Raw genomic sequence first — 57,671 nt, 5'->3', positions numbered from 1 at the left:
CCGTATCGCTCTGTACAGAACCGTGTTTTACATCGCCATAGTTGTGAGCAACTATTATATAATCTAATTCTTCTTTGTTGACACCTGCACTTTTGATTGCATTTTCTGCTGCAAAAGCTGCAATGTCTGAAGTATTTAGATTATTAGGTAGGTACCTACGTTCGGCTATACCCGTTATAGCTTTGAACTTTTCAATGATAGTTTCATTTTCTTGACCAAAGCGAGTGCCGTCATCATTGTAAAAATGATGCTTCCCGAAATGTTCATTCTTCGCAATTTCGCTCGGAATATAACTTCCTATGCCTGTTATCTTGACATTCATATTGTTGAAAAGTTTGGTTAAAAGTACGGAAAATTCGGTAATCAGTGTTCAGTGTTCAGAAATCAGTACTTAATTGTGCTTTATACTGACTTCTGAATACTGTGTTTTGAACACTTATTTTTAAGCTTCCATATATGCTTCAATCGGTGCGCAAGTGCAAACTAAATTTCTATCACCAAAAGCGTCATCTACGCGACGTATGGTTGGCCAAAATTTATTTTCAGTAACATATTCCAGCGGAAATGCTGCGTCTTGTCTGCTATACGGAAATTTCCAATCATCTGTTGTAAGCATTTGCAAAGTGTGAGGCGAATTCTTCAAAACGTTGTTTGGTTCGTCTTTATCTGCAGCTTCAATTTCTTTTCTAATGGAAATCATTGCGTCACAAAATTGATCTAAAGCCATTTTGCTTTCGCTTTCTGTAGGCTCAATCATCAAAGTTCCAGCGATAGGGAAAGAAACCGTTGGGGAGTGAAAACCATAATCCATTAAACGTTTTGCAATGTCTGTAACTTCAATTCCTTTTGCTTTAAACGGGCGGCAATCCACAATCATTTCGTGAGCAGCACGACCGCGTTCTCCAGCATAAAGAACTTCATAATGACCGTTAAGTCTTTCTTTAATATAGTTGGCATTTAATATTGCGTGTTGCGTAGCTTTCTTTAAACCATTTACACCAAGCATGCAGATATATGCATAGCTAATCAAGCAAACCAATGAGCTTCCATAAGGCGCTGCAGAAATTGCTGAAATAGCTTTTTCTCCTCCAGTTTTTATTACTGGGTTTGAAGGTAAAAAAGGAACTAACTGCTCTGCAACACAAATAGGGCCTACACCTGGACCACCACCACCGTGAGGTATGGCAAATGTTTTGTGAAGGTTTAAGTGGCATACGTCTGCTCCAATAGCGCCAGGATGTGTTAATCCAACCTGTGCGTTCATGTTTGCACCATCCATATAAACTTGTCCGCCGTTTTCGTGAATAATACTTGTTATTTCGCGAATTGCAGACTCATATACCCCGTGAGTTGAAGGATAGGTAACCATCAAACAGGCAAGGTTGTCTTTGTGTTTTATCGCTTTTTCGCGAAGATCGTCAACATCAATATTGCCTTCCTCGTTGGCTTTTGTAACTACCACTTTCATTCCGGCCATTACAGCACTTGCAGGGTTTGTTCCGTGAGCTGAAGATGGAATCAAGCAAATTTTTCTATGATTGTCACCGCGAGATTCGTGATAAGCGCGAATAACCATCAAACCAGCAAATTCACCTTGTGCACCACTATTTGGTTGCAAAGAGGTGCCAGCGAAACCTGTAATTTCAGTAAGTTGTTTTTCTAGTTTCTTTAAAACTATTTGGTATCCTTCAGCTTGTTCTATTGGAACGAATGGGTGCATATTTCCCCACATCGGGTCGCTTAAAGGAAGCATTTCTGCAGCAGCATTCAATTTCATAGTACAAGAACCTAAAGAAATCATAGAGTGGTTCAATGAAAGATCTTTGCGCTCCAGTTTTTTGATGTAGCGCATCATATCGGTTTCACTATGGTACTTATTGAAAACCTCCTGTTGTAAAAATTCTGTTTTACGAGCAATTTCTTCTGGAATTTTATTGCCAGTTTCTAACTCAGTAATTTTTTGAAAATCTCCTTTATTAGCTTCTGAAAAGATTGCGACTATTTTATTGAGATCTTTTATAGTAGTAGTTTCATTTATAGAAATTGAAACTGTTTCGTCATCTGGATAGTAGAAGTTTACTTCCTTGGCTTCAGCCAAAAACTTAATTTTGGTAGCATCTGTTTTTATGGCGATAGTATCAAAATAGGTATCGTTTATTTGCTCGAAACCTAATTTTTCCAAAGCATTTGCAAGAGTTAAGGCTCCTGTATGTACTTTGTTTGCAATATATTTTAGGCCTTCTGGCCCGTGATAAACAGCGTACATTCCAGCCATAACAGCCAACAAAACCTGTGCAGTACAAATGTTTGAAGTTGCTTTATCGCGCTTTATGTGTTGCTCACGAGTTTGAAGCGCCATACGTAACGCTCTATTTCCGTCAGTATCCTTGGTTATACCAATGATTCTTCCTGGAATACTTCTTTTATATTCATCTTTTGTGGCGAAGAAAGCCGCGTGCGGACCTCCATAACCTAAAGGAATACCAAAACGTTGGGTGGTTCCTACAACTACATCTACACCAAAATGACCTGGAGACTCAAGCATTACAAGGCTCAAAATATCTGCAGCAACGGCAACTTTAATTTGGTTGTCGTTCGCTTTTTCAATGAAGCTTTTATAGTTATAAACTTTTCCGGTCTTACTTGGATATTGAAGTAAAGCACCGAAAAATCCTTCTGAAAAGTCAAAATCTTCGTGATTGCCAATTACCAATTCAATATCTAAAGGCTCCGCACGAGTGTGCAATAAAGAAAGGGTTTGAGGAAGTATTTCTTCAGAAACGAAGAATTTTAAAGCATTGTTCTTTTTCTTTTCCTTGTCGCGTACGTTTAGCAGCAACGCCATTGCTTCCGCAGCTGCAGTAGATTCGTCTAAAAGGGAAGCATTTGCAAGTTCCATTCCAGTTAAATCGCTAATTACGGTTTGGAAATTTAATAAAGCTTCTAGCCTTCCTTGCGCAATTTCTGCCTGATACGGGGTGTAAGCCGTGTACCATCCTGGGTTTTCAAGAACGTTTCTTTGAATTACGGGAGGTGTATTGGATTGGTGATAGCCCAAACCAATATATGTTTTAAAAATTTTATTTTTTGTAGAGAGCTCGGTGATGTGCTCTAAATACTCTTGTTCGCTCATCGCCGTGTCCAAGTTTAATGCTTTTTTCAGCAAAATATCATCTGGAACGGTTTCGAAAATAAGTTGATCTAGCGAGCTTACACCAATGGTTGAAAGCATTTCGGGAAGATCATTTTCCCGGGGTCCTATATGTCTTAAAGCAAAAGAATCTGTATTCATTAAAGTGCGATTGAAATTTAGCTGGCAAAATTACAATTTTTAACGTGAAATAGCTTCTTTTTTAAAGGTTTGAAATCTATATTTATCAACTAATTAGTGAGGTTGCTAACACATTGCTTAATTTTAATATTATGAAATTTCTAAAGGGTGTTTTTGCATTTTACATAAACAGCAGTATACACGTTGCCTTGGCTGTTGTATCGCTTCTAATAATAACTGTTTTAGAATTTCAATTGAAATTTTCAAGCCACTTAATTGGCTTTGTTTTTTTGGCTTCTTTAACTGGATATAATTTTGTGAAATACGCCAAGGTAGCTGGCTTGCACCACCGAACTTTGACAAATTCCTTAAAAACAATTCAGGTATTTTCCGCAGTGTGTTTTGTTTTGCTAGTGTACTTTGCGTATCAGCTTCCCATAAAAGTATTGCTGATAACGGTTTGTTTTGGAATGGCGACCTTCTTATACGCTGTTCCGTTTGTAAGAAGTAAAAACCTTAGAAATTTTTCGGGTTTAAAAATTTTCATTGTGGCTTTTGTCTGGGCGGGTGTGACCGTAATTTTGCCCTTTGTAGCATCCGAAGTGCCAATTTCGGCAGATGTGTTTTTAACTTTTATGCAGCGAATTCTAATAGTAGTGGCGCTTATTTTACCTTTTGAAATACGCGATGTACCTTATGATGGGTTAAACCTTAAAACCTTGCCGCAGCAGTTTGGCGTGAGAAACACAAAATTATTGGGACAATTTATTTTGCTTTTCTGCCTAGTTTTCGAATTTTTTAAGGCGTATTCAGAAGTGGCTTACCTTATAAGTCTTCTAATTTTTTGCGTGATTTTAGGATGGTTATTGGTAATATCAAAAACGATGCAGAATCGTTATTTCGCCTCTTTTTGGATAGAGGGATTACCTATATTGTGGTTGGTTATTTTTCTACTTTTTGAGCAATTTTAAGAGTGTTGCTCCTTAATTATTTTCTCTTTTATTTGTGTTTTTAAAAGCTGTTTGCTTTCTGGGCAAAGCGTCTTTAAATTCGCCGATTGTATTGTATCGGTGAGTTTTTTATTATTCTTTGAATAGCCACGGCATCTTTTACATATAAAAATATGCATCATTAGCATTAGTTTAGCAATTGGCCCAGCTTCATTATACTGAGATTTATCGCACACTTCTGCGGCTTCGTTACATTTTAAAAAAAACTTCATTTGCATTAATACCAATTTTTCTCCAAGCACTCAGCTAAAGTCTTTCGTGCTCGGTGGATTATTACCCATAGGTTAGACGGTGTTATGTTGTATTCTTTACAAATAGCTTCAGTATCAAAATTATCAACGGTTTTCATTTTAAAAATCGTTGCTTGTTTTTCAGGAAGTTGGCCCAAACATTCAAAAATTGCTAAGCCCAACTCCTCGTTTTCCATTTGATCTTCGGCGGTTTTATCAAAAGGATCTGCGGCGTTTTCTTCCAGCCAATCCCCTTCAGAGTCTTCGTTTTTGTACGAAATATGTACCTCTGCCTTTCCTTTTTTCGAATTTGTCTTTCGGTAGTGATCTATAATTTTTCTTTTTAAGATTGAAATCAGCCAAGTGCGTTCGGTGGCTTCACCCTTAAAATTCTTTTTCGATTTAAGTCCTGCAAAAAAGGTTTCTGAAATCAAATCTTGAGCAACAATAGGGTCGTTTACCCGAACAATTGTGTAATTGTAAAGGTAATCGGCATATTTATCTACCCATTTATCGGGATCTAATAATTCCACAGTAGTGTTTTTAAACCTATTTCAAAAATAGGTAAGTTCTTTAATATATACGGAACTCACTAAAATTTAGTTTGAAGTGTTTTTAGCAATTGCGAAATTACACCTTTCTATTAGAACTTTTGGGCAGTTTTTTCTTGATGTAAACACTGATATTATGCAGAATGCAAACAGGTTGGAATAGTTAAACTTTCGAAATTCACTATTAAATTGCACAGTTATTATATTTTTACTGAAATTAATTTTATAAACATCCCAATGAAAAAATTTACTTTAGGCGTACTTGTGTATCTATTATTTACAGTAATGGCTAGTGCCCAAGCCAGCCCCCATGCAGGTATTAAATCTACGTATGCCACTATGAATGCTGAGGATGCTACTTACATCAAAGAACTTTTCCCAAGTGAGATTACAATTTTTGAGAGTAAATACACTCAGGCTGCCGTGCTTCTTTCGGAAGAAGTAATCCATAAAATTCACGATAATGTAAAAACTCATGGGCCGGGATATATCTTCAGGGCCTCCAAGGAAAAAGCGATTCAAGCTTTAGACCGCGTACCTCGCAGAAATCCTCTCGTTAATTTTACGATTACCGAAGATGCATTTGTAAATGAATGTCTTAACCTTGTGGATGGAGTAAATATTGAAAACGATATTTTAGATCTTCAGAATTATGGTACGCGATATCACACGCGTTCGCAAGCTGTTCAAGCGGTTTTAGACCAACAGGCAAAATGGGATGCGATGATTTTGGCATCAGGAAGAACTGACGTGCATACTAGAATATTCAACCACTCAAACACTCCAATGCCTTCGGTTATTTTGACGATGGATGGTGCTAATACTCCTGACGAATTTGTAATTATTGGTGGGCATATCGATTCCACAGCTAATCCTAATAATAATGATGCGCCTGGAGCTGATGATAATGCCTCTGGTATTGCTTCGCTAAACGAAATGGTACGCGTGCTTTTAGAAAAGAATTTTGTGCCAAGCCGTACCGTTGAGGTAATGGCTTTTGCAGCTGAGGAAGTTGGACTTGTAGGTTCTGCTGAAATTGCGGAAGAATATGCAAATAATGGCGTAAATGTTTTGGCTTTTGTTCAGTTTGATATGACGGGTTATAAAGGATCTAACAGTGATATTTATATTACTACCGATTCTTACAATAGCGCATCATTAAATAATTATTTAACTGAATTGATGGATCATTACAATGTCTCGGGAGCGCATAATTTTAGCTATAATTTCACCGAATGTGGTTATGGTTGTTCAGATCACGCAAGTTGGGCAGATAATGGTTATGAAGCTGCTTTCCCTTTTGAGGCAGACTTTGGCGATCACAACTTCAACATTCACAGTTCTGATGATACGTATTCGTTTTTCAATACTCCAGATCACAGTGTAAAGTTTGCCAAGCTCGGATTAGAATTTCTGATTGAAGCGGCTAAGCCACAAACACTTTCTGTAGACGACTTTTCTGAAAATGCAATTCGTGTTTTTGTAAAAGACAAAACGTTGAATTATCGTTTAAACAATACAGTTTCGAACGTAAAAGAAGTTGCTGTTTACAACGTAGCCGGACAAAGAATAATTTCTGAAGAAATGAATAGCGAAAATGGAAGTGTGCAACTTCAGCAATTTGCACAAGGTTTTTATATAGCCAAGTTTACACTAGAAAATGGTCACGCATTTACAAAGAAATTTATATTGAATTAGAGGTATAATTCAATAAACAAAAAAGACCTAACAGGATTTTAAAACCTGTTAGGTCTTTTTTATTACAATAAACCAGCTCGTTTTAAAAGTGCTTCTGGATCGGGTTTTTGTCCACGGAATTTAATGTAAAGCTCCATCGGGTCCATAGTTCCGCCCTGCGAAAGCACGAAACTTTTAAAACGATCTGCTACTTCTTTATTGAAAATACCTTCTTGTTTAAAAAGTGCGAAAGCATCTGCATCTAGCACCTCAGCCCATTTGTAGCTGTAATAACCCGCAGAATACCCGCCTTGGAAAATATGCGAAAACGCAGTGCTCATGCAATTTTCTTTTACATCTGGGTAAAGTTGGGTGTCGTCAAAAGCAGCAACTTCAAAAGCTTTTAAATCCTTGATTCCCGAAGGATCACTTCCGTGCCAAGCCATATCGAGCATTCCAAAACTTAGCTGGCGCAGCGTTGCCATTCCTTCATGGAAGGTTGCAGAATCCTTTATTTTATCTACGTATTCCATTGGGATTACTTCGCCTGTTTTGTAATGTGTGGCGAAAAGCTCCAAAGTTTCTTTTTCATAACACCAGTTCTCTAAAATCTGACTCGGTAATTCAACAAAATCCCAGTAAACGCTAGTGCCAGAAAGGCTAGGATAGTGGGTGTTTGCTAACATACCGTGCAACGCGTGACCAAATTCGTGGAATAAAGTTGTTACTTCATTAAAAGTCAATAACGAAGGTTTGCTCGCTGTAGGCTTGGTGAAATTACAAACGATTGAAATATGCGGACGCTCATTTTCACCACCCTTCATTTGTTGTGGTTTATATGAAGTCATCCAAGCGCCATTACGTTTTCCAGCACGTGGGTGGAAGTCTGCGTAAAAGATGGCAACTAATTCGCCTGCGTCGTCTTTTACCTCGTAGGTTTTTACATCTGCGTGGTATTTATCTATGTTTTGTACCTCTTCAAAATGAAGTCCGTATAATTTTTCGGCAACCGTGAAAACGCCATTAATTACATTCTTTAATTCGAAATATGGCTTCAGTTTTTCATCATTGAGATTGAAGAGTTTCTGTTTTAGTTTTTCAGAATAGTAAGCGCCGTCCCATTTTTCTAAATGATCGATGTTGTCTAATTCCTTTGCAAAAGCTGTTAATTTTGCAAACTCTTTTTTGGCGGCGGGTTTTGCTTTTTCGAGCAATTCATTTAAAAACGACTTTACCTTTTCGGGTGTTTCGGCCATTCGTTCTTCAAGTACAAAGTGCGCGTGACTTTTATATCCCAGCAGATTTGCACGTTGGTGACGAAGGTTTGCAATCTGCAAAACATTTTGCTGGTTGTCTAATTCGTCATTATTAAAACCTTTAGCGCCAAAGGCGATTGCCAATTTTTTACGCAATTCGCGATTGTCGGCATAGGTTAAAAACGGAACGTAACTTGGATAATCTAAAGTGAAAACCCAACCTTCTTTTCCTTTCTCTTCGGCGGTTTGGGCAGCAGCTTCGATTACACCTTCGGGAAGTCCGGAGAGATCTTTTTCGTCTGTAATTTGAAGTTCGAATTTATTGGTTTCAGCTAAAATATTTTCACCAAAAGTGAGGCTCAATTTTGAAAGCTCCGTATCAATTTTGCGCAATTGTGTTTTCTTTTCTTCGGAAAGATTGGCGCCATTTCTTGAAAAAGCTTTGTATTTTTTGTCGAGCAGCATCTGCTGTTCTTCGGAAAGATTTAGTGAGTCCTTCTGATTGTAAACCGTTTTTATTCTTTCAAACAAAGCCTCGTTTAGCAACATATCGTTACTGAATTCAGTAAGCATTGGCGAAACTTCCTGCGCTATTTTTTGAATTTCGTCATTAGTTTCGGCGCTGTTGAGGTTGAAAAAAATACTGGTTGCGCGATCTAATTGTTCGCCAGTATTTTCCAAAGCCTCTACTGTATTTTTAAAAGTAGCTACTTCCGTATTTGAAGTTATAGCATCAATCTCTTCCCTAGTTTTTTCAATCAATTGACTGATTGCTGGGAGGAAATGTGCGTTTTCTATTTTGGAAAAAGGGGCGGTGTTAAAGGGTTGTAATAGGGGATTCATTAAAGATATTAGATTTTAGACGTTAGACGTTAGACGTTAGACGTTAGATGTTAAGAGTTAAGTGTTAGATTATGGCTATCAGATTTTGAAAATTATAAAGCAAATTAACTGACCACTGACCACTGACCACTGCTACTGCCCACTGCGCACTTTCTCCGCGCCTTCTTCAACCTTCAATTTCAGGCTTTCTTTATAGGCAATAATCTTATCCAAAACTGTTTTATCTGAAGCTCCAATAATCTGTGCGGCTAAGATACCTGCATTTTTTGCGCCATTTAGGGCAACTGTTGCAACGGGAACGCCACCGGGCATTTGGAGGATAGAAAGGATACTATCCCAACCATCGATAGAGTTGCTGGATTTTACGGGCACGCCAATTATTGGTAATGGCGATAGTGAAGCTATCATCCCCGGAAGGTGAGCCGCGCCACCTGCGCCTGCTATAATTACTGAAATGCCGCGCGTATGTGCGTTTTTTCCGTAATCAAAAAGTTTTTCGGGAGTGCGGTGGGCGGAAACGATATCTACTTCCACTTCAATGTTGAATTCTTTTAAAATATCTACGGCGTCCTGCATAACTGGCAGATCGCTGGTGCTTCCCATTATTATTGCTACTTTGCTCATTTTTTTTTGTTTTCGTTTGTCTGGTCGAGTCTTTCGTCTCCGCTCAAGATAAACTTAAGTCGAGACCTACTTTTTAATGATAATTTGGCTTAACAATGACCTCTCGACTATACTTCGACTGCGCTCAGTACAGGCTATTCGAGGGGACATTTTATTCACTAATTACTTCAATAGTCTTCTTAACCTCCTCCGCAATTTTTCGTGCTACGTTCAGGTCTTTGTTTACTATTGTTACGTGGCCCATTTTTCTGAAAGGTCGCGTTTCTTTTTTACCGTAAATGTGAGGCGTTACGCCTTCCATCGCTAGTATTTTTTCTATGTTTTTATAAACTACGGGGCCAGTGTGACCTTCAGCGCCAACAAGGTTTACCATAATTCCGCCAACTTTACTGTCTGTGTTTCCCAAAGGCAAATCTAAAATAGCTCGTATTTGCTGCTCAAATTGGTTGGTGTAACTGGCTTCAATGCTGTAATGACCGCTGTTGTGCGGGCGGGGAGCTACTTCGTTTACCAAGATTTCATCGTCTTCAGTTTGGAACATTTCTACCGCCAAAAGGCCTACATGCTTAAATGCTTCGGATACTTTAGTTGCCAATGCTCTTGCTTTGTTTGCCACGGCATCGTCTATTCTGGCGGGGCAGATTACGTATTCTACTTGGTTGGCTTCGGGGTGAAATTCCATTTCTACAACTGGGTAGGTTTTTACTTCCCCGGAAGGATTGCGGGCAACAATTACTGCCAATTCATTTTTAAAAGGAATCAGTTTTTCTGCAATGCAAGCACCTTCAGAAAGAGGGATTGTACCTTCTGCATCGCGAATAATGCTCACACCTTTGCCGTCGTAACCGCCGGTGCAACTTTTCCACACGAAAGGAAAATGGAGCTCTTTGCGAACAATAGCTTCATTCAGCTCGTTTTTATCTTTGTAAACTTTAAAAGGCGAAGTAGGTATTTGGTGCTCTTTATAAAACTGTTTCTGAACGCCTTTGTCCTGTATATTTATGAGCGTTGCCGAACTTGGATATACCTTTACGCCTTCGCTTTCTAACTTTTCTAATGCTTCAATATTTACGCCTTCAATTTCAAAAGTGAGTACATCTACTTTTTTTCCGAAGTTATAAACCGTTTCAAAATCCATTAGGTCGCCCTGTTCAAAATTGTCTGCGGCAATGCGGCAGGGAGCTTCTGCGCTTGGGTCGAGAACGCTAGTGCGGATGTCCCATTTGCGGGTTTCGTAGAGCATCATTTTGCCCAACTGTCCGCCGCCAAGAATGCCGAGGGTGAAGTTGGTAGAGAAGTAGTTCATAGCAGTTGTCTGTTGTCGGTTGTCTGTTGTCTGTTGTCTGTTGTCGGTTGTCTGTTGTCTGTTGTCTCCAATTTTGCTAAAAGCTTTGGTGGACCAGTTTTGATTTTGCAAAGATAGTTATTTCGTTTTTCGTTAAACGGGTAATTTTTCATCTTAAAAGATTCCGCGAATTATTAAAAAGAAGTGAAATTGAAATGCGGTTTTTGGCAAGTAGTGTGCGTGATTATTTCTAAATTTGAAGAATTGCTCCACATTGAAAAAATAATAAAAAAAATGCTCCAAAATAATATAGAACTTTTAAAAACCACCTTTGAAGAAAGCATCCCAATGCACAAGTTTTTGGGATTAAAAATTGTGCTGCTCGAAAAAAACTTCGTACGGATTACCGTGCCTTTTAGGAAAGAATTGGTGGGCGATTTCAGGAATAACAGATGGCACGGCGGCGTGATTGCTACCGTTATGGATTCTGTGGGCGGTGTTATTGGCGCTACTCGCTTTACGTCGTTGGAAGATAAAATAGCAACTATAGATTTAAGGATAGATTATTTAAAGGGCGCCAAACCCGAAGCAATTATGGTTGAAGGTAAAATTATTCGGTTTGGTAATAGAATACTTGTAGCGCGAATGAAAGCATTTCAGAATGACGAGCTAATCGCCGAAGGAAAGGGTGTTTATAATTTTACACGAATGAGTGACCTTCGCGACGAAAGCGACGATATAGATAACTAAAATTTTTCTATGATGAATAGCGAAACTTTACAAGAATTAATTGCCGCGGAAACTGCGGTGGCGGTTTACTTTTCTGCGCCCAATTGTGGGGTTTGTGAAGCGTTACGCCCCAAAGTGGAGGAGTTGCTGGCTACTCGTTTTCCCGCTATAAAATACGTGAATGTGCAAATAGATAAAGCGCCAGGAATTTCTGGCGTTTATGGCGTTTTCTCGGCGCCAACCTTATTGATTTTCTTTGAAGGGAAAGAATTTTTGAGGAAAGTAAGACTAATGAGTATCCCGGAACTAGCGCAAATAATAGCGCGACCTTATAACATGCTAATGGGTTGAGGTTTTTTATTGTTGAAGAGTGTTTTTGTTTAGGCGTAGGTGCTAAACTCACCCAGCTTAAAGTTTGGAGCCTACAGCTTCCAATAAAAACCCCTCAATCATATCTCCCGGCTGACTTGTAGCAGGCACCGGAAAATCAAACCAAGTTTGCATCGGTTTGTCGAAACCTGTTCCATTTAGATAATTGTGCAGTGCCAAGTTTAATCCTTTGGTGTATTTTGGATGATCGGCGCCTTTTGGGTCTTCGTGGTATAAATCGTTTTGGGCAAAACCTTCAAATTCGGGTCCGGTAACAATTATTTCAAAATCCTGCGGGTTCTTCCCGATAGGGCTGTGAACAGTAGTAGTAAACTGATGCCAATACGCCGACTGTATGCAATTGCGTTCAAACAACTGCCGTACCACATCCAGCGAATCAATGGTTTCCTGTTCCGTTTGGGTGGGAAAGCCGTACATAAGATAGGCGTGCACCATAATATTATTTTGAGAGAAATTATGGGTAACCCGCGTAACTTGGGCAATATCGACCCCTTTATTCATTTTTGCTAATAATCTATCCGAAGCAACTTCCAAGCCGCCAGTTATCGCTATGCAACCAGATTGCGCCATTAATTCGCATAACTCAAAGCTGAAAGTTTTTTCGAAACGAATATTCGTCCACCACGTAATTTTTACATTCCGTTCTATCAATGCATTCGACAAAGCTCGTAACATTTTTGGCGGCGCGGCTTCATCCACAAAATGAAACCCCGTAATGCCAGTGTCTTTAACAATCTTTTCAATTTTGTTGACTAAATCTTCAGCGGTTGTGTTTTGGTAATTTCCTATATAATCTAAGCTCACATCGCAAAACGAACATTGTTTCCAATAACAGCCGTGCGAGATGGTCATTTTATTCCATCGGGCATCCGTCCACATTCGGTGCATCGGGTTTACCACATCCAGAAATGACACATATTTTTCAAAAGGCAAGCCAGAATAATCGGGCGCTGGCAAGTTTCTGTGATGGTAAATGGTATTCGGAAATTTATTCTTATAAACAACCGCATCGTTTTCCAGTACATACGTCCGTTCCAAATCATTTACAGTAACCTTCCCTTCCAGATACTGAACCATTTTTAGCAATGGCCCTTCGCCATCGTCCAAGGAAATAAAGTCCACAAATTCAAAAATCCGTGGGTCTGTAAGCGAACGCAGTTCGGTATTGCAATAGCCGCCGCCAAAAGCAATTTTAATGTCGGGAAAAAACTGTTTTGTAAACTGGGCGCAACGCAAGGCTGCAAACAAATTTCCAGGAAAAGGAATGGTAAAGCAAACTAAAAGCGGTTGCTTCTTTTTAATTTTTTCTATTAAAATATCCAGCATTTTCTCTTCAATGATTGTCGGCTGAAAACTTAAAAATTCGTCTATTTCATTAAAGCTACTGGCTGAGGTGGCAATCTGCTCGGCATACTTCGTAAAGGCAAAAAACTCATCTACATTGGCGTGTATAAAATCGCCTATCTCTTCAATAAAAAGCGTTCCGTAATGTTTTGCTTTATCGATGATGCCAATTTCGCCAGCGTCCCATTTAATAGTAGTATTTACTTTAGACAGTCTATGGCCCAACGGTAAAAAATTAGGTGCCAAAATTTTATGCGCCGTTGCAAGATCCTGCTTTTGAAGAAACGGAATAACAACATCCACGCACCCAATGTACTTGGTCTTCATCTTCCGAATTTCCGGATAATCAAAATGCTTTAAGGCTTGCGCTTCTTGAAACATAGCGCGAAGAAAATCGCCCGTAAAAATTTCGGTAAAGAGTTCTATGCTTAAATCGCAAGTATGCACAGCAATGTCGTGAGTTTCCAAAAACCCTTTTAAATATGCCGGTGCCGGATAGGCTGTATTCAGCTGGGTAAACGGTGGCGTTATAAATAGGATTTTGGATTGCATGGGGCAAAGGTAGGATTCTTTGATTTATGGTAGTGAAATTGAGAGTAGTAATTGAGTGTTGGTTATTGTTAATTTAAATTCTATATTTGAAACTCTCCCCGATTAAAAAGCGCAATGTTACGGTTATCCGTAAAGTGGGTGTTTTACTTTGAATTATATTTGGATTTAATAATTATAATCTAAAATGCTATTAAATACAATAGTTGTATTTATTAGCATTTTAGGAATCATTTCAAAAACAACAAAAACTAAAAAATTATGAGTGGATCTGGAGGAGGTGGCTATATACCGCCACAACGCAGTGAATTTGATTGTGAAACAAGTTTCATAATTACGAGTGTGTCATCAATAAATCTAACTGTTTTAGCGAAACATACGGTCGGAATTATATTGGAAGTTAATATAGGCGTTAATGAACAAGTTGTCTTGGAGGATGGTGATGGCGAAATTCTAGGTGCAATATTACACTCCAATACCCCTGATTTAATTGATTGTATTAAAAATGGTGCCGAATATGAAGCCTTAATACAAAAAATTAATACACCATCTTGCACGGTTAAAATTACTCGAAAATAATTATGATAAATGTAATTGGAGGTACATATCGGGAAATTGATTTTGACGATGTTTCAATGGAAATATTTGGTTCAGGATTTAGGTGTGCAAAATTCTTACTAGAAAATGAGAACACAGTAAATTTTTTAACAAGCGGAAATAGTGAAGCAAATCGATTCCTTAAAGAAAATCAAAAAGTTTACCCACAATTAAGTTTTGAATGCCATGAATATGACGAACTAATAACTTTTCAATATAGTTTTGCTTTGGATGAGCCATCAATTTTTCCTAGTCTACTTAATATTTCAAAAACAGAAAATTGGAAATTTGAGGGTGATGATGTGATCGCATTCGGAATGCTAGAATCCGAATATAAAGTTACATGTAAAAGAGTTGTTTATGATCCTCAAACATCTATAAAACCAAAAAGGTTTTGTGAAATTGGTACAGCAGAAGAATTGGTATATATTATCAATCGAAACGAAGCTTACTCTATAGCATCAAGTAAGAATATTTTTGATATCAAAAGATACTTTTTTGAGGAAGAAAATGTAAATGCATTTATTATTAAGAATGGTCCATATGGTGCAACTTTATATACCGCGTCTGAAGAGTATATGATACCATGCTATATAACTGAAAATGTATTTAAAATTGGCTCTGGCGATATATTTACAGCAAGCTTTGGATATTATTGGATGAGTAAAAAGCTTTCACTTGTAGAATCTGCCTTATTAGCATCAAAATCTACAGCACTTTACTGTGATAAAAAAGCATACGTTGATTTCACAAAAGACTTCGAATTTCCTTACAAAGAATTTGAAGCAAGTGATTTTTCAAAAAAACAAGTGTATTTAGCCTCTCCATTTTTTGCTTTATCAGAATTAATTCTTGTTGATAAAATTCGCAAAGCATTACTTTCTTTTGGGGTAAAAGTTTTTTCGCCATTTCATGATATTGGTTTAGGGGAAGAAATATCAATTGCAAAAAAAGATATTGAAGGCATTAATAATTCTGACGTAATCTTTATAGTTCTTGATAATCTTGATTCAGGAACCCTTATAGAGTCTGGTTTTTCAATGGCTAGTGGTAAAACCATTATAGGATACCACCGTACTTGTGACGAGAAAAAGCTACTAATGTTGAAGCCTGGTCATTTCACGACATATAATAATTTGACAACAGCATTATATCAAACTATTTGGAGTTTATGAAAAGAGCTGTTTTATTATCTGGCGGTGTTGATTCGATTTGTTTGGCTTATGGCATTAAGCCTGAAATAGCATATACCATAGATTATGGCCAAATTGTGGCGGAGCGAGAAATATATGTATCAGATTATGTTTGCGGTCAGCTAAATATAGAACACAAGGTAATTAGAGTTGACTGTAAGCACTTAGGTTCTGGCTCATTAGTCAATTCTAAAAGCACCAGTATTTCGCCATCTGAAGAATGGTGGCCATTTCGAAATCAACTTCTAGTAACTCTTGCTTCAATGCAATCCATAAAAGACTCTGTAAATGAGATATATTTAGCATCAGTCAAATCGGATAATTTTCACAAAGATGGAACAGAAAAATTTTATGAGATGATTAACAATTTATTATTCTATCAAGAAGGTGAAATTAAAGTTATCTGTCCAACGCTAGAATATTATAGTCATGAGTTAGCGGTTAAATACAATGTCCCTAAAACACTTCTTACTATTGCTCACTCTTGCCATAAATCAAATCTTGCTTGTGGAAAATGCTCTGGTTGCATGAAACAATTAAAAGTTAGATATGAATTAAACATTGAATGAACATCGAGAATAATTACTTAATAATTATTTTCGAAAAGCCTACATTAGGATATTATGCCTAATTCTAAAATAATTTAACAACCATTTAAACACTTGATTAATATATGGCATTAGATTTTTCACAGATTTTAGTAGTTGGAATATCATCCAGAGCTCTATTTAATTTAGAAATAGAAAACGAAATATTCAAAAAAGAAAATATTGAAGGATTTAGAAAATACCAATTAGATCACGAAAACGAGTTATTAACAGAAGGTACAGCCTTTCCATTAATTAAAAGTTTATTAAAATTGAATGAAATTGCTTCAAAACAAATTGTCGAAGTCGTCGTAATGTCTAGAAATAGTCCAGAAACAGGTGTGAGAGTTTTGAAGTCAATGAAACATTTTAATCTTCCAATTACTAGATGGGCGTTTTCAGGAGGCGAACCTCTTTCTCCTTTTATTGACGCATTTGACGTTGATTTATTTTTATCAAAAGATGAAATTGAAGTTCAGAAAATTAGTGACACATCGAATTGTGCTACAGCTTTGATTTATGACCCTCCAACAGACTATCTTCCAGAAATCGATAGAGTTAAATTTGCTTTTGATGCTGATGCAGTTGTTTTTTCAGAAGAATCAGAGCAAATATTTAAGGAAAAAGGACTTGATGCTTTTCATCAACATGAATCTGATAATGAAGATATACCCTTGAATGATGGTCCTTTCGCAGAATTATTAAGAAAGCTATCGAAAATTCAAGAATTTTTACCTACAACAATTGAATTAACCCCATTAAGACTCGCAATCGTAACAGCTAGGAATGCTCCAAGTCATATGCGTGTAATTAAAACATTACGTCATTGGGGAGTTTACGTAGATGAAGCATATTTTATGGGAGGATTATCAAAAGATAAAGTTTTAAAAGCTTTTGGTGCTCACATTTTTTTTGACGACCAAGAAACACATTTGGACGGTTCAAGTAAAGTTGTGCCTTCTGGAAAAGTACTGTACAAAACTGATTCCCCATTAAAGAAATATGAAAAAAAAATTTAGATTAAAATTCATTAGGGCTTGTATGCTTGAAATATAAAATAAAAAAAATACCCATAAAAAGTTTGATGCTTAAGTCGCAGGAATGTGCGATAAATAATTTAAAAGAATTATCTAATATAACCAATCTAGAAGCAATCTAAAATCAATCGACCAATAAATGGAAGTAAATATTTGGACTTATATTTCCGCAATTTTGAGTATAGGATTTGGATGGTTTTTAAGTGAAATCAGCCAAATCTTAAGAGGTAGGAAAGAGGATAAGAAAGTAAAAAATAAAGTCCTTTTTTACTTACTAGAACTTTTTTTCACTTTAAAACAATTGGACACACAACCATTTATTGATATTGTATCTCGTAAGATTGCAGAACGACTTCCTGAAGAAGAGCGGGACGAGAATTTTAATAAATCACTTTCAAACCAATATCAACAATTAATAGGTAAGTTTCGAGAAAAAGAAACAGCAGAAAGAATTATTGAATTAGAAAATAATTTTAAAAATTCACTTGATGATTTATCATTAGTAGACCCAATTATGGCTTATAAACTTTACGGAGAAACTGATTTTTTTAAAATCATTAACATCTTATCAAGTTATTCAAATACATTAACTGAAGAATTCCCAAATGAAAAAGGAGATATTAATGACCAAGTAGAAAATATAGTAGACTTTATAAAACCAGAGTTTTTAAACAAAACCTTAGAAAAATTAGAAGATAAAATTAAACAAGTTTCTTATGGTATTGGAATTTTTACCAAATATAAAGCGATGAAAGTAATTAAAAAACAAAAAGAGCCGCTTGATGAAAATCAATTTCCGACTTTGACAAAATATCTTGATACTTTTATGCCAAAAAAATAAAAACTACTGCTAACGAAAATTTAAAAAAATTGATCCACGCTGGTCTGATAGTCCCAGCCTCTTCCTTTGTATTTAAATCTTCGCCTGATAAGTATACAACTCGTAATACCTACCTTCTTTAGCAATCAATTGGTCGTGGGTACCGCGTTCTACAATATGCCCAGCTTCAATAACTAAAATCTGGTCTGCCTTTCTTATCGTGCTTAAACGGTGCGCAATAACGATGGTGGTTCTGTCTTTAACTAATTCCGCCAAACTTTTCTGGATTAAGGCTTCACTTTGGGTATCTAAACTGGAAGTGGCTTCGTCTAAAATGATAACCTTAGGATTTGCCAAAATAGCTCGGGCAATCGCCAAACGTTGTCTTTGTCCGCCAGAAAGTTTTACGCCCCTTTCGCCAATTAAGGTATCTAAACCTTTATCAAAACGGTCTGTAAATTCGTTTACATAGGCTGCCTTTACTGCGTTTTGTACTTCGGCTTCCGTGGCATTTGGTCTTGGGAACATGATGTTTTCACGAATAGTACCTTCAAATAAAAATTCATCTTGTAAAACCACACCTAAATATTGGCGGTAGCTGCTCAATTTAACTTTCGATAAATCTTGATTATCAATCGTAACTTTCCCAGATTGAGGTGTTAAAAATGTAGCTGAGAGCCCAGCAATGGTAGATTTCCCAGAACCTGAACTTCCCACTAAAGCGGTTACAGAACCCGCTGGCGCTTTAAAAGTAATGTTGTGCAAAATCTGTTTGCCTTCTTCGTACGAAAAGGAAACATCAGCGAATTCAATATCGCCTTTTAGGGTGCTTAATGCAATATTGCGGTTTTGGTTGTCCTCTTCGGCTGTCATATTCATCAGTTCTTCCGTTCTATCCAGACCCGCTAATGCTTCGGTTAGCTGACTCCCAATATTACTCATCTGAATAATAGGCGCAATCATAAACCCAAGGATTAGGGTGAAGAATAGAAAATCTCCCGTGGTCATTTCGCCAATCATCATATAATAACCGCCCATTCCCATAATTCCGGTGGTGGCTACTCCAATTAAAAACGTGGAAGAGCTAGTCATTAAAGCGGTTGCCGTTAAGCTCTTTTTTACGTTTTGGTATAAACTATCAACGCCTTTTTCAAAAACAACATTTTCTTGTTCTTCGGCATTAAATGCTTTTATAACGCGAACTCCTGCGAGGGTTTCGGTTAATCTTCCGGTTACTTCAGCGTTAATTTTACCGCGGGCTCTAAAAATTGGACGGATAAACTTAAAGGCTTTCAATGCTATAAATCCGAATATGGATAAAGGCACAAACACAAAAAGCGTCATCCACGCATTCAGTTTTATTAGGATAATTAATGAAACTACAGCCGTAAATGATCCACCTACCAATTGCACCAACCCTGTACCTATAAGGTTTCTAACGCCTTCCACATCGGTCATAATTCTTGAAACCAAGGCGCCAGATTTGGTGTTATCGAAAAAACTGATAGGTAATGAAAGTACTTTTTTCTGTACTTGAGATCGCAATTCGCTTATTAAATATTGGGCTTGTACGCTCAGTATTCTGGTAAGTAAAAAGGAGGTTGCTGCTTGTACGGTTATGGCGCCAATTACAATTGCAATTAAGGTGTATAATTGCGACATATCTTTATTGGGCACAACATCATCCAGCAATACTTTACTTTGCCACGGTAAAATTAAACCCGACAAACTTTTAATTACAATTAAAATTAACCCTATAAAAACTAGATTTCGCCTTGGCCAAATTATCGTTTTGAAAGCCTGAAGCATAGTAACTTTTGGCTGTGATTTGTCTTTACTTTTTGTGGTTTCTTTATAATGCTGCATAGTTCTCGGGAAATAATCGAAGGCGCAAAAATACGCATTAAAGGAGGGTTAATATCAGCGGAACCAAATACATTTCGATAATTACAATTCGACTTTTATTTTCAAGTAGGTATCAAGCTTGAAAGTCAGTTATTTCAATAAAATTATATATAAAAATGATAATTTATTATCTTTGGATTAAATGCTAAACAAAATGGATTTACAGTCACGAAAAATAGAGTTTGTACAGGAATTTCTCAAAATTCAAAGCGAGGAGGTTATTTCAAGACTTGAAAATTTGTTGCGAAACGAAAGCTCAACTGCTCCGAATGATGAATTCAAACCAATGACTATGGATGAATTTAATGGGCGGATTGACAAGTCGATGGAAGATTCTAAAAATGGACGCCTAATCAAAGCAAGTGATTTAAAGGCTAAAATTGACAAATGGAGTTAGAAATATATTGGACAAAATTTGCTGAGGACGAGCTTTATCGAATATTTAAATATTACCTAAAAAAAGCTGGCTATACAACAGCAAAAAAACTTGCGGACGAAATTTATGCCGAACCTTTTAAATTGATGCTTCAGCCCGAAATCGGGCAAATTGAGGAATATTTAAAAGACCGACAAGTTGAGTTTCGTTACCTTCTTTATAAAAAGAATTACAAAATCATTTATTGGATTAATCGAGATGAACAGCGGATAGAAATAAATGATGTTTTCGACGTTCGGCAGTATCCACTTAAAATAAAGAGAACTCCGTAAAGCCAATGGCAACACAGAATAAAACCCGCACTGAAAGAGGAAAATAAATTGCAGATCACCAACTTACTATTTACTGCCTACAACCTATTACCTGCAACCTATAATTTTAAAATAGCTTGCACTTTCTCTTAAAGGTTTATTCTTCGCCAAAATATAAACACATTCAGTCTTGAAGAATCAAAAGGAATCCCAAGAGATTGGCTATCTTTCGGCTATGTTGAAATTATTGAATAGCAGAAAAATCCCTAATAAATATACAAGATGTGGTGGCAATATGTATTAGTTTTTCTAGGCGCTTTATTGTTTGATTTAGTTCCTTTTCCATTTCCACCCGCGTTTACAATAATGATGTTTTTTCAGATCATTTTTGGATTGAATGTGTGGGCTGTAATTGTAATAGGCGTAGCTGGTTCAGTTTTGGGTAGATATATTTTGCTTTTATACGCTCCAACATTAGCAAAAAAGTTTTTAAAAGAATCTAAAAATAACGATATACAGTTTCTGGGCAGTAAAATGAAAGAGAACAAATGGAAGGGCCAAGCAATTGTTCTTGCATATTCATTATTACCACTGCCTACAACACCGCTGTTTTTAGGAGCGGGGATTTCCAAAATAAGTCCCAAATATATAATCCCAGCGTTTATTATTGGCAAATTTACAAGTGATACGCTGGCACTTCTTCTAGGTAAATACGCAGCAGAAAACATTGAAGGTATATTTGAAAATCTACTCTCGTGGGAATCTATTGCAAGCTTAGTATTAAGCTTAATTCTTCTTTTCTGTCTTTTCTTTGTAGACTGGCGACATCTAATTAAAACAAAAAAGTTGGTTATAAATTATAAAATTTGGAAGTGATTATACACAACTAAATAAATTACAGCAGTTTCAAATAATATAAAAAACTGTGCACGAGCCAAAAACAACCATTGATGAAGTTTTTATTTTGCAGCTTCTTGAAGCATTAAATACAATCGTAGTCTGTAATAAATTACTTTTTGTAACACTGCCCAATCTTATGCGTCCTATTGGTAATCAAAAAATAATTCATCAATCAAAAATCAATCGAAATCATGAAATCAACAAAAAACTCTATCCGCCGAACCGTCTTTGTGGCTGTTATTGCCTTTGTGGCGACGGCGAGCATTAGTTTCGCACAAACAAAAACCGCCCAACTCGACGATCTTTTAAATAAATACACAGCATACGGCCAGTTTAGCGGTTCTGTACTCGTAGCAGATAACGGCAAGGTTATTTACAAAAAAGGTTTCGGCTTGGCGAATAGGGAGTGGGATATTCCCAACGCGCCAGACACTAAACACCGTTTGGGGAGTATTACCAAGCAGTTTACCGCCATGCTCATTATGCAGTTGGTAGTCGAAGGAAAACTAGATTTGCAGGCGAAGGTTTCTAAATACTTGCCCGACTATTCAAAAATAAATGGTAACAAAATAACCATTCACCAATTGCTTACACATACTTCGGGAACGCCTAATTATACTTCGTTTCCGAACTTTTTTAAAGAACTGAGTCGCAATCCGTACACTCCAACAGAAATGCTAACATTGTTTGCAGATTCTACCTTAAACTTTACACCCGGCGAACGTTTTGAGTATAGTAATTCCGGTTATATTTTATTGGGAGCAATTATTGAAAAAGTTACGGGTAAATCGTACGAAACCGCTTTACAGGACAAAATTTTCAATCCGCTAAAGATGAAAAACTCTGGTTTTGATCACCATAATACAGTACTTAAAAAGCGCGCTTCCGGTTACGAAATGAAGGGCAGCGTTGCAGAAAATGCGCCTTATATAGATATGTCAATCCCTTATGCCGCGGGTTCGCTGTATTCCACGGTGGAAGATTTGTATTTGTGGGATCAGGCATTGTACACTGAGAAATTACTTCCGAAGAAATATATGGCTATGATGTATGAAAAATACATTCCAGCTTTCGGGGAGCATTATGGCTACGGATGGAGTGTAGGTTCAATGCCAATTGGAAATTCCAAAGATACCACCAAAGCTATTGGTCACGGCGGGGGAATAAATGGTTTCAACACCTTAATTACACGTATGCCGAAAGAAAATGCTACCGTTATTTTATTGAATAATACCGGAGGAGCGCCTTTAAATGATATTACAATTGCAATTGTTGGAATTCTGCAAGGCGCAACTTTCGACCTTCCGAAGCAATCTTTAGCCAAGTTAGTTTACAACGAAATTATAGATAAAGACTTAAAAGCAGGGCTTGCGTTATATGAAAAAAACAAAGACTCAAAACAATTTTCTTTAAACGAGAACGAAATGAATGGTGTGGGTTATTCGCTGTTACAGGCTGAAAAGAAAACGGAGGCAGAAGCAATTTTTAAACTCAATATGGAAGCGTTTCCGAAATCGTCTAATGTTTACGATAGTTACGCCGAGGCTTTAATGGAGCAAGGAAAGAACGAGTTGGCGATTGCTAATTATAAGAAGTCTATCGAGCTAAACCCAGCCAATCAAAACGGAATAGATATGCTGAAAAAGCTAGGAGTAGAAACCGAAGGCATGGTTAAAGATGCAACCGTACCAGATGCAATTTTAGAAAGCTACGTGGGTAAATATGAATTGAAACCTGGCTTTGTTCTTACAATTACCAAAGAAGGTAGCCAGATGAAAGCACAAGCAACAGGGCAACCTATAACCGATATTTTCCCAAAGTCGGAAACCGAATTTTACTTGAAAGTGGTAGCTGCACAAATAACTTTTAATAAAAACAAAGCAGGAGTTGTGGAGAGTTTAACCTTGTTTCAAGGCGGTCAGGAGATTGTTGGAAAACGGATTTAGTGTTCAGTGTTCAGTGATTAGTGTTCAGTTGGCAGGGTTTTGGCAATTGATTTTTTACTGCTTTAATGTATTTTAGCTTACGGATTTGTTTATATCCGTAAGCTTTTTTTTTAAAATTATTATAAAATGAAAACACACATAGAAACAGATCGCTTATTAATGCGCGATATAATGGATGAGGACATGCGCGGCATGTTCGCAATGGATAGCGACGCTGAGGTGCATACTTTTTTGGGAAACAAACCAATTTCTACTTTGGAAGAAGCTAAAAAAATGATTGATTCCATAAAGCAACAATACATAGATAACGGCATAGGCAGATGGGCGGTTGTAGAAAAGGAAAGTGGCGAATTTATTGGCTGGAGTGGCTTTCGACTTATAACTGATGTTGTAAACGGCAGAACTCAATATTATGACCTCGGGTACAGATTTCTTAAAAAATATTGGGGTAAAGGTTATGCTTCCGAAACTGCATTCGCTTCTTTAAATCACGGTTTTGCTAAATTAAATTTCAAAGAAATTGTAGGCATTGCAGATGTTGCGAATATTGCTTCTAACGCTATTTTGAAGAAAGTGGGGCTTATAAAGCAGAATGAATTCACCTATGATGGGACGCCGCATAATTTCTACTCGTTGACCAGAGCGGAGTGGGAAAAGCGTGAAAACTAGTTATAATTCATTCTAAATCGCTAACTTGGTGCTTGTTGAGAAAATTAGCACTATGAAAGTTATCAAACTACGTTTTACATTTTTAGCACTTTTAAGCGTCATATTACTTACGAGCTGCGAAGCTACTTTGGCTCCCGCCTACGATCAAGCTATTGTAGATAAAGTTACCGTAAGTAGTGATTTGGCGATGCAGTTTTTTGCTGCCGTAGATGAAGGTACCGAAAGCGATACTTTTATTGCACGAGAGCCTATTTACAACCAACTTATTGGCGCATTCGAGTCGCTTAAACTACACGCCAAAGCCCGGCCGGTACCAGATGATGCGGCGATGGAAAAGATAAATGCAGTCTTAGATTCTAAAGGCAGCAATCCCGTAGCTGGCGATTATCCCAGTGCTTTCGCCTTCGAGCAAATTGCCAATACGTTTATAAAAATGAAGCATACCGATAGAGAGAAGGGTTTAAATCCAATATTAATAGAAGCATTTAAAGGGCAAATTGAAATCTATTTAGACCAAGCAATAACGTACGAAAGTTTCTTAAAAAGATAAGATTATGGCAGAGAATGTAACATCAATTATTACCGAAATAAAGAACATTAGTTCTGGTATTCTGAACAAAGATCTTACTACAGTGCGTGGTTTTAGCGAACGACAGCTGGAGGCAATTGCCAAGCAAACGGCACTTATTCAAAAAGGAGTAGAGAGCGGCGATATAGACGAAGATCATCGAGAGTTTTTTCTGGACGGATTGGAAGCTATGACGCGCAATTTTATAAATACTTTAAAAGGTATTTTGATTGTAACCATTGAAAAACTTTGGAATGCCTTGATTAGCTTTTTGTATAAGGCTGTAGGCGCTGTAATCTAAACCAATTGTATAAAACTTGGGCTCGGACGGGTTTTAATTAGAAAGCATAAAAAAAAGCTTTGGGAAGTCCCAAAGCTTTTTGAATTTCAATAAATACGGTTTTTAGAAAATAACTTTCTTAGTTGTAGTATAGCCTTCTTGAGACTGTACTTTTACCAAAAGAACTTGGTTTGTAGCAGTAAGATTAATAGTAGCATTTCTTGAAGCTATGTTCTGTTGTGTAGCAATTAATTTACCTGTAAGGTCAAAAACGTCTACTTTGCCAATAACTGTTCCTGCGTTGATATTTAAAGTGTTTCCACTTTTAAATGCAACAACACTTTGAGAAAAGTCTAAATCAGGAGTGCTTAGCGGTTCATTAACGTTCACTAAGTAGTCTTCCCATTCACCAAATCCTGCTGTGGGATTACAAGGATCATCATAAGGAACTTCATCTGCCTTTACACTTATTCTCATTCTATAAGTGCCAGCAAGCACATCTCCAGGGATAGCTAGGTCTGCTTCTACAACGCTCCCTGAACCTGTTCCTACAAGGTAGAATTCACTAGGATCAAAAGTTTCATTATTGTCAAAATCAATCCAAAGGCCAACGGTTTCAACAGACCAACCTGCACCTACTTCAACTGATATTGTATAAACTCCGCCTATTTCCACCTCAGCTGGATCAACACTGGTGGTGAAATCGCCATACCCATTAGGGCTACAATTAGTGGGGTTTGCAATGCCCGCAAATTCTACATTTAGAATTAAATCGCCATCGGTACAGTCATCGACCGGAATGCAATACTGTGCTTGAGCAGCAGTAAACCCAAAGAATGCCACAAGTAAGGCAATCACTTTTAGGTTGTTAAAAAAAGATAGAGTAGTTTTTTTAATCATAATGAATAGTTTTAAAATTATTATATAGGAGACAAATTTATAAAATAATTCAATATAATGAATATTATTTATCTGTCTAAGTATGTTAATATTAGCGGGTTGAAATTCGATTATTTTTAACAGGAAATAGTTAAAAAATCACGGTAGATTTTCTGCGAGAATAAAATGGACATTGTTGAGGGCTATTTATTTATCTTTTGTTATAACCGCAACTGCCTTATATTTCGTAAATTTGCAACTTCGTTTTTTTATCCATTAAACCACAACCATGACTAACATAATTTTGTTTGGCCCTCCCGGCGCAGGAAAAGGTACTCAAGCTAATTTTTTAAAAGAAAAATACAACCTAGTGCATATATCTACGGGTGATGTTTTTCGATTTAACATCAAAAATGAAACGGAACTCGGTAATCTTGCCAAGTCTTTTATGGCTAAAGGTAAATTGGTTCCAGATGAAATAACTATCGATATGCTAAGCAACGAGGTTGATAAAAACCCCGACGCCCATGGTTTTATTTTTGACGGTTTCCCAAGAACAGAAGCGCAAGCCGAAGCTTTAGGTCACTTGATGGACGATAAAGACTCGCAGATTGACGCTATGGTTGCGCTTGAAGTGGACGATGAAGTTTTGGTAAAACGTTTGCTAGAACGAGGCAAAACAAGTGGAAGAGCAGATGATGCAGACGAAAGTATTATTCGCAATCGTATAAAAGTATACTATAACGAAACCGCTATTCTGAAAGGTTATTACGAAAAACAGGATAAATATTTCGGCGTTGATGGAGTAGGAAGCATAGCAGATATTACCGAACGATTAAGTAAGGTTATAGACAATCTATAAGCCCCTCCAAACCTCTCCAAAGGGTAGGAATTGAAATAAAGAATAACAATAAATAATAACCAATAAAAAGTGACTGAAGGCAATTTTGTAGATTACGTAAAGGTTCATGTTACTTCCGGAAAGGGAGGACAAGGGAGCAAGCACATGAGGCGGGAAAAATATATTCCCAAAGGTGGGCCCGATGGTGGTGATGGAGGTCGTGGCGGACACGTAATTATAAAAGCCAATAAAAACCTTTGGACGCTTTACCATTTAAAATTTAAAAGACACTATAAAGCCGAACACGGTAGTTCTGGTAGCAAGCAAACCAGTACCGGTGCCGATGGTGCCGATGTTTATATTGAAGTGCCACTAGGTACAGTAGTGCGCGATAAGGAAACCGAAGAAATACTTTTTGAAATTACCGAAGATGGTGAAGAAAAAATTGTTCTTAAAGGGGGCCGCGGCGGACTTGGAAATGCACACTTTAAAACTTCTACTAACCAAACCCCACGCTATTCCCAACCGGGAGAGGAAGGCTTGGAGTCTGATGTTATTCTTGAATTAAAAATACTTGCCGATGTAGGCTTGGTAGGTTTTCCTAATGCTGGGAAATCCACGTTGCTTTCCGTAATTACCGCAGCAAAACCAAAAATTGCCAATTACGAATTCACCACCCTAAAACCCAACTTGGGAATCGTGGAATACCGTGATTTTAAAACTTTTGTGGTTGCCGATATTCCTGGAATTATTGAAGGAGCCGCAGAAGGTAAAGGAATCGGTCATCGTTTTCTTCGTCACATTGAACGTAACTCAACGCTACTATTTTTGGTTCCCGCAGATGCTCCAGATATTAAAGAGCAGTATGAAATTCTAGTAGATGAATTGCGTCGTTACAATCCACAACTTTTAGACAAAGAACGTTTGGTAGCCATCAGTAAAAGTGATATGCTAGACGATGAGCTAAAAGCCGAAATGAAGAAGATTCTAGACAAAGAGTTTATAGACATTCCATATATGTTTATTTCTTCGGTTGCCCATCAAGGGTTGACGGAGTTGAAGGATAAGCTTTGGGCGATGCTTAATTAAACTTCAATTGTCCTGTCGAGTCCTTCGACTTTGCTCTGGATAGACTAAAGTCGAAACCTACTGTGCATTGAACTTCTGCTGTTAAATAACCCCTCGACTGCGCTCGGGGGACAATTCAACCTCAGGTTTTTAGAGAAAATTGTTAAACAATAATAAAGCGAAAACTTAAAGCGTCTTTTTTACGTATTTTTAATGAAAAGTAAACGCAATGAAGTTCCTCTCAATTTTAGTACTCGCTATATTTCTTGTTTCCTGTGGTGCCACCGTGGCGGTAGATTATGACAAGCAAGTAGATTTTTCGAAATACAATAGCTACAATTATTTCCCCACAATAGATTCTGGCCTCAACCAACTTGATGACGGCCGTATTATGCAAATTACCGACAGCCTAATGCAGCAACGCGGGTTTGTGAAGAGTGAAGCGCCACAACTTTATATCAATTTTTATGCGCGTGAGAGTGTTTCACGTTCGCGAAATACCATCGGGATTGGTCTTGGCAGTGGCGGTGGAAATGTGGGCGTAGGCGTTAGCGGCGGAATTCCCATCGGTGGAAATGTGCTCAATCAAAAGCTAACGATGGATTTTATAGATACTGAAAAAGACGATCTGGTTTGGCAAGCAATTGCGGAAGGCGAAATGAAAGAACGCGCAACACCACAACAGAAAGAAGCGTATTTTGTTTCGGTGATTCAGAAAATTTTAGCAAAATATCCTCCGGGTAAAAAGTAGGCAGTATGCAGTAGCAGTTGGCAGTTTTTTTCAAATTTCGACCACTAACCACAAAATTTTTAAGCACTAAAACTTATCGTGATTTTAAGAAATATAATCTTTGTAATTTCCTTACTTCCATTGTTTTCAGTTGCTCAAACCAACTATCAACAAGCTGAGGAATATTTCAAACAGGAAAATTTCAGTAAGGCAAAACCTATTTTTGAAAGTCATCTAAAACAGAATCCAAGCGATAAAAAAACGCAGGAATATCTGGGTGATATTGCAGCTTACAATAAAGAGTGGGACACCGCCATTACTTATTACGAAGCTTTGAAAAACGCCGATAAAAAAAATGCCAACTATCATTTTAAGTACGGGGGTGCGCTTGGAATGAAAGCATTGTCTGTTAGTAAAATTCGTGCGGTTTCCTACATTAGCGATATAAAACAGCATTTAGAGCGCGCTGCAGAATTAGATCCAAAACATATTGAATCGCGTTGGGCTTTGGTTGAGTTTTACATCCAATTACCCGGTATTATTGGCGGTAGCGAGAAAAAGGCAATTAGTTATGCCAATGAATTGGGAGCGATTTCAAAAGTGGATGGATATCTTGCAAATGGCTACATAGCCGAATATACAGATAGACCAAAAGATGCGGAACGGTTTTATAAAAAAGCAATCGAAATAGGGGGTTCTCCACATACCTACGAAAAACTTTCAAATCTCTACGAAAAAAACAATCAGCCAAAAGAAGCAATCGCTACAACTTCCGAATCTCTAAAAAAGCACCAACGCAATCAGCTAAATTACCAAATCGGGAAAATTTCTGCGCAATACAATCTCGAGCCCGAATACGGCATTGAGTGCCTTAGCCAGTATTTGGCAAACTATACTATAAAAGACGGCGTGCCAAAAGATTGGGCGTATTACCGCTTGGCGCAGATTTATAAAAACCTCGGAAAAAGGGAAATCGCGCTTACTTGGATAAATAAAGCATTGTTGGGGGAAACAGATTTCAAAGAAGCTCAAGACGAAAAATCGCTCATCTTAGCCTTGTAATTCTGAATTAGAAAAATTATCTTAAAATCTATGTCTTTAAGATTGCCTTTCTATATGTTGTCCCTACGGGACATAACTATATGGCTCTGTTAGGGCAATATGCCGATAGGCATTAAATATGAGTAAAAAACGGCTTACCCATCCCTGCAATGTCCCGTAGGGACATAATATAAATTTTAACGCGACAATCCCAGTTCTCTATTCCAAATTCAGAATTAGAAAAAGTATCTTTACATCTAAACTTTTAAACTTGTCACCCTGAGCGCAGTCGAAGGGCATAAACTCTTCAACTTAAATATGAGAATCCACTTTATAGCCATTGGCGGCAGCGCCATGCACAACCTTGCATTGGCATTACATCAAAAAGGAGATATTGTTACCGGCAGCGATGACGAGATTTTTGAACCTTCAAAAAGCAGATTAAAAAGCAAAGGTTTATTGCCCGAAAAGGAAGGCTGGTTTCCTGAAAAATTGACTTCAGAAATTGATGCCGTAATCCTCGGAATGCACGCCAAAGCAGACAATCCCGAACTTTTAAAAGCTAAGGAACTCGATTTAAAAATCTACAGTTACCCAGAATTTCTATACGAACAATCCAAAAACAAAACCCGAGTGGTTATTGGCGGTTCGCACGGAAAAACTACTATAACCTCAATGATTTTGCACGTGATGAATTATCACGGCAAGGATGTAGATTATATGGTGGGTGCCCAATTGGAAGGTTTTGACACCATGGTTAAAATTACCGACGACAATGATTTTATGGTAATTGAAGGCGATGAATATTTGTCTTCACCCATAGATCGCCGTCCAAAATTTCATCTTTATAAACCGAATATTGCGCTATTAAGCGGTATTGCTTGGGACCACATAAACGTTTTTCCAACCTATGAAAATTACGTGGAACAGTTCGATATTTTTTTGAATGAAATCACAAATGGCGGTGCAATTATCTACAATGAAGAAGACAGCGAAGTAAAACGCGTTGTTGAAACTTCTACAAATCATATAAAGAAATACCCATACCAAACGCCCGAATACACGGTGGAAGATGGTATAACACTTTTGGAAACTCCCGAAGGCCCAATGCCTGTGGAGATTTTCGGAAAACATAATTTAAACAATCTTGAAGGCGCCCGATGGATTTGCCAATTAATGGGTATTGATGCTGAAGATTTTTACGAAGCTATTTCTACTTTTAAAGGTGCCAGCAAACGGCTAGAGAAAATTGCCGAAACTAAAACTGCTGTGGTTTACAAAGATTACGCACACTCACCCAGCAAAGTAAAAGCGACCACGCAGGCTGTAAAAAACCAATACCCAAAGAGAAAATTGATTGCCTGTTTGGAATTACACACATACAGCAGCCTAAATCCTGAGTTTTTAAAAGAATACAAAAGTACATTGAATGCAGCCGATATCGCGGTGGTTTTCTACTCTCCACACGCTGTTTTAATAAAGCAATTAGCAGCAATAAAAATTGAGCAAATTGAAGAAGCTTTTGATCGTTCCGATTTAGTTGTTTTTACGAATCCAGCAGATTTTAAAACCTATCTTTTTTCGCAGGATTACGACAATACTAGCTTGCTATTAATGAGCAGCGGTAATTATGGCGGATTGGATTTTGAAGAGGTGAAGGGGTATTTAAAATAGAAAAATGCTTCAAAAAGGATTTTTGCGAAATAGGACTAAACCAAACATTTCAAGAAAACGCTTTTGGATTAGTGTAGTCCTTGGTTTTGGGGCTTCGTTTTCTTTTTATGCCTTTCTTTGTTTAATACGTATGTTCTTAATTTTGTTCGATTTCGGTAGCGCAAATTACGCCCTTGCAACAGAGGTTACTGAGCTGTATTGGGAAAATTTCAACTTTGCTATAATTTCTTTAGCATTAGGTAATGCTATGTTTCTGTTGAATCTTTTCCGCAAACCCGATAATAATCCAGTGCCAAGTAATGTTAGGCTAGCAATAATAAACGATCAGCGTTTTTTGCAATTCAACTTTTCCTATCTTTTTCTAAAATTAGGTTTTATGGTTGCTCTCACTTCAGCTTTTGTTGAAACGAGAATTTCTGAAATCAAGTTTTTACTTGTGTTAGCGGCAGTTGTAATTTTTTTAGAAAGCTGGAAATCAATAATTAAATATTTTCGAAAAGGAGCCTATAAGCCCCTATTATTAAATTTTTCAATATTACTTGCGTTGGCTTTCTCCTTCGCTTTTACATCAGTATTTCCTTTTGAAAAAATTGAAGCTAACCAAGTAAGCTTAAATCCAATTGTTGATTTGCCTGTCTCAGATTTTGACGATGATGCGCGACTTTACTATAGGAGAATCTTAAAGATATATGAAGAAAATGATAAGCCGCTTTATATTTTTGAAAAAGAAAAAATTGAAAATTTCGATTTGTTAGGCGATTATTTAAGGGAAGAAACTTCTGAAACATATCGAAAAGATCTTAGCATCATGCTTTTGATGCCACAGGATATTTCAATGGACAATCTTGTAAAACTGGAAAACTTGCTTAATGCACAAGGCTATCGATTTATAAAATATATTACGAAATTTAGTGATGAGAACCTTGTTAGTAGTTACGACAATAGAGGTTTGGTTAAGAAACTGCATTTTATAAAAACACCAAATTCACCGTCTAAAATTCCTTTCCCTCCACAACCAAACGATGCTGTTGTGAGTAATACAATACAAATTCAATTAGGTGAAAATGACTATTTAGTTGGCGAAGAAAAGATCTCTAAAAATGAATTGGTTGAATACTTTGTAAAGCATATTGATAGTACTACCCAATTCAATTATGTTTTCAATAATGATATAACTTATCAATCCTACACAACTTTATTGGCTTCCCATAAACAGGCAATTCAAGATTTAAGATATAACGATGAAAGGGTGAAATTAAAAATTGGAGAGTATTTTATACCGATAAATGGAAAGGAATATGAGGCGGATCAGCTAAGACTATTTAATAAGTTCCCTTTTCTCATTGTCGAAACCTACACTAATTAGATTTCTATCAATTTTTCGATGCTAGAAACCTGCTTTGTTTTTATCCTGCAAGGTTCTCAAAACCTTGTAGGTCTATTTTGGAAATGGTTTGGATACCTACAAGGTCTTAAAGACCTTGCAGGAGATGGTACTTCGTACTACTTCAATGTTCATAAATATTATCAATAAATCCCGAGATATCCCTTCCGGATTTTTCTATTAATTCATTTTTTGCATTCTCGAAATCTGCTTCGTTTTTATCCTGCGAAAGCTTGAATTTCCCTTCCCAATAAGTGATTTCAATTTCAAAAGCTTGTATATAATTTACAAAGCGTTCCATTCTTGGATCGTCTAGCTTCAATACAAATTTTTGGTTTTTACCTTCTAAAAACTCCGTCATAGCCACCATAGTTTGCTTAGCGGTTTCAGTATCATTTATAAGTTTAATATTTCCTGTAATGTGAACAATTATATAATTCCACGTTGGTAGTTGCGGCGTGGTATAAATGCTCGGCGAAATGTATGTATCTGGCCCATTGAAAACGACGGTAACTTCAGCGTTTTCGGTTAATGTTTCAAGTTGTGGATTGTTTCTATCTATGTGGGCAACCAGTTTTTTGGAAGTTTTATTATAGATAATCGGGATGTGCGTTATAAATGGTTTTCCATCTTTTGCAGTAACCAACATTGCCAACGGAAACTGATCGATTACCGAATTCATTTTTTCAATATCGTGCGATTGATGGTGTGGTGGCGGGTACATTAATTAATGAATAATGAATAATGAATAATGAATATTGTTTATCACTTAATCTTGAAGATAAATGTAACTAAAAAAGATTTATGCTTTGGAAGTCAGCGATTTAAAAAACACAAAACCAAACCCCAAGAAAAGCATTAAATGAAAAGGGAACAGCCCAAAATCGCCACCTTGGTCGCCAACAACAAAAGCACTGTACATTCCGAAGGCGAAATAAAGCATCAGCACGCCTTCGAAAATTACGTTGGGAGAAACATTTTTGGTTAAATATTTATTGTCTTTCCAGCTCTCCTTTAAATTTAGATTGAATTTTGGGGTGCGAATAAATTCACTTTTCTTACCGAAATGTCCTTCCAAAACCGCAATGGAGTTGTGCAATGAAAAACCCATCGCCACAGAAAAGAAGGTGAAAAACATTCCTATATATTTAAAAAAGCGTTTATATCCACCACCATAAATAGCTTTATAGGTGAACCAATAACAGATAAAAAAGATAATTGTACTTAATACGAAAAAGCTCATTACGTAAAAATACATCTTCAAATGTTCGTATTCATTCTTAATATAAAGCATCGGAATACTGAGAATAGCAACGATTAAAATGTTTAAAAACATAGTGCTATTCAGCAAATGTAGAAAACTGTGTATTTTGGTTTTAAATGGAACATCCTTGCTTCTAAAAACGCGCCAAGCCATTTTCTGAAAATTCTCAGCGCCGCCTTTATTCCAACGGAATTGTTGCGAACGCGCCGCACTTATTACCACGGGAAGCTCGGCTGGAGTTTCAACTTCTTCTAAATATTTAAATTTCCAGTTTTTTAATTGTGCACGATAACTAAGATCCAAATCTTCGGTTAGCGTGTCGCCTTCCCAGTTTCCGGCATCGAGGATACACTCTTTGCGCCAAACGCCAGCTGTTCCATTAAAATTTATAAAATGCCCCTTACTATTACGCCCTACCTGTTCTAAAGTGAAGTGTGCGTCGAGCGCAAAAGCTTGCACACGTGTTAGGATAGAATAATCTCTATTTAAATGCCCCCATCGGGTTTGCACTACGCCAATTTCAGAATCTTTAAAATAAGGGATGGTGTTTTTTAACCAGTTTTTCTTCGGAAGAAAATCTGCGTCAAAGATTGCAATATATTCACCTTTTGCAGTTTTTAAACCTTCTTTTAGTGCGCCAGCCTTAAAACCTTCACGATTTATGCGAGTTACATGTTGAATGTCTAAGCCTGTTTTTTGAAGTTCTATAATGTGTTTTGCAGTTTCTTCGAAAGACTCATCGGTACTATCGTCTAATACTTGTATTTCCAATTTATGACTCGGATAGTCCATTTTAGAAATATTTTCTAACAGACGATCCATCACATACAATTCATTGTAAACTGGGAGTTGGATGGTAACGTACGGAATTTCTTCGTCATTTGAAAAATCGAAAGTTGGTGCGTTTTTATGATTTTTCCGAGCGCTCAAATAGTTGAACAGCAGGTTTAACTGTGCCAAAGCATACATGAAGATGAGGAGCAGAGCAATGGAATAAACTACAATGATTATGGATTCAAGAATCATTTTTTGAAACTGTATTTAAAGATCCAACTTAGGATTTTAACGCCCGCAAATATAGCACCTTTTACGGTACCCGAAACCTTTGAAACGCCGATACGATTTTTATAGTTTACAGGCACTTCAACGTAGGTATATTTCTTTTTTAATGCTTTCAGTTGCATTTCTACCGTCCAGCCATATGTTTTGTCTTCCATATTCAGGGCGAGCAATTTATTGTATTTAATGGCGCGAAACGGCCCAAGATCTGTGTATTTTGAATTGAAAAATAAAGCCATTAATTTAGTTGCCAATCCATTTCCGAAGCGTTGTGGGAAAGTCATACTGCCAGCTTCTCGCAACTCTTTTACGCGAGCACCCACAACAAAATCTATATTATCTTCAATTATTGGCGCCACAATTTTCGTCAATTCTGAAGGGTAATCGCTATAATCGCCATCCAGAAAAACAATTATATCTGGTTTTTGAGCGATGCCGAAATCAGCAATATATTCCATCCCTTTTAAACACGCATTTCCGTAGCCTGATTTTGGTTCAAATAATACGGTTGCGCCAGCGTTTTTAGCTACTTCGGCGGTTGTATCTGTTGAGTTATTATTGACTACAATAATTTCAGAAACGATATCGGGAATTTCGGCAATTACCTTCCCAATAGAGGCTTCTTCATTATATGCGGGGATTATTACTTTGATGTTTGGTTTCATTAAAGGCTGGCATTTGGATTATCTTGCTTAAAAGCAGAAATTGAAGTCCATTGATCTGTTTTCGTATTGTTTATATATTTTTCGGCTCTTATCAATTTGTTGTCTTTATAGCAAAGTGCGTAACCATTTTTCTTATTATTTTGGAATTGTATTTTGGTTTTGTAAGGGCTGCCAATTTCGTAAAAAATCCACCAATTCTCGGCAGTTCCGTCTATAAAATGACCTTCTTTTTTAAGGTTTTCATTCTTGTCATAAAAATACCAATAACCACTTCTCTCATTGTTTCTGAAACGTCCTTTTGAGGATAGTTGTGCGTTTTCATAATAGAATTTCCAATATCCAGTCTTAGAATGATTAATGAGCCAACCTTCAGACTTTAGGGTGCCATTTTCGTAATAGTCTTTTATGTATTGCTTTTCGGGTGTTGGGCTTATGGTGGTGAAAAAGCTAAAGGCTATAAATAGAAATAAAGACATTTTCTAAAAGGTTAAGGGTTAAGTCGTGAATATTTTTAATACTAACAATTATTCTGCTTTTCATATTACTAAAGAGAGACTTGTATGCGGTCATCTTATTTACGGTTAAAAGGGAGTTAGGGTTTTAATTTATTAAAATAAAAACCGCTTTTTGTTTTTCTGCGTAAGTATGGCATAATCTCATAATAAAAACACTAAAAATGAAACTACCACTAAAATTATTTGCATTGCTTTGCTTGTTGTCACCTTCGTTAATACTCGCACAAAGTCCCGTTAGCGGATTTATGAAAAAAAACAATGAAGGCGCTGCCGTAATTTCTTATTCATATGAGAAATATGATAAAGTCTTTTTTGTGCCCCAAGAGGTGGATGGCATCCCCGTATTTAATGAAGTTACAAATACCAGTATCTCGCTTTATGGTGAATTTGGTATTACAGACAACTTGAATGTTGTTTTCAATGTACCCTACATTAAATCTGAAGGGAATGCTAGCCAAGCAACTCTCGACAATCTTGGCTTTGAAAATACCAGAGAAGGGATTCAAGATTTGAGTCTTTACATTAAGTACAATTTTCACACCTTTAACTTAGGAAAGAGCCAGCTTAGTTTTATAGGTTCAGTGGGTCTTGAAACCCCACTTAGCAACTATGAAGCAAATGAAGGCCTTCAGTCTATTATTGCTATTGGCAATCAGTCTAGTAGCTTTAACACCATTGCAATTACTACTTTTAAAACTGACTTTGGATTTTTTACCACAGGACAGTTAGGCTATAGTTTTAGTGATAGCGGTGTTCCCCACGCCTTAATGAGTGAATTAAAAGTAGGATACGCTGCTTCAAAATTCTATGTTGACGCCTACGTTGCAAATCAGCTTTCTGAAAAGGATGGAACCGATATTCTTAATGAAGGTTTTACAGGATACTTTCCTGCCACTCGCGTAAACTATACACGTGTAGGTTTGAGCGTTTTTGCTCCTATAGTTCAAGGAATAGGTGTTACAGCAGGTGCAAACAGTTATATAGCCGGGCGTAATCTTGGTAAATCCACCGGATTTTACGGGGGCTTGGTATATTCTTTCTAACATTAACTAATCGATTAAAATACACTAAAATGAAAAATTTATATATAAAATCAGCAATGGCATTAGCCATAATATTCACCTTCAGTGCTTGTGAAACCGAATCTAACTTTGAAGATTCTGAGCCTACAATATCTTATATAGCAGTATCAAATCCAGATTTCAGCACTTTAGAAGCTGCAGCTGTTTACGGAGGTGTTGCTGGAGCTTTAAGCAATAAAAACCCTAACGATCCTGCTGGAAACTATACTGTTTTTGCGCCAAATAATGATGCTTTCGCCCGTCTGGGTCTGAACGAAGAAACTCTTGGAGTGCTTCAACAATCCTTTTTAACAAATACACTTTTATATCATGTTTCCAATGGAAATACTATGGGTAGTTCTTTTACCGATGGTTTTTCTTTCACATCTGCGATAGGTTTGGATAGACGAATTATAACCAGAGGTGGAGACATCTTTATTAATGGGTCAAAAATATTGGCGACAGATATTAATGCAAGCAACGGGACAGTCCATGTTATTGATAAAGTGATGATAGCAACTGGAGGCGATATTGTACAGTCTGCATTGGCATTAAACAACGCACAGGTTTTTAAACAACCCGAGTTAACCTTTCTTGTGGAAGCCGTTGTTTATGCCGAATTAGTTGACGCATTAACAGCTTCAGAAGGAAGCCCTTCGTTTATGGTGTTTGCACCAACAGACCAAGCTTTCAAAGATTTAGGAACGGCTTTAGGATTAACTTTCACACAACCTTCAGATATTAGACAACTGCCGAAAGAAGTTGTGGCTACCGTATTATTGAATCACGTTGTGGCAAATGGCGGAAAATTTACCAGCGAACTTAATGCTGGTACAATAACTCCACTTGGAGGTGATCCACTAACACTGGGAGCATATACTAACGGAACCCTAACTGTAACCGGAATAGGTAATGGCGGTCAAGCAGCAAATATGGTAATTCCAGACGTGCAAGCAACCAACGGTATCATTCATGTAATTGATACTGTATTATTGCCGAATCTATAGTTGTTTATTTTTTTGTTAATTAGCAACAGCATCTTGAGTTCCCACTAAATGGTGCTGTTTTTTTATGAAGATGTTTTATTCTGGTTGAAGAAAATAATCTGTTTTAAGTTTTGAATTGATTTCTATACTTCGGAAAAGAAGGGACTTCTTTAGCCATTTGACCTTAATTAATAGATAGGTTTCAATATAACTCACCAAGCCCTTTTGAGTTGAAGAAGTAAGGCCAATAGATTTCACTCAAGGGTAGATTTTAATGCGATTGCGAATTTCAGAAAAACTTGTATCAATTTATTCGCTGGTAGATATTACAAACCTGACAGGTTTTTAAAACCTGTCAGGTTTAATCTGCTTTCAGTTGTTGAAGACTGCTTAGTTATTTACGTAATTCATCAAATCAACGTCGTTTCCAAGTAGAATTTCGTTGCTGTTGATACGTTTTTCTCTTGGTCCATTTTCAAGTTTCAATACCCCACGCGGGCAAACTGCTGAACATATACCGCAGCCAACGCAGCTGGAACGTACAATATTTTCTCCTTTTTGGGCGTAAGCGCGCACGTCGATACCCATCTCGCAATGAGTAGAACAGTTACCACATGAAATACATTGTCCGCCGTTAGTAGTTATTCTAAATTTTGAAAAAAGCCGTTGTTGAAATCCTAAAATTGCAGCCATTGGGCAACCCATACGACACCAAACACGACTCCCTAAAATAGGGTAGAAGCCAACGCCAATTACGCCACTAAATACAGCGCCAATAATAAAACCGTACGACCGACGAAGGGTTTCAGCTTCAAAAAGAAACAAGGTTTTTCCCGTGCTGTAGTGCAATGCAATTAAAGCCATAATAATTACGAAATAAGCTATTGAACCTATTCGCGCATCTTTTTTTAATTCTTGTCTTTTAAATATCCAAACGCCCGCAAATACTAGCGTTAAGAGTGCAACCACTCCTATTAATAACGCATCTTTTGTTAACCAATACTTAGAGCTGTCGTCTCCCAAATAGGAGTGTACAACGGCTGTAGTCATTAAAACCACAAATACTAATACGCTGTGTATTACCCAGCGTTCTACTTTCCAAGCTATTTGGCGTTTATCGCTTAAATGGCGAAAAGGATCGCCAGCAGTTTCGGCCAATCCACCGCAACCACAAACCCATGAACAATACCAGCGTTTACCGTATTTGTACGTTAAAATAGGTGTGATAATGAAAATAGATGCAAGCCCAAAAATTAGCAATCCTAAGCCAATATCGCCTGCAGAAATAAAGTCGTCTATTCGGTATTGTTCAAAATTGTAATAGTTAAGTGGCCAGATATTTTTTAAGTCGTAATACGGAAGTGAAAAGGTATCGGTATTCAATCGCTGCATTAATTCAGGGATTAAAAAGGCAAAACCAAGTTGAAAAAACATTACAGAAAAGGTTCGCAGTTTTTCGTAATTGTTGTTGCGATATTTTAGAATAAATTTCACGCCAAAACCCAATATTGCTAGTGTATAAAGCGTTCCATATAAAAACCATTGGCTTGCGGGGCCACCGTTCAGAAATTTGCTTAACGGATCAAAAAGTGCAACAAGGCCTGTGTTATCGCCGTCCTGCACCAAGCCTAAATATTGCGGAAACCAATACAGAAGCACATAAAAAAGTGAGAGCAAAATAGCTACAATCCAAGCCCAAAACCCTTTAGATGTAAGCGATTTAAAATAAATACCGTCGTTTTTAATTCCTTCGTGTTTATTAGCGTAGGCTGCAATTGCAAACCAAACGATCCCAATTCCCATCATTCCCAAAGAAGCGCTTAGCCACAAAGTTTTGTTTGGGAAATTAAAGTTTAGCAGTGCCAATAAAAGGATTGCGAGGCCCAAAATACCAATGGCAGATGAAATCTTCTGTTGGGTATTAATGGTTTTTGGCGGCTCGCCGGTTAGCGACATATTTCTTTGAACGGTGCTCATATATTTGGATGTTTTTATTTTCGTTCTTAAACCTCAAAGGTCTCAAAGACCTTTGAGGTTTTTTTGAATCTATTCTAAATAGTAATTTTGTTCTTCAATAATACATTTCCTCAATTCATGAGAGAACATAAAATTTGCGTTATCCTCAAACAAACTTATTACAAATGCTCTTTCTAATAATGTATGTTTATTTGATATTAATCCAATAAATGAAGAGTGTTTATAATCTTTGAAATCTTCACAAAACCCGTGATGTACAGGATTCAAATGAATATAGACTATTAATTTTCTAAGGTAATCTTCGCTAGTGATTCTTATTCTTTTAAATTTATATTGGAACAGACTACCACTCCTTTCATATTTCTTATTAATTGCTTTTGCATAAGCATTAAATAAATTTGAAAAACCTTGCGTTATTTTTTTGTCGGCTACATTTTTAGTATTTATCAATAAATGAAAATGATTTTTTAGCAAACAATAACAGAGTACATTGGCCACTGGTATAATATGTTTTTTAAAAAGTTCAAGGAAATACTTGTAGTTCTGGTCATCTATGAAAATATCTTCGCCGTTGTTTCCACGGTTATATATGTGGTAATACTGTTCTGCGATGATAGGTTCGTATTTCATAATATCTCAATATCCAAACCTCAAAGGTCTCAAAGACCTTTGAGGTTTTTACAATGTTTCCTTTTCGGTTAATAATGCATATTTTTCCATAATTTCCTTTTCATACCTTTTAAAAAATTCAGGATCAAAATTGGCCTGTTTTAGGTTTTGGATTACATAATCCACACTTCTTTTTTCATTAAGCCATTGGTCAAAAACCTCCTGTTTCATTCGTATTCCAAAGGTGTTTATTCCTAAAAACTCATTGGAGTTTTTATTATATGAAATTGTTACGCAGCGCAAATCGCTTTTGCATCTCCAGTGAAATTGCGCCTCGTAATCTTTTTGTCTTTCTTCAGAAAATACCCAACCGTAAGTTTGATATTCAATGTCGAAAAACTTGGCGCTATTAAACCAGTTTCCAGGTTTATATTCAAAAGGATTTCCGCAAATGGTTTGTGCAAGTGCTTCGCCCATCATTCGGCCGGTGTACCAAACGGCTTCTACTGGCGCACGATTGCCGATGGGCTCGCGCTGTTGTGCACAATCGCCAATGGCATAAACGTCTTCAATATTGGTCTCTAGTTTTCTATTCACCAGAATACCGCGATTCGTTTCTATTTTTGAGTTTTTAAGAAAGGAGATATTTGGCTTTACGCCAGTGGTTATTCCCACTACGCAACAGGGTATTTCTTCGCCGTCTTTGGTTATAATAGATTTCACGTTTCCGTTGGCATCGCCTAAAATTTTGTCGAGTTCAGATTTATGACGCAGATCTACTCCGTGAGAAAGTATGTGTTTTGAAAGCATTTCGGCTTCACCGTTTGGCAAGACATTAGTCCAAAAAGCGTGTTCGCGGACCAGCATGGTAACTTCAATATCTCGAGTGCGAAGCATTTCGGCCATTTCAATGCCAATCAATCCACCGCCAATAATTACAGCTCGCGGACACTCTTTATTATTGGGTGCATTTTTTTCGAGTTTTTCCAAATCTTGTTTAGAAATCAAACCTTGAACACCGTTTAATTCCAAGCCTTCCCAGCCAAAAGTATTTGTTACAGAGCCAGTGGCAATTATAAGTTTATCGTAAGTAAGGGAGCCACCTTCTTTAAAATGAAGGATTTTATTATTCGTATCAACCGTTTCAACGTAGGCTTTTTTAAGTTCCAAGCGGTTCTTTTCCCAAAACCAATGTTCGTAAGGTTCAATATCGCGCCAGCGCATGTGGCCCATATAAACATACATAAGAGCGGTACGAGAGAAAAAATGATCTGTTTCGGCAGAAATTATGGTGATTCTTTTATCGGAAAGTTTCCGGATGTGTCGCGCCGCAGTAATACCCGCGATTCCGTTGCCTATTATAACGATGTGCTCCATAATTGTTTGGTTGTAGATTTCTTCAGTCGTTTATAAATTTACACAATTACAAGGGTAGCGGATTTAAAAATGGCATTAATGTTTCGCCAAAATCTAAATTAAAGCCCTAATTTCATCACTTATAATTTTTGAAATGACAAAACGCCGCAGTTTCTTAGCCTACATTTTTCTTTTTTCGTTGATAATAGCATGTGCTCAGAAAAAGGAATCGCCTAAAAAAACTTTGCTGAAACCTGAAACAGTAACAAAGATTAACGGCGTTAGTTTTGTAGCTTCTCGAGATTCTATTGAGCAGGAAAATATTATTCCTCTAAAGGAAATTCATGCAAACTATGCCGCTGTGATGCCTTTCGGGTTCATTAAAAATCTGGAGCACCCAGAGATTACTTACAATCAGGAAAGACAGTGGTTTGGTGAAACGCAGCAAGGTGCTAGCCAATATATAAAACTGCTTCACAAGAATGAAATTAAGGTAATGATGAAACCTCAAATTTGGGTTTGGAAGGGTGAATTTACAGGTTTATTACAAATGGCTTCGGAAGAAGATTGGCTCGAATTAGAACAAGCTTATAGCGCGTTTATTCTTGATTTTGCAAAAGTTGCTGAAACTGAAAAGGTAGAAATATTCTGCATTGGCACCGAACTTGAAAAATTTATAGAACATAGGCCGGAGTATTGGCGAGCGTTGATTGCTGAAGTAAAGAAAGTTTATAAAGGAAAACTAACCTATGCGGCCAATTGGGACGAATACAAACGTGTGCCTTTTTGGGATGCGCTGGATTATATTGGCGTGGATGCCTATTTTCCAGTTTCTGAAAGTAAAACGCCCAATGTTGAAGAAGTAAAATCTGGCTGGGAACGATGGAAAACCGAATTAAAAGCTGTTTCTGAAAAAGAAAACAAAAAAATTCTCTTTGCGGAATACGGCTATCGAAGTGTTGATTTTAGTGGCAAAGAACCATGGCGAAGCGATCGAGAAATGACATCGGTAAATCTAGAGGCGCAGTCCAATGCGTTGGAAGGCTTATACCAAGCGTTGGGGGACGAAGAGTGGTTTGCGGGCGGATTCCTTTGGAAATGGTTTATTACCCACGATAGAGTGGGAGGAATTGAAAACAATCAATTTACTCCGCAAAACAAACCCGCCCAGGCAGTAGTTCAGAAATATTTCAGAATGAAGGCAGAACAATAAAATGCTTGCTATCTATTCTTTTTCATTTCTTCCAAATAATCTTTAGCAATTGCAGTTTTTTGAGTTTCTGAAAATACCTTTCCAGCCAATTGAAAAAAGGTGTGTTCTTCATCATCTAAGTGATGTTTAACTTTTTCACACAACTGTTTTGCGTAAACCAACCAAGCTGGCGAATCCATATCTGTTTCATCTACTTTTTCCATTAATTCGTCCATTTCGTGATGTTCAGCAATACCGTGGCGAGCGTGTTCCTGCATCATGTCATTATGAATTAAAGGCGAATAAAAGGTGCGTTCCTCCGCATCGGCATGAATTTGTAATTCGTGCTTCAACTTTTCCCACAGCTCTTTTCTTTCTTTTGAATCTCCTGAAGTGGATGTTACTAAACGGCAGAGTTCGCGTTGTTTATCGTGGTCTTTTCTAATGGCTTCAAAAATGTTCATACGTTATGTTTTAGAGAATTTTATCTACAATATCTAAAAAAAATATGAAAAATAGCGAATTTGAAAAAGAGTTATTTTTCAATTATTTGAAACTGTAATTCTTATTCGGAAAGATTGGATGCGCCGTTTTGCTTAATATTTTCTAGATAATATTGGTGAAGTTCATTAGCATTTGCGCCGCATAAACGCTTCGCATAAATTGCCCAAAAATGATACTGCAAATTCCAAACCCCTTTTTGATGATACAAGCGTGCAGAGGTGGTGAGCCAACGCGGAATAACAGTAAATTTCTTTCGTTTGTAGAGTTCGTTGATTAAAATATTATCTTCATAAATAATGTAGGTTTCATCAAAACCACCAATTTCGTTGAAAAGCTGCTTAGTAATAAACTGGCTCTGATCCCCACCGCGGCAAGCTCTCCAATTAAATTGAGTGAACCATCCCGCAAGTTTGAGCAACCAGTGATTACTGTCAAACTTCATTTTAAAACAACCTGCAGGATTTCCTTTTTCAACTTCAGAAATAATGTATTTGTCAAAATCTTGAGGGGGTAAAGAATCGGCGTGTAAAAAGTAAAGTATCTCGCTTGAAGCTTGGCGAGCACCTGCGTTCATTTGTTTGGCGCGTCCTTTTTCAGAAGAATATAAATGTATAGGAAAATAATTAATCGGTTCTGCCGTCTTTTCTATAAAGTCTGTAATTATTGCCACAGTACCATCGGAACTGCCGCCATCTACAAAAATTAATTCGGCCCGATATTTACCTGATAGATTTTCTGGTAATTTCTGGAGTAAACCGCTAATTATTGCGGCCTCATTTAAAACAGGGATGATGATGGATATCATTCTCAGTTAGCTGGTTACGAGTAATAAGTTAAGAATTTTAAAGCTGAATTCAATTATTTACAGACTGAATATTGCAAACTTATTTCTGCTCGTTTAAATTCCAGTTGTATGTTTTATAAGATAAAGTTGCACTTGGATTAATTTTAGTGCTTGAAAATTGATTTATATAACCAATTACATTCTGCTCACCATTTACAGTAAAGTCTTTTTGGTACCAATCAAAAATTGAGGATAGCTTTACATTACTAGCAGAAATTTCGTTTTCATTACTATTGATGAAATTTTTGGTGGCGCGATCTAATTGTTCATTGATTTTGCCTGCGGTATATGCTTCGTTAATAAGTTTTGGGCAGGAAATGGATGCGCAATTTATGGCGAAGTGAATTCTTGGTTCGTTCATTTTCCGAAGGATTCCATTTTCAATTCCGCCTAGCGAAAGCTGTTTGTCACCAATAGCCACGCGACCTTTAGTCCAATTGCCATCAATGTCTTTTATGCTTTTAACAGGATAGTTTTCGGCAATTAATTTTACCGTAGCCGCATTGTATATATTAATGTAATACGCAAGTAATTCCTGAACGCTCCAATCGTTAGTTGGGTTTTGTTCGGAAAGCATTTTTAGATACGCATCCAGCTTAGCACTATCGTTCTTAAAGCCTTTGTAATCTACCAAACCTTCGCTATTTACATACTTTTTAAGAAGTTTGTCCCATTGTGAATGATCTACATTTATTGCAGAATTCGCGGTTGTTGAGGTAAGGTTTGAATTCACTTCTTTTGTTGGTTGCCCATGGCTACTAAAACCAGCGGCGGAAATTAAATTGCAACTTTGTAAAGAAAGTGCAACAAATAATATAGTGGCAAGATTGAACAGGGTTTTCATTTTAGTTTGATTATATATTTTGAAATACTTACGAAGATTTTCGCTCTTTGGTTTTGACGGGATAAAGCGTCTGACTTACAAAATCTTCTGGAAATTTTTCATCACCATCAAAGCCCAGCTCAATGTCTCTGCCGTCGTGGGGGATGTGACTAGTCCTGAAAAGGTAGTCCCAAATACTTAAACTTATTCCGAAGTTAACACCGTATTGTGCGTGTTTTGGCAAAACTTTGGCGTGGTGCCAGATGTGCATTTTTGGATTGTTGAAGAGATATTTTAAAAAGCCATAATCCCACCCCAAATTAGCGTGATTTAAATGTCCGATGGCTAAGGCTGAAAAGTGAACTATTGCTACAGATTCTACATTAAAACCACCAATTATGGCAAGGGGAATGTAAAGTATAGATTTGTAAACAATCGGCTCCATCCAATGATAACGAAGGTGTGCGGCGAAAGCCATTTCTTTTACAGAATGATGCAACTTGTGAAAATTCCAAAGAAAAGGTGAGTAGTGAAGTAATCGGTGGGTATTCCACTGCACAAAATCGGTTACCAAAAAGAAAATTAAAAGTCCGAGGCCGTATGGCAGGGCATCCAAATCTACAAGTTGAAAACTTGCAAGCTTCAAACCTACAAACGCGAGCAAGTCATTAAACAACTCTGCAGTTGCATTTGAAAGGAAAATAAGTACGATTAAATTCAACAGAAAAAAGTTGAAGAACATATAAAATGTATCTAACCAGAAATCTTTTCTAAATACTTTTTGGTTTTTGCGCCAAGGGAATAACAACTCCAAACCCCAAACCACCAAAGAAACCAATATTAATCCATAGAAATAGTTTTCCCAATGAAAGCTGGTGATTTCTGTCCACAGATAATTAAAATATCCCAGATATGAATCTTTGAAGATGGTAATGTATTTTTCCATAAATGAATTAAGGTAGTCGCATTTTCACCGAATAATTACAACACAATTTCGAAAAACTTAAACAACAATCCACTAATTAATGCCGCTAGTGGTAGGGTGAGTACCCACGAGATTACAATTTTATAAATTACATTTGGGTTCGCTTTTTTAGTTACTGTGCCAATCCCAAAAATTGATCCTACTGAAACGTGTGTGGTTGAAACCGGCATACCATGAATACTTGCTGTAGTAACTAAAATACCGGTAACCATATTTGCCGTGAAACCTTGACCAGAATTCATTGGTGTAATTTTTTTACTCATAGTTTCTCCCACCTTTTTAGCGTTTAGAAGACCACCCAGAGCCATGGTGATTGCTATTGCGATCATTCCCCAATGTAGTTCCAAGGCGCTTATAATAATTAATAAACCTACAATTTTAGGAGTATCGTTTAGCCCTCTAGCGAAGCTTACAACACCAGAACTTATAAAATGCATTGTGTCCAAAATTTTTTGAGAAGTAATTCCTAAAATTTTGCCGTCGTAGACTTCAGCACAACCTATTTTGCAAGTGGTTATTTCTATTTCGGAATATGCATCCATATTTAATTCTGAATTGGCAAGTTGTGAAACCGTTTGTTTTTCTGAAACACAAATACAACTCTTTTTAGATATTCCCAGTTTTTTACGCGTATTCCTAAAAAGGAGATACATAACATAACTTAAAACTGCCGCCATCAACGGACTTAATATAAGAGGAATTAAAAACGCATTGCCTAATTTTTCAAAATTGAAATCGGTTCCAATAGCCATAAATCCAGCTCCAAAAAGTGCGCCTACTAAAGCGTGTGTAGTAGAAATAGGCATCCCAATTTTTGTAGCGAGAAAAACGGTTAATGCCGCTCCCAAGGCAATTGAAATTGCAAATATTGGATTCTGAATTAAACTATCTGGAACTAATCCTTTACCTGAAAAATTCTTCACTAAGGTTTCTGCCAAAAAAATAGCTGCAACAGAACCCGCAAAAGTTGTTACGGTGGCCCAGGATATTGCTTTTCTGTAATTCGTGGTACCACTTCCAAAAAGCGTTGCAACCCCTTTAAAATTATCGTTGCCCCCATTGCTATATGCTAAAAAACAGGCGGCAATAAAAAGGATTACTAAAATCATTTATTGAATTATTGGGTTAGTATCGTATTACATACGAACTTTTTGTTTACTCAGTTTTAAAATAATTTTTTCTCGCTGTTTTAACAGCATCCACCACCGTCATAATGAAAGGTAGATTCGCTAATAAATATATCGTCACGACCTAAACTAGCTATTGCTGCAGCAGTTTTATCGCAAATTGCCAAGGGTTGATTTTTAAGTAGAATGTGACCTTTTTTATCATCAAAATAATCATCGGTTCCATAAAAAATAGCCGCTTTTCCTGTGAAAATACACGGGCCATCTTCGGGCATTGGGTCTTTAATTGCAGCAACTTCAATAGATTCAATATAAATCAACTCTTCGGTTGGATAGTTTTTAGGATCGAGGATGCGGTATGGTTTGCGCGCCCGGATTTCAATAGTTCCAAAGCCAACATCTGTTAGTGCTTTTATGTATTCAGCAATTGGAAGGCTTCCGCTAAGGCATAACGCGCGAAGACGAGCATCGTCACGAAGGGTTTGATTCATCTGCTGCTCGCAAGTAGGATCGCTCATCACCAAACGTCCGTGTGGTTTTAAAACGCGGTACATTTCTTCTATTGCCTTTTTTAAATCTTCAGCTTTAAAAATATTGAAAAGGCAGTTTTGTGCGGCAACATCAATACTGTTATCATCCACTGGAAGATTTAAAGCATCACCTTTTTTTAAGTCTACAAATTCACTTTTAAACCAAGGGTTTACTTTTTCGGCCTCTTTGAAATTTTTTCGGGAAGCTTCTAGCATTTCATCTACCGTATCTACGCCAATAACGCCGCTTTCAGTTCTGTTGAAATACGAAAACTGAAGTAGCTCCATGCCGCCACCAACGCCAACATATAACATTTTCGGGCTATTAGTAAGATCGCGAGCGTTAACGGTACTTCCGCAGCCGTAATTCATTTCTTGCATAATCTTCGGAATTTTAAGTCCCGGAAGCTCCCAAATTGGATTTGTTGTACAACAAAGTCCAACGTCTGGAGTAAGTGCGGCTTGTTTGTAAACGTCGTTAGTAGTATCTAGATAGCTCATAATAATTTTTTATAGTTGTTTAATCAATTCGGTAAATAAAATAATCATATCGGGTTCTGCTTTGGCAGCCATTGCGATTATTTCTTCAATATTAACGGGTTCAAGATTGTTTGGATCACATTCATCCGTAAGTATGGAAACTGCCGAAACTGGCAATCCCAAGTGATTGGCAACAATAACTTCGGGCACTGTGCTCATTCCAACGGCATCGGCGCCAATAATTTTAAGGTATTTATATTCGGCGCGAGTTTCGAGCTGCGGACCTACAACACTAGCGTAAACTCCTTTGTGAAGTTTTATGTTTTTTTCTGAAGCAATCTGCTCCAATTTTTGATTCATTTCGGTATTGTATGGGGCACTCATATCTACAAATCGTTCGCCCATTTTTTCAACGCCACGGAAGGCTAGGGGGGAATCGCCTTGCAAATTAATGTGGTCATCAATTAGCATTATTTCACCTTTTTTGAAGTTGAGGTTAATAGCTCCAGAAGCATTGCTAACTAGTAAATGCTTAATTCCCAAAAGATGCATTACGCGCACTGGGAAAGTAACATCGCGAAGTGAATATCCTTCATACACGTGAAAACGCCCTTGCATTATCACTACTTTTTTGCCTTCAAGCGTGCCGTAAATCAACTTTCCTTTGTGAAACTCAACTGTTGCCGTCGGAAAATTTGGAATGTGGTTGTAGCTTACTTCAGCTTCAATTTCTACATTTTCAATTATTTTTCCGAGGCCAGTGCCGAGAATGATTCCCACTTCAGGTTTTTCAAATCCTCTTTGCTGAAGATAGGCTGCTGCCTCTTCTATATATTTTGTAATGCTCATAATTTTATAAAAAGTTTTTGTCTAAATAAGGCGGTAAAAACTGTTGAAATACATCAACATCTTTAATATCTGCAAAATAATCTACATCATTTCGTTCTTGTAATAAAACTATATTTTCCTGCTTTAGATCATTAAGTGTGTCTTCCAAAACGGTGTCGGTGCCCCAGTTTTTATTTTGAAATATTTCAGAATTAAGTTCCGACATGCCCAACAAATAGTAACCACCATCGGTTGCTGGGCCTATTACCATTTCATTTTGCTGTAAGGTTTCAAATGCTGTTTCGATATCTTTTTGTTGCAAATCGTAAATATCGCTTCCCACTATCATTACTTTATCGTAACCTATTTCGAAGATTTCTGAAAAAGCGTTTTTCATCTTTTCACCCAAATCATCTCCAGATTGTAGTTTTTTTCTGAAAATCTCCGGATCCCAAATATCATCGCGATGGATGTTTTCAGAATAGAAAACATATTTGTCTATTTTCAAATTTTTAGTGATTTCCACCGTATGTTTTTGTAGAAATTTATAAATTTTCAAGGCACTTTCATCTCCCACAGATTTTGCCAATCGGGTTTTTACTTTTCCAAGTTCAGGATTTCGGGTAAAAATAATTAGTGCTTTTTTTGATGTAGGGAAATGAAAATCCTTTGCCATTTCATTATCGCTACTTGTATATTTTGAAGTTAGTAATGCCATTTTTCAGTATTCAGTATTCAGTAATCGGGTGAGTTGAAAATTTAATAAATAGGTTTTCCGGCTTGCAAATATTTGCTCCAATGCTTAGAAAAGGCGTGTACTTTTTCGGTTTCTATGCCGGTGGTATCGATTACGGGGTAGCCTTTATTTTTCCACTCAAAGATGCCGCCGTAGAGATTTTTCACATTTGTAAAACCTGCTTTTTTTAATTTATCTCCAATTGTTTCAGAACGAATTCCCACCGAGCAGTAAACAATAATTTTTGCATTCTTATTTATCTTCTGAAGTTTTTCATCTTCGGAAGAGAATTCATTGTAACCAACATTTATTGCAGATTTAAGATGACTTACATTAAATTCTTCCGGCTCGCGAGTGTCGAGAATTACTACCGTATCGTTCATTTGATACATTCGCAATTCGTTCACTGAAAGATACGGAATACTGCGGGTGTTGTAGTGTAGGAGAAGTTCGTCTATAGTTTTTTGACCCGCGGCATAATTGGCGAACAAGACAAGAAATAGTAGGGATATGGTTATTTTCATAAAATTAGTTAGACCTAACAAGTTGTAAAAATAGTTAGGTCTTATAGTTATTCTGCAACGGCGCCTTGGCAACTACTACCAGCTCCAGCGGTGCAACCGTAACAGTGTTGCGAAATGATTATTTTTCGGTCGTTAAGGATATCTTCATTATATTCTGAAATATGTTGGATTTTACTCGCCACTTTCAGTTCTAACATTTGGTTAAAATCGCAATCGTACAAATATCCGTCCCAACTTATAGAAATGGTATTGCGGCACATTACATTTTTAACCGCCGCGGGATTATACGCTTCTACTAAAGAATACATATAATCTTCATAATTTTCTGATGCAATTAAATAATCTAAAAACCGTGAAACAGGAAGATTTGTAATCGCAAAAAGACTGTGAAAATGAATCCCAAAATCTTCCAACAAACCTTTTTTAAATTCCTTTTCCATGCTAGCCTGATCGCCAGGTAAAAAGGCGCCGCTTGGGTTATAAACTAAATCTAAACGCAGGTCGCTGTCAGGCATTCCGTAGCCAACTGCATTTAACTCTTGCAATGCTGTTATAGATAAATCAAAAACGCCCTCGCCTCTTTGTTTATCGGTTTTGCCACGAGTCCAGTGAGGCATGCTGCTCACGACATGAACGTTGTGTTTTTTGAAGAATTGGGGCAGATCGTAATACTTTTTGTTAGCGCGAATAATCGTTAAATTACTACGCACAATAAAATCCTGAATCCCCGCTTTGCTTGCTTCTTCAACAAACCAGTGAAAATCTGGGTTCATTTCTGGTGCGCCACCAGTTAGGTCTAAAGTATGTGCGCCTGTGTGTCTAATTACTTCCAAACATTGCTCCATGGTCTCGCGCGTCATAATTTCTTTACGGTCGGGACCAGCATCAACGTGGCAGTGTTCGCAAACCTGATTACACATATAGCCCACGTTAATTTGAAGAATTTCAAGTTTATTGGGGCGTAATGGAAACTGATCTGTTTCTTTTATTTTTTCTGAAAAAGTAGGTAGCTCACCGTTAGCAAAAATACCGTTAGACAGTTTTTCTAGCTGCTTGTTTGCCACGGCGAATTCACTTTCACGTTTGTGAAGGGATTGTTGCATTTTCTTTTTTTCTTTCAGCATAAATATTTTTTCAGAATCCTATTCGATTGAATTATTGTAGTCGTGTGATTACTCGCGTTCCTACATTTCTAATTTATTTACTTTGTTCATCATCATTACCCCGTGTACTAAGGTTGCGCCGCTTTTAATGGCAGCACCAACGTGTACGGCTTCCATCATTTCTTCTTTAGTAATACCACGCTGAAGCCCGTCTTTTGTATACGCATCAATGCAATAGGGGCACATTTCTGTATGCGCTACTGCAAGGGCAATAAGCGATTTCTCGCGAGCGGTGAGTGCGCCTTCTTCAAAAACTTTTCCGTAATAATCAAAAAATTTATCACCAAGCTCTTGGCTCCAATCTGAAATTTTTCCAAATTTTTTAAGGTCAGCAGGATCGTAATAGTTGTTTGAAGCCATAATTGTGGGTTGTATATAGTTACGGAATTTTAGTGTTTTTGGTTGTAGTATTCACGTAAATATAGGCAAGTAGTCTTTCAAAGAAGTTAAAACTTACGAAATTTTAACAGATTAATCAAAGGAATAAACGATGCCGCTAGATAAATTGTATTGTGAGTTTGGTATTCCCACAGCAGGCGTTTTATCGTAAATAAATGTGTATGTAGTTTTGAAGGCGAAGTTTTTAAAAAGATCAATAAGTAGTGAACTTTGGTTGGAAAAACGATAATCGCCAAAGTCTTTTAATCTAGGTTGAAAATAGGTTGTACTGACTATACTTAGTGTTTTTGTAGGGTATAAACTAAAAGATAAATAAGATGTACTTCTAAAATCTCTATGTATAGGGGTGCTGCCATCATTGAGTTCCTCATATTCGTACATAATTTGCGAACCCAAATAAAATTTATATTTTTCAGAAGTTGTCAGTTTAAATCTAGGACCGGTACCCAAAAGTCCTCTAAAATCTATTTTTGAGACTTTGTTGTATTGCGCCTGTGTAAAAACCTCCCAAGCAATGCGTGGATGGAATTTGTAATTGTAACGAAGATGCGATATCCCAGCGTTTTCAAATTTATTACCTTCAATATTTTTTAACTCAATATCATTTTTCAGCAACACTAAATGATTGTTCATTTTATACTGAACTTGCGTACTACTGCTGAGTCCGAAGTAGGCATTTACATCTCGCTTAATTGAAAAATCTAAGCTAGCAGCACCAGAAAATCCTGAAGTATCGGTTACTTTACGAAGGGATTCCGCATTGAGTATTTGAGATTTTACTGTAACGGAATAACCGAAAATTATAAGCGCAATTAGATACTTCATGATACTTTTTAGGATTGTTGAAGGCCTTAAAAATATTAAATTCATTAATAAAAAAGTTATTGATTTTCTAGAAATTGCTTTAAAACGACGGCTTGATTATATTTTTCATCTTTGGCGCCATAGAGTAGAGTGAGCCGCTTACCCTTTGCTTTACTTAGTAGTTCCTTAACTAAACCTGTATTTTCAGCAAGTTCTTTTTTATATTTTTTCGAAAACTCTTCAAAACGTTCTTGCTTATGATTAAACCATTTTCGAAGGTCTGTAGATGGAGCAATCTCTTTCATCCATTCGTCGAGTTTTGCGTCTTCTTTGCTCACTCCTCGCGGCCAAATTCTATCTACTAAAACTCTGAAGCCATCATTTTTTGATGCATCTTCATAAATGCGTTTTATGAGGATTTCCATAATCGTATATTAATATTTGACCACTGACCACTGACCACTGACAACTGACCACTAGATTTTAAGATCCCCAATTTGCAATTTCTTCTTCCGACCATAATTCAGGAAAAAACTTACGTTGTTGATATTTTGGGTGTAGGTATTTTTTCCATTCGGAACCTCCGGTTGCGGCTTTATTTTCTCCTTTTCTATCTAGATAATGTTGCGCAGTATCTAAGTGAACCAACGGCCAGGCAACATTATAAAAATGATCAACTTGCTGTAGCTTTTCTTTGAGTTCTTCGGAAGGGTTTTCCATTTGTGCTACGCGTTCTTCCAAGGTTTTTCCTTTAACGCTTATAGCAAGTGCTTTAAAATCTGCTTCATATTTTTCAACAAAAAGCCGTAAGGTGAGACCCATTTTTCCAGTTTTGCGATTTAGTCCGGCATCTTTCCAATAAAGGTTTTCGAAATAATCTTCGAGCGTTGGATTTTCTGGCAGGCGTTCGCGTCCTTTCTCATTAATAAGATTTTGGATACGTGTGCTATAAATTTCTAAAACACGAAACTGCGCGCTCTGAAAGCCACTTGCGGGAGTAAGAGTAGCACGAAAAATGTTGTAATCGTCATAACTCATTCCATCTTTCATAATATCAAAAGAAGTGATAAGCATTCGGGTGTATCTTTTTAGACGATCTAATTTTGTAATCCAAATTTCTTCAGATAGATTTTCACCTTCAGAAAGTTGTTTTATTTCATGAATCATCATTTTTAGAGTAAGCTCTGTAACTTGATGATACATTACGAAGATTTCTTCATCCTTAAAATCTGTACGTGTTTTTTGAAGCGAAAGCAGCGTATCGGTTTGTATATAATCCCAATATGTAATAGGCTTTGCTTGTAAAAGTCCTTTAAGGTAGGTTTCAGGATTCTCGCCTAGATCGAGATATTTTTCTTCAAGCGCCTTTAAAATTTCGTTGTTATCCATTTTGTTTCGTTTGGTAAAAATCTTTTAAAAATAAAGGATATTTTCGGTTTTGCGAAGCATTCCAACTTCAGTTTTAAAGAAAAAGCCCTGTTACAAATTTTGTAACAGGGCTTAAAAAATTTATGTGCGTGCTATTAATAAAAAGTAGCGCGGTTATCTTCAATATCAGCTTTCTTTCTAAGTGCGTTAAATACGGCACTTTGAGATGCTGGAGCTTCTTTAGCGCTCAATTGGTTTGCGTAATTTACGTATGATTCCATTTTAGGAGCTGGATTAAAAGCGGTGGTTTTAATTTTATAAACTCCATTATTTCCATTTATTAAACCTGTAGATTCACCTGGCTTAGTGCCAAAAGCGGCGCCAATTACCTTTGGTTCGTTACTGGCTCCAATTACTGGATTTGCCATAGTAACGCTAGTGGCGGTCTGTACAATTATATTTTGGCTTTTTGCAACTTCTTCAATTGAATTACCAGTAATAGATTCGCGTATTTTCTGTGCTTTTTTCTCCTTTAATAGAATAGGTTTAACAGTTGCAGTAGCTTGCTTAACATTCATTAAACCTTTTGGGTTTTTACGAGTAAGCTGCGCAATTACGTAACCTTGTGGCACGCTGAAACGTTTGTAATCTCCTACTTTAGTGTCTTCTTCAAAAGCCCAGTTAACAAGCGTACGGTTATCACCTAATCCAGGAACGTTAGCGTCCATATTTCCTAGATTGTTTACAGGTTTTACTTCAAGGTTTTGTGCTTTTGCTAATGCTGTAAAATCGCCATCCTGTAAAGCAACTTCAAATTTAGATGCTTCAGAAAACACATCGTTAATTGTATTGTCTGATGGCTCAATGGTTTTTACAATCGTTGCAAGCTTTATAGCCTTTTTAGGTTCAGATTGCTTACCTACTTCAACAATATGAAATCCGAAATCAGTTTCTACCAATCCAATAGTTCCTTTAGGGTTATTGAAAATAAACTTGTCGAATGGAGGTACCATTCTTCCAGGGGTTGAGCTTCCTAAATCTCCACCGTTCTGGCTAGAACCATCGTCAGACATTGTGTTTGCAAGGTCAGCAAATTTAGATTTGTCTTTTTTCACAACACCCAAAATACTATCGGCTAATTTTTTAGCTTCTTCCTTAGATCTTGTAATTGTTTCTGGAGCACGATTTGTACCTACGTAGCGAATTAAGATATGCTTAGATTCAGCAGAATCTGGCATTTTTTTAGTTTCCAAAACTTTTGAAAGGTAGAATGTGTTGTCAACTTTAAACGGACCGTAAATATCGCCATCGTTCAAGTTAATTAATGAGTCTGCAACAGTCTGTGGAAGTTCGCTTTTAAACATCCAACGATCTTGGAAAGGCATATCAGAATTAGCATTTACGAATTCTTCGTAATTTTTTGCATTTTTGAAACCAGCAACTGTGTCGTTGCTTTTTGTGTCTTGGTTGAATTCCACTTTGTTATTAAGCAAAGTAGTAACTTGCATTTTGGCATCTGCTATATCTTTTTCTGAAGGTTGTTCAGAAATTAATACATATTGAATGTCTGCTTGTGCTTCAACTTCGTAATCTTTTGGATGCGCAGCAACATATTTCTTTATTTCTTCGTCAGATACTTTAACGTCCTCATCAGCTATTTTGCTGTAAGGAACCATAACGTAATTTAAAGTTAGGTTGTCATTTTGGAAATGATATTCCTGCTCGCCTTCGGCAATAGTAGTTCTTAAACCACCTTTAACCATATTATAATAGGTACGCTGTAGTATGCTTTCTGCAGTGCTTTGTTCAAAATCTAACCATTGCTTGTACATTACTGGTGAAGAAGCTTTAATGCTTGCAATGTACTCTTGAATTTTACCATCGTCAACTTGTCCAGCTTCGTTAAGAAAAGCAGGATTGTTAGCCAAAGAAGTTTTAAGAGCATCGTCTAATTGTGCTTTTTCAACAGAAAGACCAGCTTTTTCATATTGCTCATCTAAAATTACACGACGAAGTTGTCTTTCCCAAACCATGTTTTGGGCTTGAGTTGAGTTAGAGTTTGGCCCCAAGTTACGTTGGGTTGCTTCCACTTCTTCCATAAAACTTTGGCGAGAAATGTCTGTGCCATTTATGGTAGCAATTGTGTCTTGAACATTTGAGCCGCCGCCTTTTGTTAATATATCACTTAAAATAAAGGCGAAAAGCGCCAATGCAATAATAAGGATAAGGAATATCCCTCTTTTTCTAATACTGTTTAAGATTGCCATTTGATTTCCGTAATTTATATTTCTTCACTTTTAATCTCTCGAATATGAAGGGTTTGGTTGTAAATTCCTTTTATTCCTTGATATTGACCAAAGCTGCGAAGGATGTTTTTTTCAGTTATTTAGGGGGCGAAAATACCATTTTCCGCTCACTAATAAAAAAGTATATTGAAAAAAGTGAGGAATAATTCAAAAACTAATCGTCGGATATGTTTTTTACTTCCACGAGTTCAATTTTAGTACTGGAAACTTCGAGGATTGTGAAGCTATAATCGTTGATTTCAACTGTTTCACCTTGGTCTGGAATTTCTTCGGTGTGGTTTACAATTAAACCGCCCAAAGTTTCATAATTTTCGTTTTCGGTTAAATTGAGATTGTAGTTTTCGTTTATGTAGTCTACTTCCAAACGTGCAGAAAATTTATAATGTCCATCGCCCAGCTCTTCTTCAATTAGTGCAACACTATCGTGTTCGTCTTCAATATCGCCAAATAATTCTTCAATAATATCTTCAACAGTAATAATACCGCTGGTTCCACCGTATTCGTCAATTACAACTGCAATACTTTTTCTTTTTTTGCTTAGGATGCCGAGAACATCTTTTATAAGCATGGTTTCTGGTACAAAAACCACAGGCATTAAAACTTTTTTTATAGTTGCAGGTTTTTTGAAAAGCTCGAAGGAGTGAACATAGCCCAATATATCGTCTATATTTTCTTTATAGATTAATATTTTTGAAAGCCCAGTTTCAGTGAAAATTTTAGCGAGTTCTTTTGGCGTAGTATTAATATCTACTGCGACAACCTCTGTACGCGGAATCATAGCTTCGCGCGATTTTACTTCAGAAAAATCTAATGCGTTTTGGAATATTTGTATTTCCGAGTCCATTTCATCTTTGGTTTCGGCAATATCCATTTGTTCAGAAATATAATTACCAAGTTCCAGTTTGCTGAAAGTAAGTTGCACGGTATCGCCTTCCGACTTAAAAATTAATTTAAGTACTAAATCTGAAATCCAAATTACAAATTCGGAAATGAAAGAAAAG

Annotated in this window: 57 protein-coding genes and 1 pseudogene (2 of these 58 running past the window's edge); 25 read left to right on the top strand and 33 right to left on the bottom strand. The window is 37.0% G+C overall.

The features are described 5' to 3' along the window. Together AC3RVF_RS11390 and gcvP are read right to left on the bottom strand one after the other, a co-directional pair. Positions 1 to 322, bottom strand: partial view of a 3-oxoacyl-ACP synthase III family protein gene (locus AC3RVF_RS11390; RefSeq protein WP_489692122.1) — the start only. It extends 737 nt beyond the left edge of the window; 322 of the gene's 1,059 nt are visible here — the first part of the coding sequence; its start codon is at positions 320 to 322; its stop codon lies off the left edge, out of view. Between the two features lie 120 nt (positions 323 to 442). After that, on the bottom strand, positions 443 to 3,292 hold the full coding sequence (gene gcvP, locus AC3RVF_RS11385; protein ID WP_489692121.1) for an aminomethyl-transferring glycine dehydrogenase: 2,850 nt from the start codon (positions 3,290 to 3,292) through the stop codon (positions 443 to 445). 131 nt (positions 3,293 to 3,423) lie between these two features. Between gcvP and AC3RVF_RS11380 the strand changes: the two genes are divergently transcribed. Further along, entirely contained in the window at positions 3,424 to 4,242 is an 819-nt protein-coding gene (locus tag AC3RVF_RS11380; RefSeq protein WP_489693416.1) for a UbiA prenyltransferase family protein, read from the top strand. On the opposite strand, the gene AC3RVF_RS11375 is transcribed toward AC3RVF_RS11380, so the two are convergent. After that, positions 4,239 to 4,493 carry a hypothetical protein gene (locus AC3RVF_RS11375; protein ID WP_489692119.1) on the bottom strand — a complete coding sequence of 85 codons (255 nt, stop codon included), beginning with the start codon at positions 4,491 to 4,493 and terminating at the stop codon, positions 4,239 to 4,241. The two genes, AC3RVF_RS11380 and AC3RVF_RS11375, sit on opposite strands and share 4 nt — an antisense overlap. A 5-nt stretch (positions 4,494 to 4,498) precedes the next feature. Beyond that, complete coding sequence (locus AC3RVF_RS11370; RefSeq protein ID WP_489692118.1) at positions 4,499 to 5,044, bottom strand: sigma-70 family RNA polymerase sigma factor; 546 nt, start codon at positions 5,042 to 5,044, stop codon at positions 4,499 to 4,501. Positions 5,045 to 5,299: 255 nt separating this feature from the next. On the opposite strand from AC3RVF_RS11370, the gene AC3RVF_RS11365 reads away from it, so the two are divergent. Continuing rightward, positions 5,300 to 6,760, top strand: a complete 1,461-nt coding sequence (locus AC3RVF_RS11365) for a M20/M25/M40 family metallo-hydrolase (RefSeq protein WP_489693415.1) — start codon at positions 5,300 to 5,302, stop codon at positions 6,758 to 6,760. A 62-nt stretch (positions 6,761 to 6,822) separates the two neighbouring features. On the opposite strand, the gene AC3RVF_RS11360 is transcribed toward AC3RVF_RS11365, so the two are convergent. The 3 genes from AC3RVF_RS11360 to purK all read right to left on the bottom strand — a co-directional run bounded on the left by AC3RVF_RS11360 (position 6,823) and on the right by purK (position 10,768). Continuing rightward, positions 6,823 to 8,838 carry a M3 family metallopeptidase gene (locus AC3RVF_RS11360; protein ID WP_489693414.1) on the bottom strand — a complete coding sequence of 672 codons (2,016 nt, stop codon included), beginning with the start codon at positions 8,836 to 8,838 and terminating at the stop codon, positions 6,823 to 6,825. A gap of 132 nt (positions 8,839 to 8,970) precedes the next feature. Then, positions 8,971 to 9,462 carry a 5-(carboxyamino)imidazole ribonucleotide mutase gene (gene purE, locus AC3RVF_RS11355; protein WP_489693413.1) on the bottom strand — a complete coding sequence of 164 codons (492 nt, stop codon included), beginning with the start codon at positions 9,460 to 9,462 and terminating at the stop codon, positions 8,971 to 8,973. Between the two features lie 151 nt (positions 9,463 to 9,613). Beyond that, positions 9,614 to 10,768, bottom strand: coding sequence for a 5-(carboxyamino)imidazole ribonucleotide synthase (purK, locus tag AC3RVF_RS11350; RefSeq protein ID WP_489693504.1), 1,155 nt, complete (start codon positions 10,766 to 10,768; stop codon positions 9,614 to 9,616). A gap of 273 nt (positions 10,769 to 11,041) precedes the next feature. Between purK and AC3RVF_RS11345 the strand changes: the two genes are divergently transcribed. Together AC3RVF_RS11345 and AC3RVF_RS11340 are read left to right on the top strand one after the other, a co-directional pair. Then, on the top strand, positions 11,042 to 11,497 hold the full coding sequence (locus AC3RVF_RS11345; protein WP_489692114.1) for a hotdog fold thioesterase: 456 nt from the start codon (positions 11,042 to 11,044) through the stop codon (positions 11,495 to 11,497). Between the two features lie 9 nt (positions 11,498 to 11,506). Continuing rightward, positions 11,507 to 11,827, top strand: coding sequence for a thioredoxin family protein (locus AC3RVF_RS11340; protein ID WP_489692113.1), 321 nt, complete (start codon positions 11,507 to 11,509; stop codon positions 11,825 to 11,827). A 57-nt stretch (positions 11,828 to 11,884) separates the two neighbouring features. Here AC3RVF_RS11340 and AC3RVF_RS11335 read toward each other — a convergent pair whose 3' ends face one another. Next, positions 11,885 to 13,762, bottom strand: a complete 1,878-nt coding sequence (locus tag AC3RVF_RS11335) for a B12-binding domain-containing radical SAM protein (RefSeq protein ID WP_489693412.1) — start codon at positions 13,760 to 13,762, stop codon at positions 11,885 to 11,887. 258 nt (positions 13,763 to 14,020) lie between these two features. Between AC3RVF_RS11335 and AC3RVF_RS11330 the strand changes: the two genes are divergently transcribed. From AC3RVF_RS11330 to AC3RVF_RS11310, 5 genes are all read left to right on the top strand, one after another. Continuing rightward, positions 14,021 to 14,338 (top strand): hypothetical protein, encoded by a 318-nt coding sequence (locus tag AC3RVF_RS11330; protein WP_489693411.1) that lies wholly within the window; start codon positions 14,021 to 14,023, stop codon positions 14,336 to 14,338. A gap of 2 nt (positions 14,339 to 14,340) precedes the next feature. Next, a complete protein-coding gene (locus AC3RVF_RS11325) occupies positions 14,341 to 15,531 on the top strand; it encodes a PfkB family carbohydrate kinase (RefSeq protein ID WP_489693410.1) in 1,191 nt (396 codons plus the stop codon). Continuing rightward, complete coding sequence (locus AC3RVF_RS11320; RefSeq protein ID WP_489693409.1) at positions 15,528 to 16,118, top strand: 7-cyano-7-deazaguanine synthase; 591 nt, start codon at positions 15,528 to 15,530, stop codon at positions 16,116 to 16,118. Before AC3RVF_RS11325 ends, AC3RVF_RS11320 begins: the two co-directional genes overlap by 4 nt. 104 nt (positions 16,119 to 16,222) lie before the next feature. Continuing rightward, positions 16,223 to 17,155: a 5'-nucleotidase gene (locus AC3RVF_RS11315; RefSeq protein ID WP_489693408.1), complete on the top strand. Its 933-nt coding sequence runs from the start codon at positions 16,223 to 16,225 to the stop codon at positions 17,153 to 17,155. A gap of 157 nt (positions 17,156 to 17,312) precedes the next feature. Continuing rightward, positions 17,313 to 18,014 carry a hypothetical protein gene (locus AC3RVF_RS11310; protein WP_489693407.1) on the top strand — a complete coding sequence of 234 codons (702 nt, stop codon included), beginning with the start codon at positions 17,313 to 17,315 and terminating at the stop codon, positions 18,012 to 18,014. Between the two features lie 72 nt (positions 18,015 to 18,086). On the opposite strand, the gene AC3RVF_RS11305 is transcribed toward AC3RVF_RS11310, so the two are convergent. Then, entirely contained in the window at positions 18,087 to 19,859 is a 1,773-nt protein-coding gene (locus tag AC3RVF_RS11305) for an ABC transporter ATP-binding protein (protein ID WP_489693406.1), read from the bottom strand. Positions 19,860 to 20,052: 193 nt separating this feature from the next. Between AC3RVF_RS11305 and AC3RVF_RS11300 the strand changes: the two genes are divergently transcribed. From AC3RVF_RS11300 to AC3RVF_RS11270, 7 genes are all read left to right on the top strand, one after another. Next, on the top strand, positions 20,053 to 20,295 hold the full coding sequence (locus AC3RVF_RS11300) for a hypothetical protein (RefSeq protein ID WP_489692100.1): 243 nt from the start codon (positions 20,053 to 20,055) through the stop codon (positions 20,293 to 20,295). Continuing rightward, positions 20,286 to 20,606, top strand: coding sequence for a type II toxin-antitoxin system RelE/ParE family toxin (locus tag AC3RVF_RS11295; RefSeq protein WP_489693405.1), 321 nt, complete (start codon positions 20,286 to 20,288; stop codon positions 20,604 to 20,606). The genes AC3RVF_RS11300 and AC3RVF_RS11295 overlap by 10 nt, the downstream gene beginning before the upstream one ends. 261 nt (positions 20,607 to 20,867) lie before the next feature. Then, a complete protein-coding gene (locus AC3RVF_RS11290) occupies positions 20,868 to 21,461 on the top strand; it encodes a hypothetical protein (RefSeq protein WP_489693404.1) in 594 nt (197 codons plus the stop codon). A gap of 215 nt (positions 21,462 to 21,676) precedes the next feature. Next, positions 21,677 to 23,431, top strand: a complete 1,755-nt coding sequence (locus tag AC3RVF_RS11285) for a serine hydrolase (RefSeq protein ID WP_489693403.1) — start codon at positions 21,677 to 21,679, stop codon at positions 23,429 to 23,431. Positions 23,432 to 23,557: 126 nt separating this feature from the next. Further along, on the top strand, positions 23,558 to 24,100 hold the full coding sequence (locus tag AC3RVF_RS11280) for a GNAT family N-acetyltransferase (RefSeq protein ID WP_489692096.1): 543 nt from the start codon (positions 23,558 to 23,560) through the stop codon (positions 24,098 to 24,100). 52 nt (positions 24,101 to 24,152) lie between these two features. Next, positions 24,153 to 24,650 carry a hypothetical protein gene (locus AC3RVF_RS11275; protein WP_489693402.1) on the top strand — a complete coding sequence of 166 codons (498 nt, stop codon included), beginning with the start codon at positions 24,153 to 24,155 and terminating at the stop codon, positions 24,648 to 24,650. A gap of 4 nt (positions 24,651 to 24,654) precedes the next feature. Beyond that, complete coding sequence (locus AC3RVF_RS11270; protein WP_489692094.1) at positions 24,655 to 24,969, top strand: hypothetical protein; 315 nt, start codon at positions 24,655 to 24,657, stop codon at positions 24,967 to 24,969. Between the two features lie 102 nt (positions 24,970 to 25,071). On the opposite strand, the gene AC3RVF_RS11265 is transcribed toward AC3RVF_RS11270, so the two are convergent. Continuing rightward, entirely contained in the window at positions 25,072 to 25,848 is a 777-nt protein-coding gene (locus AC3RVF_RS11265) for a DUF8694 domain-containing protein (RefSeq protein WP_489692093.1), read from the bottom strand. Between the two features lie 259 nt (positions 25,849 to 26,107). Here AC3RVF_RS11265 and AC3RVF_RS11260 point away from each other — a divergent pair. The 6 genes and pseudogenes from AC3RVF_RS11260 to AC3RVF_RS11235 all read left to right on the top strand — a co-directional run. Beyond that, a pseudogene (locus AC3RVF_RS11260) lies at positions 26,108 to 26,689 on the top strand (adenylate kinase); the annotation flags it as partial. A 69-nt stretch (positions 26,690 to 26,758) separates the two neighbouring features. Continuing rightward, positions 26,759 to 27,757 carry a GTPase ObgE gene (obgE, locus tag AC3RVF_RS11255; protein WP_489693401.1) on the top strand — a complete coding sequence of 333 codons (999 nt, stop codon included), beginning with the start codon at positions 26,759 to 26,761 and terminating at the stop codon, positions 27,755 to 27,757. Positions 27,758 to 27,965: 208 nt separating this feature from the next. Next, entirely contained in the window at positions 27,966 to 28,487 is a 522-nt protein-coding gene (locus AC3RVF_RS11250; RefSeq protein ID WP_489693400.1) for a DUF4136 domain-containing protein, read from the top strand. A gap of 78 nt (positions 28,488 to 28,565) precedes the next feature. Then, entirely contained in the window at positions 28,566 to 29,528 is a 963-nt protein-coding gene (locus tag AC3RVF_RS11245) for a tetratricopeptide repeat protein (RefSeq protein WP_489693399.1), read from the top strand. A gap of 297 nt (positions 29,529 to 29,825) precedes the next feature. Beyond that, positions 29,826 to 31,181, top strand: coding sequence for a UDP-N-acetylmuramate--L-alanine ligase (locus AC3RVF_RS11240; protein WP_489693398.1), 1,356 nt, complete (start codon positions 29,826 to 29,828; stop codon positions 31,179 to 31,181). A gap of 130 nt (positions 31,182 to 31,311) precedes the next feature. Next, positions 31,312 to 32,547: a hypothetical protein gene (locus AC3RVF_RS11235; RefSeq protein ID WP_489693397.1), complete on the top strand. Its 1,236-nt coding sequence runs from the start codon at positions 31,312 to 31,314 to the stop codon at positions 32,545 to 32,547. A 142-nt stretch (positions 32,548 to 32,689) separates the two neighbouring features. On the opposite strand, the gene AC3RVF_RS11230 is transcribed toward AC3RVF_RS11235, so the two are convergent. The 4 genes from AC3RVF_RS11230 to AC3RVF_RS11215 form a co-directional block, all read right to left on the bottom strand. Then, positions 32,690 to 33,289 (bottom strand): FMN-binding negative transcriptional regulator, encoded by a 600-nt coding sequence (locus AC3RVF_RS11230; RefSeq protein WP_489692087.1) that lies wholly within the window; start codon positions 33,287 to 33,289, stop codon positions 32,690 to 32,692. Between the two features lie 78 nt (positions 33,290 to 33,367). Further along, the gene (locus tag AC3RVF_RS11225) at positions 33,368 to 34,855 is read right to left on the bottom strand and encodes a cellulose synthase family protein (RefSeq protein WP_489692086.1); all 1,488 of its coding nucleotides are present in this window, start codon (positions 34,853 to 34,855) and stop codon (positions 33,368 to 33,370) included. Continuing rightward, the gene (locus AC3RVF_RS11220) at positions 34,852 to 35,553 is read right to left on the bottom strand and encodes a glycosyltransferase family 2 protein (RefSeq protein ID WP_489692085.1); all 702 of its coding nucleotides are present in this window, start codon (positions 35,551 to 35,553) and stop codon (positions 34,852 to 34,854) included. The genes AC3RVF_RS11225 and AC3RVF_RS11220 overlap by 4 nt, the downstream gene beginning before the upstream one ends. Then, a complete protein-coding gene (locus AC3RVF_RS11215) occupies positions 35,553 to 36,029 on the bottom strand; it encodes a toxin-antitoxin system YwqK family antitoxin (RefSeq protein WP_489692084.1) in 477 nt (158 codons plus the stop codon). The genes AC3RVF_RS11220 and AC3RVF_RS11215 overlap by 1 nt, the downstream gene beginning before the upstream one ends. Positions 36,030 to 36,229: 200 nt before the next feature. On the opposite strand from AC3RVF_RS11215, the gene AC3RVF_RS11210 reads away from it, so the two are divergent. Together AC3RVF_RS11210 and AC3RVF_RS11205 are read left to right on the top strand one after the other, a co-directional pair. Beyond that, positions 36,230 to 37,111 (top strand): hypothetical protein, encoded by an 882-nt coding sequence (locus tag AC3RVF_RS11210; protein WP_489692083.1) that lies wholly within the window; start codon positions 36,230 to 36,232, stop codon positions 37,109 to 37,111. Between the two features lie 29 nt (positions 37,112 to 37,140). After that, positions 37,141 to 38,136, top strand: a complete 996-nt coding sequence (locus AC3RVF_RS11205; RefSeq protein ID WP_489692082.1) for a fasciclin domain-containing protein — start codon at positions 37,141 to 37,143, stop codon at positions 38,134 to 38,136. 369 nt (positions 38,137 to 38,505) lie between these two features. On the opposite strand, the gene AC3RVF_RS11200 is transcribed toward AC3RVF_RS11205, so the two are convergent. From AC3RVF_RS11200 to AC3RVF_RS11190, 3 genes are all read right to left on the bottom strand, one after another. Beyond that, the gene (locus tag AC3RVF_RS11200) at positions 38,506 to 40,092 is read right to left on the bottom strand and encodes a 4Fe-4S binding protein (protein WP_489692081.1); all 1,587 of its coding nucleotides are present in this window, start codon (positions 40,090 to 40,092) and stop codon (positions 38,506 to 38,508) included. Positions 40,093 to 40,161: 69 nt separating this feature from the next. Continuing rightward, the gene (locus AC3RVF_RS11195) at positions 40,162 to 40,722 is read right to left on the bottom strand and encodes a transposase (RefSeq protein ID WP_489692080.1); all 561 of its coding nucleotides are present in this window, start codon (positions 40,720 to 40,722) and stop codon (positions 40,162 to 40,164) included. A 48-nt stretch (positions 40,723 to 40,770) separates the two neighbouring features. Next, positions 40,771 to 42,078: an NAD(P)/FAD-dependent oxidoreductase gene (locus tag AC3RVF_RS11190; protein ID WP_489692079.1), complete on the bottom strand. Its 1,308-nt coding sequence runs from the start codon at positions 42,076 to 42,078 to the stop codon at positions 40,771 to 40,773. A 133-nt stretch (positions 42,079 to 42,211) separates the two neighbouring features. Here AC3RVF_RS11190 and AC3RVF_RS11185 point away from each other — a divergent pair, with 133 nt between their 5' ends. Beyond that, a complete protein-coding gene (locus AC3RVF_RS11185) occupies positions 42,212 to 43,270 on the top strand; it encodes a glycoside hydrolase family 113 (protein WP_489692078.1) in 1,059 nt (352 codons plus the stop codon). A gap of 8 nt (positions 43,271 to 43,278) precedes the next feature. Here AC3RVF_RS11185 and AC3RVF_RS11180 read toward each other — a convergent pair whose 3' ends face one another. The 16 genes from AC3RVF_RS11180 to AC3RVF_RS11105 all read right to left on the bottom strand — a co-directional run. Beyond that, the gene (locus AC3RVF_RS11180; protein WP_489692077.1) at positions 43,279 to 43,713 is read right to left on the bottom strand and encodes a hemerythrin domain-containing protein; all 435 of its coding nucleotides are present in this window, start codon (positions 43,711 to 43,713) and stop codon (positions 43,279 to 43,281) included. Positions 43,714 to 43,814: 101 nt separating this feature from the next. Next, positions 43,815 to 44,558 (bottom strand): TIGR04283 family arsenosugar biosynthesis glycosyltransferase, encoded by a 744-nt coding sequence (locus AC3RVF_RS11175; protein ID WP_489692076.1) that lies wholly within the window; start codon positions 44,556 to 44,558, stop codon positions 43,815 to 43,817. A 79-nt stretch (positions 44,559 to 44,637) separates the two neighbouring features. Beyond that, a complete protein-coding gene (locus AC3RVF_RS11170) occupies positions 44,638 to 45,441 on the bottom strand; it encodes a DUF547 domain-containing protein (RefSeq protein WP_489692075.1) in 804 nt (267 codons plus the stop codon). Positions 45,442 to 45,469: 28 nt separating this feature from the next. Then, positions 45,470 to 46,366 carry a sterol desaturase family protein gene (locus AC3RVF_RS11165; protein ID WP_489692074.1) on the bottom strand — a complete coding sequence of 299 codons (897 nt, stop codon included), beginning with the start codon at positions 46,364 to 46,366 and terminating at the stop codon, positions 45,470 to 45,472. A gap of 35 nt (positions 46,367 to 46,401) precedes the next feature. After that, a complete protein-coding gene (locus AC3RVF_RS11160; protein WP_489693396.1) occupies positions 46,402 to 47,514 on the bottom strand; it encodes an inorganic phosphate transporter in 1,113 nt (370 codons plus the stop codon). An 80-nt stretch (positions 47,515 to 47,594) separates the two neighbouring features. Then, a complete protein-coding gene (arsM, locus tag AC3RVF_RS11155) occupies positions 47,595 to 48,563 on the bottom strand; it encodes an arsenosugar biosynthesis arsenite methyltransferase ArsM (RefSeq protein ID WP_489692072.1) in 969 nt (322 codons plus the stop codon). Between the two features lie 9 nt (positions 48,564 to 48,572). Further along, positions 48,573 to 49,391, bottom strand: coding sequence for a purine-nucleoside phosphorylase (locus AC3RVF_RS11150; protein ID WP_489693395.1), 819 nt, complete (start codon positions 49,389 to 49,391; stop codon positions 48,573 to 48,575). A gap of 4 nt (positions 49,392 to 49,395) precedes the next feature. Beyond that, positions 49,396 to 50,088 carry a TIGR04282 family arsenosugar biosynthesis glycosyltransferase gene (locus AC3RVF_RS11145; protein WP_489693394.1) on the bottom strand — a complete coding sequence of 231 codons (693 nt, stop codon included), beginning with the start codon at positions 50,086 to 50,088 and terminating at the stop codon, positions 49,396 to 49,398. 41 nt (positions 50,089 to 50,129) lie between these two features. Further along, entirely contained in the window at positions 50,130 to 50,630 is a 501-nt protein-coding gene (locus tag AC3RVF_RS11140) for a rhodanese-like domain-containing protein (RefSeq protein ID WP_489693393.1), read from the bottom strand. Positions 50,631 to 50,677: 47 nt separating this feature from the next. Further along, positions 50,678 to 51,754, bottom strand: a complete 1,077-nt coding sequence (gene arsS / locus AC3RVF_RS11135) for an arsenosugar biosynthesis radical SAM (seleno)protein ArsS (protein ID WP_489693392.1) — start codon at positions 51,752 to 51,754, stop codon at positions 50,678 to 50,680. 60 nt (positions 51,755 to 51,814) lie between these two features. Further along, positions 51,815 to 52,153, bottom strand: a complete 339-nt coding sequence (locus AC3RVF_RS11130) for an arsenosugar biosynthesis-associated peroxidase-like protein (RefSeq protein ID WP_489692067.1) — start codon at positions 52,151 to 52,153, stop codon at positions 51,815 to 51,817. A gap of 111 nt (positions 52,154 to 52,264) precedes the next feature. Then, on the bottom strand, positions 52,265 to 53,017 hold the full coding sequence (locus AC3RVF_RS11125; protein ID WP_489692066.1) for a DUF481 domain-containing protein: 753 nt from the start codon (positions 53,015 to 53,017) through the stop codon (positions 52,265 to 52,267). A 56-nt stretch (positions 53,018 to 53,073) separates the two neighbouring features. Beyond that, positions 53,074 to 53,421 (bottom strand): DUF488 domain-containing protein, encoded by a 348-nt coding sequence (locus tag AC3RVF_RS11120; RefSeq protein WP_489692065.1) that lies wholly within the window; start codon positions 53,419 to 53,421, stop codon positions 53,074 to 53,076. A gap of 58 nt (positions 53,422 to 53,479) precedes the next feature. After that, entirely contained in the window at positions 53,480 to 54,385 is a 906-nt protein-coding gene (locus AC3RVF_RS11115) for a tryptophan 2,3-dioxygenase family protein (RefSeq protein ID WP_489692064.1), read from the bottom strand. Positions 54,386 to 54,519: 134 nt separating this feature from the next. Continuing rightward, complete coding sequence (locus AC3RVF_RS11110) at positions 54,520 to 56,631, bottom strand: SurA N-terminal domain-containing protein (protein WP_489693391.1); 2,112 nt, start codon at positions 56,629 to 56,631, stop codon at positions 54,520 to 54,522. A 193-nt stretch (positions 56,632 to 56,824) separates the two neighbouring features. Then, positions 56,825 to 57,671, bottom strand: partial view of a hemolysin family protein gene (locus tag AC3RVF_RS11105; RefSeq protein ID WP_489692062.1) — the 3' portion only. Its footprint extends 407 nt past the window's final position; 847 of the gene's 1,254 nt are visible here — the last part of the coding sequence; its start codon lies beyond the right edge, outside the window; the stop codon is at positions 56,825 to 56,827.

This window comes from Aequorivita sp. IT1183 (assembly GCF_058068265.1).
This window is presented reverse-complemented; position numbering and strand designations above follow the sequence as displayed.

Bases quoted from the DNA above. Each gene is read 5' to 3' on its own strand.
- gcvP (WP_489692121.1), bottom strand. From the start codon at position 3,292: ATGAATACAGATTCTTTTGCTTTAAGACATATAGGACCCCGGGAAAAT.
- AC3RVF_RS11380 (WP_489693416.1), top strand. From the start codon at position 3,424: ATGAAATTTCTAAAGGGTGTTTTTGCATTTTACATAAACAGCAGTATA.
- AC3RVF_RS11375 (WP_489692119.1), bottom strand. From the start codon at position 4,493: ATGAAGTTTTTTTTAAAATGTAACGAAGCCGCAGAAGTGTGCGATAAA.
- AC3RVF_RS11365 (WP_489693415.1), top strand. From the start codon at position 5,300: ATGAAAAAATTTACTTTAGGCGTACTTGTGTATCTATTATTTACAGTA.
- AC3RVF_RS11360 (WP_489693414.1), bottom strand. From the start codon at position 8,838: ATGAATCCCCTATTACAACCCTTTAACACCGCCCCTTTTTCCAAAATA.
- purE (WP_489693413.1), bottom strand. From the start codon at position 9,462: ATGAGCAAAGTAGCAATAATAATGGGAAGCACCAGCGATCTGCCAGTT.
- purK (WP_489693504.1), bottom strand. From the start codon at position 10,768: ATGAACTACTTCTCTACCAACTTCACCCTCGGCATTCTTGGCGGCGGA.
- AC3RVF_RS11345 (WP_489692114.1), top strand. From the start codon at position 11,042: ATGCTCCAAAATAATATAGAACTTTTAAAAACCACCTTTGAAGAAAGC.
- AC3RVF_RS11340 (WP_489692113.1), top strand. From the start codon at position 11,507: ATGATGAATAGCGAAACTTTACAAGAATTAATTGCCGCGGAAACTGCG.
- AC3RVF_RS11335 (WP_489693412.1), bottom strand. From the start codon at position 13,762: ATGCAATCCAAAATCCTATTTATAACGCCACCGTTTACCCAGCTGAAT.
- AC3RVF_RS11330 (WP_489693411.1), top strand. From the start codon at position 14,021: ATGAGTGGATCTGGAGGAGGTGGCTATATACCGCCACAACGCAGTGAA.
- AC3RVF_RS11325 (WP_489693410.1), top strand. From the start codon at position 14,341: ATGATAAATGTAATTGGAGGTACATATCGGGAAATTGATTTTGACGAT.
- AC3RVF_RS11320 (WP_489693409.1), top strand. From the start codon at position 15,528: ATGAAAAGAGCTGTTTTATTATCTGGCGGTGTTGATTCGATTTGTTTG.
- AC3RVF_RS11315 (WP_489693408.1), top strand. From the start codon at position 16,223: ATGGCATTAGATTTTTCACAGATTTTAGTAGTTGGAATATCATCCAGA.
- AC3RVF_RS11310 (WP_489693407.1), top strand. From the start codon at position 17,313: ATGGAAGTAAATATTTGGACTTATATTTCCGCAATTTTGAGTATAGGA.
- AC3RVF_RS11305 (WP_489693406.1), bottom strand. From the start codon at position 19,859: ATGCAGCATTATAAAGAAACCACAAAAAGTAAAGACAAATCACAGCCA.
- AC3RVF_RS11300 (WP_489692100.1), top strand. From the start codon at position 20,053: ATGGATTTACAGTCACGAAAAATAGAGTTTGTACAGGAATTTCTCAAA.
- AC3RVF_RS11295 (WP_489693405.1), top strand. From the start codon at position 20,286: ATGGAGTTAGAAATATATTGGACAAAATTTGCTGAGGACGAGCTTTAT.
- AC3RVF_RS11290 (WP_489693404.1), top strand. From the start codon at position 20,868: ATGTGGTGGCAATATGTATTAGTTTTTCTAGGCGCTTTATTGTTTGAT.
- AC3RVF_RS11285 (WP_489693403.1), top strand. From the start codon at position 21,677: ATGAAATCAACAAAAAACTCTATCCGCCGAACCGTCTTTGTGGCTGTT.
- AC3RVF_RS11280 (WP_489692096.1), top strand. From the start codon at position 23,558: ATGAAAACACACATAGAAACAGATCGCTTATTAATGCGCGATATAATG.
- AC3RVF_RS11275 (WP_489693402.1), top strand. From the start codon at position 24,153: ATGAAAGTTATCAAACTACGTTTTACATTTTTAGCACTTTTAAGCGTC.
- AC3RVF_RS11270 (WP_489692094.1), top strand. From the start codon at position 24,655: ATGGCAGAGAATGTAACATCAATTATTACCGAAATAAAGAACATTAGT.
- AC3RVF_RS11265 (WP_489692093.1), bottom strand. From the start codon at position 25,848: ATGATTAAAAAAACTACTCTATCTTTTTTTAACAACCTAAAAGTGATT.
- AC3RVF_RS11250 (WP_489693400.1), top strand. From the start codon at position 27,966: ATGAAGTTCCTCTCAATTTTAGTACTCGCTATATTTCTTGTTTCCTGT.
- AC3RVF_RS11240 (WP_489693398.1), top strand. From the start codon at position 29,826: ATGAGAATCCACTTTATAGCCATTGGCGGCAGCGCCATGCACAACCTT.
- AC3RVF_RS11235 (WP_489693397.1), top strand. From the start codon at position 31,312: ATGTTCTTAATTTTGTTCGATTTCGGTAGCGCAAATTACGCCCTTGCA.
- AC3RVF_RS11230 (WP_489692087.1), bottom strand. From the start codon at position 33,289: ATGTACCCGCCACCACACCATCAATCGCACGATATTGAAAAAATGAAT.
- AC3RVF_RS11225 (WP_489692086.1), bottom strand. From the start codon at position 34,855: ATGATTCTTGAATCCATAATCATTGTAGTTTATTCCATTGCTCTGCTC.
- AC3RVF_RS11220 (WP_489692085.1), bottom strand. From the start codon at position 35,553: ATGAAACCAAACATCAAAGTAATAATCCCCGCATATAATGAAGAAGCC.
- AC3RVF_RS11215 (WP_489692084.1), bottom strand. From the start codon at position 36,029: ATGTCTTTATTTCTATTTATAGCCTTTAGCTTTTTCACCACCATAAGC.
- AC3RVF_RS11210 (WP_489692083.1), top strand. From the start codon at position 36,230: ATGAAACTACCACTAAAATTATTTGCATTGCTTTGCTTGTTGTCACCT.
- AC3RVF_RS11205 (WP_489692082.1), top strand. From the start codon at position 37,141: ATGAAAAATTTATATATAAAATCAGCAATGGCATTAGCCATAATATTC.
- AC3RVF_RS11200 (WP_489692081.1), bottom strand. From the start codon at position 40,092: ATGAGCACCGTTCAAAGAAATATGTCGCTAACCGGCGAGCCGCCAAAA.
- AC3RVF_RS11195 (WP_489692080.1), bottom strand. From the start codon at position 40,722: ATGAAATACGAACCTATCATCGCAGAACAGTATTACCACATATATAAC.
- AC3RVF_RS11190 (WP_489692079.1), bottom strand. From the start codon at position 42,078: ATGGAGCACATCGTTATAATAGGCAACGGAATCGCGGGTATTACTGCG.
- AC3RVF_RS11185 (WP_489692078.1), top strand. From the start codon at position 42,212: ATGACAAAACGCCGCAGTTTCTTAGCCTACATTTTTCTTTTTTCGTTG.
- AC3RVF_RS11180 (WP_489692077.1), bottom strand. From the start codon at position 43,713: ATGAACATTTTTGAAGCCATTAGAAAAGACCACGATAAACAACGCGAA.
- AC3RVF_RS11175 (WP_489692076.1), bottom strand. From the start codon at position 44,558: ATGATATCCATCATCATCCCTGTTTTAAATGAGGCCGCAATAATTAGC.
- AC3RVF_RS11170 (WP_489692075.1), bottom strand. From the start codon at position 45,441: ATGAAAACCCTGTTCAATCTTGCCACTATATTATTTGTTGCACTTTCT.
- AC3RVF_RS11165 (WP_489692074.1), bottom strand. From the start codon at position 46,366: ATGGAAAAATACATTACCATCTTCAAAGATTCATATCTGGGATATTTT.
- AC3RVF_RS11160 (WP_489693396.1), bottom strand. From the start codon at position 47,514: ATGATTTTAGTAATCCTTTTTATTGCCGCCTGTTTTTTAGCATATAGC.
- arsM (WP_489692072.1), bottom strand. From the start codon at position 48,563: ATGAGCTATCTAGATACTACTAACGACGTTTACAAACAAGCCGCACTT.
- AC3RVF_RS11150 (WP_489693395.1), bottom strand. From the start codon at position 49,391: ATGAGCATTACAAAATATATAGAAGAGGCAGCAGCCTATCTTCAGCAA.
- AC3RVF_RS11145 (WP_489693394.1), bottom strand. From the start codon at position 50,088: ATGGCATTACTAACTTCAAAATATACAAGTAGCGATAATGAAATGGCA.
- AC3RVF_RS11140 (WP_489693393.1), bottom strand. From the start codon at position 50,630: ATGAAAATAACCATATCCCTACTATTTCTTGTCTTGTTCGCCAATTAT.
- arsS (WP_489693392.1), bottom strand. From the start codon at position 51,754: ATGCTGAAAGAAAAAAAGAAAATGCAACAATCCCTTCACAAACGTGAA.
- AC3RVF_RS11130 (WP_489692067.1), bottom strand. From the start codon at position 52,153: ATGGCTTCAAACAACTATTACGATCCTGCTGACCTTAAAAAATTTGGA.
- AC3RVF_RS11125 (WP_489692066.1), bottom strand. From the start codon at position 53,017: ATGAAGTATCTAATTGCGCTTATAATTTTCGGTTATTCCGTTACAGTA.
- AC3RVF_RS11120 (WP_489692065.1), bottom strand. From the start codon at position 53,421: ATGGAAATCCTCATAAAACGCATTTATGAAGATGCATCAAAAAATGAT.
- AC3RVF_RS11115 (WP_489692064.1), bottom strand. From the start codon at position 54,385: ATGGATAACAACGAAATTTTAAAGGCGCTTGAAGAAAAATATCTCGAT.
- AC3RVF_RS11110 (WP_489693391.1), bottom strand. From the start codon at position 56,631: ATGGCAATCTTAAACAGTATTAGAAAAAGAGGGATATTCCTTATCCTT.